Origin of the sequence: Staphylococcus sp. HMSC62B09, from assembly GCF_001839115.1 — a bacterium.
GTDB classification, from domain to species: Bacteria; Bacillota; Bacilli; order Staphylococcales; family Staphylococcaceae; genus Staphylococcus; species Staphylococcus haemolyticus.
Genome location: NZ_KV840121.1, coordinates 122,255 through 172,252, shown reverse-complemented (window position 1 = coordinate 172,252; position 49,998 = coordinate 122,255). Strand labels below are relative to the sequence as shown.

The 49,998-nt window shown below is 32.4% G+C and carries 60 protein-coding genes, 1 other RNA gene, 2 pseudogenes and 1 riboswitch; of the genes and pseudogenes, 19 read left to right on the top strand and 44 right to left on the bottom strand.

All coding sequences use genetic code 11. The features are described from left to right. The 5 genes and pseudogenes from HMPREF3265_RS04290 to HMPREF3265_RS04270 form a co-directional block, all read right to left on the bottom strand. Window positions 1-348, bottom strand: a pseudogene (locus HMPREF3265_RS04290) (sodium:proton antiporter); the annotation flags it as partial. Between the two features lie 189 nt (window positions 349-537). Continuing rightward, a complete protein-coding gene (locus tag HMPREF3265_RS04285; protein WP_037559153.1) occupies window positions 538-2,007 on the bottom strand; it encodes a M17 family metallopeptidase in 1,470 nt (489 codons plus the stop codon). A gap of 210 nt (window positions 2,008-2,217) precedes the next feature. Further along, window positions 2,218-3,426 carry an NAD(P)/FAD-dependent oxidoreductase gene (locus HMPREF3265_RS04280; RefSeq protein ID WP_037559155.1) on the bottom strand — a complete coding sequence of 403 codons (1,209 nt, stop codon included), beginning with the start codon at window positions 3,424-3,426 and terminating at the stop codon, window positions 2,218-2,220. A gap of 365 nt (window positions 3,427-3,791) precedes the next feature. Beyond that, entirely contained in the window at window positions 3,792-4,151 is a 360-nt protein-coding gene (locus HMPREF3265_RS04275; RefSeq protein ID WP_011276278.1) for a HesB/IscA family protein, read from the bottom strand. 12 nt (window positions 4,152-4,163) lie between these two features. Then, complete coding sequence (locus tag HMPREF3265_RS04270; RefSeq protein WP_048667953.1) at window positions 4,164-4,409, bottom strand: YuzB family protein; 246 nt, start codon at window positions 4,407-4,409, stop codon at window positions 4,164-4,166. Window positions 4,410-4,761: 352 nt separating this feature from the next. Between HMPREF3265_RS04270 and HMPREF3265_RS04265 the strand changes: the two genes are divergently transcribed. Next, the gene (locus tag HMPREF3265_RS04265) at window positions 4,762-5,826 is read left to right on the top strand and encodes an NAD(P)/FAD-dependent oxidoreductase (RefSeq protein ID WP_048667954.1); all 1,065 of its coding nucleotides are present in this window, start codon (window positions 4,762-4,764) and stop codon (window positions 5,824-5,826) included. Between the two features lie 81 nt (window positions 5,827-5,907). Here the strand turns inward: HMPREF3265_RS04265 and HMPREF3265_RS04260 are convergent, their stop codons facing one another. After that, window positions 5,908-6,228: a YuzD family protein gene (locus HMPREF3265_RS04260; protein ID WP_011276281.1), complete on the bottom strand. Its 321-nt coding sequence runs from the start codon at window positions 6,226-6,228 to the stop codon at window positions 5,908-5,910. A gap of 103 nt (window positions 6,229-6,331) precedes the next feature. Between HMPREF3265_RS04260 and HMPREF3265_RS04255 the strand changes: the two genes are divergently transcribed. Continuing rightward, the gene (locus HMPREF3265_RS04255) at window positions 6,332-6,574 is read left to right on the top strand and encodes a NifU family protein (protein WP_002433501.1); all 243 of its coding nucleotides are present in this window, start codon (window positions 6,332-6,334) and stop codon (window positions 6,572-6,574) included. Window positions 6,575-6,655: 81 nt separating this feature from the next. On the opposite strand, the gene dltD is transcribed toward HMPREF3265_RS04255, so the two are convergent. The 8 genes from dltD to HMPREF3265_RS04215 form a co-directional block, all read right to left on the bottom strand. Then, the gene (dltD, locus tag HMPREF3265_RS04250) at window positions 6,656-7,846 is read right to left on the bottom strand and encodes a D-alanyl-lipoteichoic acid biosynthesis protein DltD (RefSeq protein ID WP_070861060.1); all 1,191 of its coding nucleotides are present in this window, start codon (window positions 7,844-7,846) and stop codon (window positions 6,656-6,658) included. Further along, a complete protein-coding gene (gene dltC, locus HMPREF3265_RS04245) occupies window positions 7,843-8,079 on the bottom strand; it encodes a D-alanine--poly(phosphoribitol) ligase subunit 2 (protein WP_011276285.1) in 237 nt (78 codons plus the stop codon). The genes dltD and dltC overlap by 4 nt, the downstream gene beginning before the upstream one ends. 15 nt (window positions 8,080-8,094) lie before the next feature. After that, window positions 8,095-9,309 carry a D-alanyl-lipoteichoic acid biosynthesis protein DltB gene (gene dltB / locus HMPREF3265_RS04240; RefSeq protein WP_011276286.1) on the bottom strand — a complete coding sequence of 405 codons (1,215 nt, stop codon included), beginning with the start codon at window positions 9,307-9,309 and terminating at the stop codon, window positions 8,095-8,097. Then, on the bottom strand, window positions 9,306-10,763 hold the full coding sequence (gene dltA / locus HMPREF3265_RS04235; RefSeq protein ID WP_011276287.1) for a D-alanine--poly(phosphoribitol) ligase subunit DltA: 1,458 nt from the start codon (window positions 10,761-10,763) through the stop codon (window positions 9,306-9,308). Before dltA ends, dltB begins: the two co-directional genes overlap by 4 nt. 14 nt (window positions 10,764-10,777) lie before the next feature. Continuing rightward, a complete protein-coding gene (locus HMPREF3265_RS04230) occupies window positions 10,778-10,906 on the bottom strand; it encodes a teichoic acid D-Ala incorporation-associated protein DltX (RefSeq protein ID WP_160380485.1) in 129 nt (42 codons plus the stop codon). A gap of 441 nt (window positions 10,907-11,347) precedes the next feature. Beyond that, entirely contained in the window at window positions 11,348-12,313 is a 966-nt protein-coding gene (locus HMPREF3265_RS04225) for a 2-hydroxyacid dehydrogenase (RefSeq protein ID WP_048667955.1), read from the bottom strand. Between the two features lie 17 nt (window positions 12,314-12,330). Then, window positions 12,331-13,122, bottom strand: a complete 792-nt coding sequence (locus HMPREF3265_RS04220) for a TIGR01457 family HAD-type hydrolase (protein WP_037559179.1) — start codon at window positions 13,120-13,122, stop codon at window positions 12,331-12,333. After that, the gene (locus HMPREF3265_RS04215) at window positions 13,122-13,556 is read right to left on the bottom strand and encodes a DUF86 domain-containing protein (RefSeq protein WP_037559183.1); all 435 of its coding nucleotides are present in this window, start codon (window positions 13,554-13,556) and stop codon (window positions 13,122-13,124) included. The genes HMPREF3265_RS04220 and HMPREF3265_RS04215 overlap by 1 nt, the downstream gene beginning before the upstream one ends. A 102-nt stretch (window positions 13,557-13,658) precedes the next feature. Here HMPREF3265_RS04215 and HMPREF3265_RS04210 point away from each other — a divergent pair, with 102 nt between their 5' ends. Further along, window positions 13,659-13,925: a DUF3055 domain-containing protein gene (locus HMPREF3265_RS04210; protein ID WP_037548938.1), complete on the top strand. Its 267-nt coding sequence runs from the start codon at window positions 13,659-13,661 to the stop codon at window positions 13,923-13,925. A gap of 72 nt (window positions 13,926-13,997) precedes the next feature. Here HMPREF3265_RS04210 and HMPREF3265_RS04205 read toward each other — a convergent pair whose 3' ends face one another. From HMPREF3265_RS04205 to sufC, 12 genes are all read right to left on the bottom strand, one after another. Continuing rightward, the gene (locus tag HMPREF3265_RS04205; RefSeq protein WP_011276293.1) at window positions 13,998-14,390 is read right to left on the bottom strand and encodes a YutD family protein; all 393 of its coding nucleotides are present in this window, start codon (window positions 14,388-14,390) and stop codon (window positions 13,998-14,000) included. Window positions 14,391-14,498: 108 nt separating this feature from the next. After that, window positions 14,499-15,419 (bottom strand): lipoyl synthase, encoded by a 921-nt coding sequence (gene lipA, locus HMPREF3265_RS04200; RefSeq protein ID WP_029376689.1) that lies wholly within the window; start codon window positions 15,417-15,419, stop codon window positions 14,499-14,501. 132 nt (window positions 15,420-15,551) lie between these two features. Then, window positions 15,552-16,874: a bifunctional metallophosphatase/5'-nucleotidase gene (locus HMPREF3265_RS04195; protein WP_011276295.1), complete on the bottom strand. Its 1,323-nt coding sequence runs from the start codon at window positions 16,872-16,874 to the stop codon at window positions 15,552-15,554. A 21-nt stretch (window positions 16,875-16,895) separates the two neighbouring features. Further along, complete coding sequence (locus HMPREF3265_RS04190; protein ID WP_011276296.1) at window positions 16,896-17,723, bottom strand: sulfite exporter TauE/SafE family protein; 828 nt, start codon at window positions 17,721-17,723, stop codon at window positions 16,896-16,898. 13 nt (window positions 17,724-17,736) lie between these two features. After that, window positions 17,737-18,585 carry a DUF72 domain-containing protein gene (locus HMPREF3265_RS04185; RefSeq protein ID WP_011276297.1) on the bottom strand — a complete coding sequence of 283 codons (849 nt, stop codon included), beginning with the start codon at window positions 18,583-18,585 and terminating at the stop codon, window positions 17,737-17,739. 124 nt (window positions 18,586-18,709) lie between these two features. Beyond that, the gene (locus tag HMPREF3265_RS04180; RefSeq protein ID WP_011276298.1) at window positions 18,710-19,783 is read right to left on the bottom strand and encodes an NAD(P)H-dependent flavin oxidoreductase; all 1,074 of its coding nucleotides are present in this window, start codon (window positions 19,781-19,783) and stop codon (window positions 18,710-18,712) included. A gap of 294 nt (window positions 19,784-20,077) precedes the next feature. Next, entirely contained in the window at window positions 20,078-20,758 is a 681-nt protein-coding gene (locus tag HMPREF3265_RS04175) for a hypothetical protein (protein WP_070441417.1), read from the bottom strand. Window positions 20,759-20,959: 201 nt separating this feature from the next. Next, on the bottom strand, window positions 20,960-22,357 hold the full coding sequence (gene sufB / locus HMPREF3265_RS04170; protein WP_011276300.1) for a Fe-S cluster assembly protein SufB: 1,398 nt from the start codon (window positions 22,355-22,357) through the stop codon (window positions 20,960-20,962). A 179-nt stretch (window positions 22,358-22,536) separates the two neighbouring features. Continuing rightward, window positions 22,537-22,998, bottom strand: coding sequence for a Fe-S cluster assembly sulfur transfer protein SufU (sufU, locus tag HMPREF3265_RS04165; protein WP_011276301.1), 462 nt, complete (start codon window positions 22,996-22,998; stop codon window positions 22,537-22,539). Further along, the gene (locus HMPREF3265_RS04160) at window positions 22,988-24,238 is read right to left on the bottom strand and encodes a cysteine desulfurase (RefSeq protein ID WP_176746618.1); all 1,251 of its coding nucleotides are present in this window, start codon (window positions 24,236-24,238) and stop codon (window positions 22,988-22,990) included. Before HMPREF3265_RS04160 ends, sufU begins: the two co-directional genes overlap by 11 nt. A gap of 40 nt (window positions 24,239-24,278) precedes the next feature. Then, entirely contained in the window at window positions 24,279-25,586 is a 1,308-nt protein-coding gene (gene sufD, locus HMPREF3265_RS04155) for a Fe-S cluster assembly protein SufD (RefSeq protein ID WP_070861059.1), read from the bottom strand. 177 nt (window positions 25,587-25,763) lie between these two features. Continuing rightward, window positions 25,764-26,525, bottom strand: a complete 762-nt coding sequence (sufC, locus tag HMPREF3265_RS04150) for a Fe-S cluster assembly ATPase SufC (protein WP_011276304.1) — start codon at window positions 26,523-26,525, stop codon at window positions 25,764-25,766. Window positions 26,526-26,879: 354 nt separating this feature from the next. On the opposite strand from sufC, the gene HMPREF3265_RS04145 reads away from it, so the two are divergent. Next, window positions 26,880-27,731, top strand: coding sequence for a polyprenyl-phosphate transporter PopT (locus HMPREF3265_RS04145; RefSeq protein WP_070861058.1), 852 nt, complete (start codon window positions 26,880-26,882; stop codon window positions 27,729-27,731). 143 nt (window positions 27,732-27,874) lie between these two features. On the opposite strand, the gene HMPREF3265_RS04140 is transcribed toward HMPREF3265_RS04145, so the two are convergent. Continuing rightward, a complete protein-coding gene (locus tag HMPREF3265_RS04140; RefSeq protein ID WP_070498112.1) occupies window positions 27,875-28,069 on the bottom strand; it encodes a CsbD family protein in 195 nt (64 codons plus the stop codon). Between the two features lie 168 nt (window positions 28,070-28,237). Between HMPREF3265_RS04140 and HMPREF3265_RS12560 the strand changes: the two genes are divergently transcribed. Next, window positions 28,238-28,402, top strand: coding sequence for a hypothetical protein (locus HMPREF3265_RS12560; RefSeq protein ID WP_016931019.1), 165 nt, complete (start codon window positions 28,238-28,240; stop codon window positions 28,400-28,402). A gap of 47 nt (window positions 28,403-28,449) precedes the next feature. Here the strand turns inward: HMPREF3265_RS12560 and HMPREF3265_RS04135 are convergent, their stop codons facing one another. The 7 genes from HMPREF3265_RS04135 to HMPREF3265_RS04105 form a co-directional block, all read right to left on the bottom strand. After that, complete coding sequence (locus HMPREF3265_RS04135; RefSeq protein ID WP_011276309.1) at window positions 28,450-29,265, bottom strand: MetQ/NlpA family ABC transporter substrate-binding protein; 816 nt, start codon at window positions 29,263-29,265, stop codon at window positions 28,450-28,452. Window positions 29,266-29,285: 20 nt separating this feature from the next. Beyond that, window positions 29,286-29,981: a methionine ABC transporter permease gene (locus HMPREF3265_RS04130; protein ID WP_011276310.1), complete on the bottom strand. Its 696-nt coding sequence runs from the start codon at window positions 29,979-29,981 to the stop codon at window positions 29,286-29,288. Continuing rightward, entirely contained in the window at window positions 29,974-30,999 is a 1,026-nt protein-coding gene (locus tag HMPREF3265_RS04125; protein WP_011276311.1) for a methionine ABC transporter ATP-binding protein, read from the bottom strand. Before HMPREF3265_RS04125 ends, HMPREF3265_RS04130 begins: the two co-directional genes overlap by 8 nt. 84 nt (window positions 31,000-31,083) lie before the next feature. After that, window positions 31,084-31,189: riboswitch (SAM riboswitch) on the bottom strand. A 57-nt stretch (window positions 31,190-31,246) separates the two neighbouring features. After that, window positions 31,247-31,543 carry a thioredoxin family protein gene (locus tag HMPREF3265_RS04120; protein ID WP_011276313.1) on the bottom strand — a complete coding sequence of 99 codons (297 nt, stop codon included), beginning with the start codon at window positions 31,541-31,543 and terminating at the stop codon, window positions 31,247-31,249. Beyond that, window positions 31,536-31,922 carry a toprim domain-containing protein gene (locus tag HMPREF3265_RS04115; RefSeq protein WP_070861057.1) on the bottom strand — a complete coding sequence of 129 codons (387 nt, stop codon included), beginning with the start codon at window positions 31,920-31,922 and terminating at the stop codon, window positions 31,536-31,538. Before HMPREF3265_RS04115 ends, HMPREF3265_RS04120 begins: the two co-directional genes overlap by 8 nt. A 191-nt stretch (window positions 31,923-32,113) precedes the next feature. Continuing rightward, complete coding sequence (gene gcvH / locus HMPREF3265_RS04110) at window positions 32,114-32,494, bottom strand: glycine cleavage system protein GcvH (protein ID WP_011276315.1); 381 nt, start codon at window positions 32,492-32,494, stop codon at window positions 32,114-32,116. A 115-nt stretch (window positions 32,495-32,609) separates the two neighbouring features. Then, entirely contained in the window at window positions 32,610-32,963 is a 354-nt protein-coding gene (locus tag HMPREF3265_RS04105; RefSeq protein WP_011276316.1) for an arsenate reductase family protein, read from the bottom strand. A 141-nt stretch (window positions 32,964-33,104) separates the two neighbouring features. On the opposite strand from HMPREF3265_RS04105, the gene HMPREF3265_RS04100 reads away from it, so the two are divergent. Beyond that, window positions 33,105-33,428, top strand: coding sequence for a thioredoxin family protein (locus tag HMPREF3265_RS04100; RefSeq protein ID WP_011276317.1), 324 nt, complete (start codon window positions 33,105-33,107; stop codon window positions 33,426-33,428). Between the two features lie 170 nt (window positions 33,429-33,598). On the opposite strand, the gene HMPREF3265_RS04095 is transcribed toward HMPREF3265_RS04100, so the two are convergent. Next, on the bottom strand, window positions 33,599-34,138 hold the full coding sequence (locus HMPREF3265_RS04095) for a nitroreductase family protein (RefSeq protein ID WP_070581524.1): 540 nt from the start codon (window positions 34,136-34,138) through the stop codon (window positions 33,599-33,601). A gap of 70 nt (window positions 34,139-34,208) precedes the next feature. Then, window positions 34,209-34,934, bottom strand: coding sequence for a type I 3-dehydroquinate dehydratase (gene aroD, locus HMPREF3265_RS04090; RefSeq protein ID WP_070861056.1), 726 nt, complete (start codon window positions 34,932-34,934; stop codon window positions 34,209-34,211). A 162-nt stretch (window positions 34,935-35,096) separates the two neighbouring features. On the opposite strand from aroD, the gene HMPREF3265_RS04085 reads away from it, so the two are divergent. From HMPREF3265_RS04085 to HMPREF3265_RS04075, 3 genes and pseudogenes are all read left to right on the top strand, one after another. Continuing rightward, window positions 35,097-35,519 (top strand): organic hydroperoxide resistance protein, encoded by a 423-nt coding sequence (locus HMPREF3265_RS04085; protein WP_016931015.1) that lies wholly within the window; start codon window positions 35,097-35,099, stop codon window positions 35,517-35,519. 276 nt (window positions 35,520-35,795) lie between these two features. Beyond that, a complete protein-coding gene (locus HMPREF3265_RS04080; RefSeq protein ID WP_070861055.1) occupies window positions 35,796-36,287 on the top strand; it encodes a GNAT family N-acetyltransferase in 492 nt (163 codons plus the stop codon). A gap of 130 nt (window positions 36,288-36,417) precedes the next feature. Beyond that, window positions 36,418-37,034: pseudogene (locus tag HMPREF3265_RS04075) on the top strand (LysE/ArgO family amino acid transporter). A 186-nt stretch (window positions 37,035-37,220) separates the two neighbouring features. Here HMPREF3265_RS04075 and HMPREF3265_RS04070 read toward each other — a convergent pair. Next, window positions 37,221-37,829, bottom strand: a complete 609-nt coding sequence (locus HMPREF3265_RS04070) for a histidine phosphatase family protein (protein ID WP_070581527.1) — start codon at window positions 37,827-37,829, stop codon at window positions 37,221-37,223. 227 nt (window positions 37,830-38,056) lie between these two features. On the opposite strand from HMPREF3265_RS04070, the gene HMPREF3265_RS04065 reads away from it, so the two are divergent. After that, window positions 38,057-38,299: a hypothetical protein gene (locus HMPREF3265_RS04065; RefSeq protein WP_011276324.1), complete on the top strand. Its 243-nt coding sequence runs from the start codon at window positions 38,057-38,059 to the stop codon at window positions 38,297-38,299. Here the strand turns inward: HMPREF3265_RS04065 and HMPREF3265_RS04060 are convergent. Further along, window positions 38,291-38,494: a sterile alpha motif-like domain-containing protein gene (locus HMPREF3265_RS04060; RefSeq protein WP_070441713.1), complete on the bottom strand. Its 204-nt coding sequence runs from the start codon at window positions 38,492-38,494 to the stop codon at window positions 38,291-38,293. The two genes, HMPREF3265_RS04065 and HMPREF3265_RS04060, sit on opposite strands and share 9 nt — an antisense overlap. Window positions 38,495-39,044: 550 nt before the next feature. On the opposite strand from HMPREF3265_RS04060, the gene tsaA reads away from it, so the two are divergent. From tsaA to lnsA, 3 genes are all read left to right on the top strand, one after another. Further along, window positions 39,045-39,302 (top strand): type II toxin-antitoxin system antitoxin TsaA, encoded by a 258-nt coding sequence (gene tsaA / locus HMPREF3265_RS12840; protein WP_070441716.1) that lies wholly within the window; start codon window positions 39,045-39,047, stop codon window positions 39,300-39,302. Between the two features lie 22 nt (window positions 39,303-39,324). Next, window positions 39,325-39,513: a type II toxin-antitoxin system toxin TsaT gene (gene tsaT / locus HMPREF3265_RS04050; protein ID WP_011276326.1), complete on the top strand. Its 189-nt coding sequence runs from the start codon at window positions 39,325-39,327 to the stop codon at window positions 39,511-39,513. Between the two features lie 141 nt (window positions 39,514-39,654). Then, window positions 39,655-40,212 carry a lipoprotein N-acylation protein LnsA gene (gene lnsA, locus HMPREF3265_RS04045; RefSeq protein WP_301401055.1) on the top strand — a complete coding sequence of 186 codons (558 nt, stop codon included), beginning with the start codon at window positions 39,655-39,657 and terminating at the stop codon, window positions 40,210-40,212. 47 nt (window positions 40,213-40,259) lie between these two features. On the opposite strand, the gene HMPREF3265_RS04040 is transcribed toward lnsA, so the two are convergent. Beyond that, window positions 40,260-40,496 carry a hypothetical protein gene (locus HMPREF3265_RS04040; protein WP_016931008.1) on the bottom strand — a complete coding sequence of 79 codons (237 nt, stop codon included), beginning with the start codon at window positions 40,494-40,496 and terminating at the stop codon, window positions 40,260-40,262. Between the two features lie 169 nt (window positions 40,497-40,665). Between HMPREF3265_RS04040 and HMPREF3265_RS04035 the strand changes: the two genes are divergently transcribed. Continuing rightward, complete coding sequence (locus tag HMPREF3265_RS04035) at window positions 40,666-41,412, top strand: membrane lipoprotein lipid attachment site-containing protein (protein ID WP_037548899.1); 747 nt, start codon at window positions 40,666-40,668, stop codon at window positions 41,410-41,412. A gap of 69 nt (window positions 41,413-41,481) precedes the next feature. Here the strand turns inward: HMPREF3265_RS04035 and HMPREF3265_RS04030 are convergent, their stop codons facing one another. Next, window positions 41,482-42,096, bottom strand: coding sequence for a GNAT family N-acetyltransferase (locus HMPREF3265_RS04030; RefSeq protein WP_256323917.1), 615 nt, complete (start codon window positions 42,094-42,096; stop codon window positions 41,482-41,484). Between the two features lie 130 nt (window positions 42,097-42,226). Here HMPREF3265_RS04030 and HMPREF3265_RS04025 point away from each other — a divergent pair, with 130 nt between their 5' ends. The 5 genes from HMPREF3265_RS04025 to HMPREF3265_RS12555 all read left to right on the top strand — a co-directional run bounded on the left by HMPREF3265_RS04025 (window position 42,227) and on the right by HMPREF3265_RS12555 (window position 45,040). After that, complete coding sequence (locus HMPREF3265_RS04025) at window positions 42,227-42,973, top strand: poly-gamma-glutamate hydrolase family protein (protein WP_011276332.1); 747 nt, start codon at window positions 42,227-42,229, stop codon at window positions 42,971-42,973. 75 nt (window positions 42,974-43,048) lie between these two features. Next, a complete protein-coding gene (locus HMPREF3265_RS04020) occupies window positions 43,049-43,336 on the top strand; it encodes a hypothetical protein (RefSeq protein ID WP_011276333.1) in 288 nt (95 codons plus the stop codon). A gap of 245 nt (window positions 43,337-43,581) precedes the next feature. Continuing rightward, complete coding sequence (locus HMPREF3265_RS04015; protein WP_011276334.1) at window positions 43,582-43,806, top strand: hypothetical protein; 225 nt, start codon at window positions 43,582-43,584, stop codon at window positions 43,804-43,806. A gap of 127 nt (window positions 43,807-43,933) precedes the next feature. After that, window positions 43,934-44,665: a hypothetical protein gene (locus tag HMPREF3265_RS04010; protein ID WP_037548880.1), complete on the top strand. Its 732-nt coding sequence runs from the start codon at window positions 43,934-43,936 to the stop codon at window positions 44,663-44,665. A 198-nt stretch (window positions 44,666-44,863) separates the two neighbouring features. Beyond that, entirely contained in the window at window positions 44,864-45,040 is a 177-nt protein-coding gene (locus HMPREF3265_RS12555) for a hypothetical protein (RefSeq protein ID WP_016931001.1), read from the top strand. A gap of 548 nt (window positions 45,041-45,588) precedes the next feature. Here HMPREF3265_RS12555 and ssrA read toward each other — a convergent pair. The 4 genes from ssrA to HMPREF3265_RS03990 form a co-directional block, all read right to left on the bottom strand. Then, window positions 45,589-45,950, bottom strand: a transfer-messenger RNA (tmRNA) gene (ssrA, locus tag HMPREF3265_RS04005). A gap of 209 nt (window positions 45,951-46,159) precedes the next feature. After that, window positions 46,160-46,630: an SsrA-binding protein SmpB gene (gene smpB / locus HMPREF3265_RS04000; protein WP_011276368.1), complete on the bottom strand. Its 471-nt coding sequence runs from the start codon at window positions 46,628-46,630 to the stop codon at window positions 46,160-46,162. A 24-nt stretch (window positions 46,631-46,654) separates the two neighbouring features. Beyond that, window positions 46,655-49,033, bottom strand: a complete 2,379-nt coding sequence (rnr, locus tag HMPREF3265_RS03995; RefSeq protein ID WP_037548875.1) for a ribonuclease R — start codon at window positions 49,031-49,033, stop codon at window positions 46,655-46,657. 42 nt (window positions 49,034-49,075) lie between these two features. After that, window positions 49,076-49,816, bottom strand: coding sequence for an alpha/beta hydrolase (locus tag HMPREF3265_RS03990; protein WP_016930999.1), 741 nt, complete (start codon window positions 49,814-49,816; stop codon window positions 49,076-49,078). Window positions 49,817-49,998 lie beyond the last annotated feature (182 nt).

Sequence of the window (49,998 nt, the reverse complement as noted above, 5' to 3'; positions counted from 1 at the left end):
ACTCATTATACTCATCGCGAGTAAAGCTATGATAATAATGATTTTTACTTTTATTCTTGATAGTCTGCTATTTTCAGAGTGAATTGCGCGGATTATCTTAGTTACAAGATAATCTGTAATACCACTATATGAAATCAATGCTGCAAATCCACCCAATAATGCATAGCTTAGCGCTACCTCGGAACCGTCTACAATATTTTTTCCAAATACACTGATTACCTTTTCAACACTCATTCCAGAAATGAGACCGCCTACTAATGCACTAATGAACAGACTAATAACTACATTTAGTCTACATAAGCATAAAACAATCATTAATAATACGGCTATTACAACTGCATTAAACATAACAACACATCCTTTATCTCTCTACCGAACTAAAGTATTTAATATGTTCCTTATCATACCAAGTAGCTGGTACGTTGTCAATGTAGAATTACATTCTAAGTTAATAAGATTATTCATATTAAATAAGGAGTAGAAACACGCAATAGCACATGTTTCTACTCCTTAACCAAATGATTTCTACTTTTCTATTTATCTTAACCAATTTAATACAGTAGTAATCATACTGCCAGTTGGGCCTTTTGGACCTTTATAGCTAGTCTTGTTAGTTGTCGCAGGACCAGCAATATCGAAATGGATATGTGGTGTAGATCCACTAAAATGAGTAATAAATGTGGCTGCAAAGAGTGCTTTTCCATGACCGTTTGTATGATTGACTAAATCTGCAACGTCAGATTGACGTATTAATCGTTGCTCAGTTTGAGTCATAGGTAATTCAAAAGCATATTCATCCATTTCTTTAGCACTAACTCGTATTTCCTCAATCTCTTTATCTGCATTAGAGTTAAATAAAGCTGCTTTATCTTCACCTAGTGCTGCAACTGCAGCTCCTGTTAATGTAGCGAAATCTAAAATAATCTTAGGTTGAAATTGATTAGCATAGAATACAGCATCTCCTAGTACTAAACGCCCTTCCGCATCACTATTTAACATTTCAACTGTTTCACCACTCAATGCCGTCAATACATCATCAGGTTTCATTGCATTACTACTTATCATATTTTCAGCAGAAGCAATAACTCCTACAATATTGATAGGAATTTGCAAGCGTGATATCGCATCAATCATTCCAACTACATTAGCTGCGCCACACATATCAAATTTCATAGTCTGCATACCTATCTTCGATTTAATGCTATAGCCACCTGAATCATATGTAATACCTTTTCCTACTAATGCAATTGGTGCGTCTTCACTGTCACCACCATTATATGTCATAGTTATTACAACTGGAGGATTCTCCGACCCTTTACCAACAGCATGAATAAGTCCGAATCCTTCATCTAATAATTGTTTTCCATCTTTAATATCAACTTTTACTGATGTTTCATCAAAGTGTTGCGTAACCTGTTCAGCAAAATAATTAGGCGTTAGTATATTAGGTGGCATATTGCTATAGTCACGTGCAACATTAACCGATTGTCCGATTATAGCACCATTGATAAAATATCGATGTAAGTCCTCTTTATTCGTACTTATGTTTAACTCTAATTGATAGGGTGCAGATTTATCAGATTTATAGTTGTCAAAACTGTAAACTGCCTGTTCACTTTGTAGTCCCATAACCTCTGCGACTTTGGTTTGCTCTATTTTCTTTGAAATCAATGTATCGAATAATACATCTGCTTCAGTTACACGTTCTTCTTTTAAAAATTGAAATAAATTGCCGAAAGCTCTCAATAGCGTACCATAATCAAGCGTCTTTAAATTTCCTAATCCAACAGTAATAAGTCGTTTTGATGAGTCTTTTAAAGGTAACAAAGTTGAAGATATTTTACCTAATTGACTGCTAATTAAATGATGATGACGGTATGTATCAATTTGTTTTGTTATATCTTCATTATTGTAATTAATATAACCAAGTTGATTGATGTGATCAGGCAACCCTATAATAAATACTTCTGAATTTAAAACTGTATTACTTATATTGAAATTAACCATAACCTCTACACTTCCTTTTTATATCATATAAAAGAAGGAGTGGAACAGAATTCACAATGAATTCGTTATTCCACCCCCATAAGGATGACTAGAAATGAGAAAAGCTTGATTTATACGCTTTTTCAGTTCAGTCAGCTACTGCGAATTGGCATTGTAGCTTTAAATTAGTATTTATTTTCAAAATCATATTAGATAATTTATATGAGAAACTTAGAATTTACCTTTTTTGAATGCTAAGCCTACGCCACCGATTTTGAATACTGCACGAGTATCGATAACTTTTTTCATGAATGCAGCTTTTTTACCAGTAATGTCTCTACCGTATACGATACCAACACCATCATGTGCACCTAATGAACATACAGTACCACGATCAACATATTCAAAGTCTGTAGCTGCTTGACCGTTTAAGATGTTTTTAATGCTTTTCGCAACGTGTTCACCTTGTTGCATTGCAATTTGTGCTGTAGTTGGTAATGGACGTTCTTCACCAGCTGGGATGAATGCTGAAACGTCACCAATAACAAAGATATCATCATGACCTTCAATAGTTAAATCTTGTTTAGTCACGATACGACCACGTTTAACACCTTCAAATGATTCTTCCATTAATTTACTACCACGAACACCAGCAGCCCAGATTGCTGTACCAGCTTCTAATTGTTGTTCTTGATCATTAATTTTAACTACGAAACCTTTTTCGTTACAAGCAACGATTGGTGTAGCAATTTTGAATTCAACACCACGGTCTTCTAGGTAGTTAACTGCGTAATTAACTAATTCATCAGAGAACATTGGTAACATTTTTGGCGCAGCTTCAACACAAGTTACTCTAACTTTGTTTTGATTAACACCGTATTTATTACATAATTCAGGAATTCTTTCAGTTAATTCACCTAAGAATTCGATACCTGTAAAGCCTGCACCACCAACTAAGATAGCTAAGTCTTTATCATCTTTTTCTTTAGAAGCTGCGTAGTTTGCAAATTTATCTTCAATGTGACGAGATAATTTACGTGCAGTTTCAATATTTTCAATTTGGAATGCATAGTCTTTCATACCATTAATTCCAAATGTTTCACTTTCGAAACCTAATGCTACTACTAAAATGTCGTAATCATAGATACCGTGATTAGTTTCTACTTTTTTAGCGTTACGGTCGATTTTAGTTACTTCTGCATTGATAAATTTAACTTTATCTTCTTTAATTACACTTTCAATTGGGTAAATTAAATCTTCATAGTTTAATGTACCAGCTGAAGCTTCATGTAACCAAGTTGCTTCGTAGTGATATTTATTTTTGTTAATTAATGTAATATCCGCTTCGTCAGCAGAAAGTTCTTTTTGTAATTTAGTTACTGTTTGTAAACCAGCATAACCTGCGCCTAAAACAAGTACTTTTTTACGATCTTGTGCCATTTCATTCACCTAAGCTTTCATAATTATTTTCTTAAATGTAGAAAAAGGCTACAAATTTCAGAACATAACAAAGTTCAGATGTAACAATATATTTTACCTTAATATATGTTTATCTGATTCATTTAAAAGACTTTGCACTTAACCTATTGTTCATCCCCATTTATAGTCTTAGTCAACACTTTCTTTTTCAGTTCGATTTTATGAACTTTAGTTCACAAAAAAGACAAAGTTCAATCCATCTTCAATTTTATAGCTTTTATAGTTCATTTTCAAGCAACAACAAGACTATTATTAAAATAATCATATTATCCTGAAGATTACTGTCTTACTGCATTACTCTTTGTCATATACTACTTAAAATTATATTAGCATTCCTCAGGGTTCCCAGCTACTTTAGCAGTTCTAAATGAACTACCACAACCACATGAAGCGATTGCGTTAGGGTTATCAATTTGGAATCCTCCACCCATTAAAGATTGTTTGAAATCAATTGTCGTACCATTTAATACAGGCACATCATATTTGTCTACTAGTACTTTTAATCCATAAAATTCAAGTACTTCATCATTTTCTCCTGGTTGTTCTTCAGCTGACATACCATATGTTAGACCTGTACAGCCACCACCGTTTACTTTAATCTTTAAATATCCACCTTCCATGTCATTACTTTTCAACATATCTTTTACTTCATAAGCTGCTGCTTCAGTTAATGTTACAGTTGACATAAACCATTCCTCCTATAATAAGTTAGTAAAGTCATTCTCTTCTATATGTTTATAAATATTTTTTAATAACTCATCTGGTGTATCACCTTCAACAGTATCACCATCTACCAATGCATACAACCCACATGAACATACGCCACAATTATTTAAACATCCGTATTCCAATACATCCACATCAGGATCATTCTCAAGTTTATCGTAAACGTAGTCTCCGCCTTTTGCCATATTTGAAATGCAAAATTCGACTAATGGAAACATACTTCACCTTCTTCTTCATTTTTTAATTACATTATTATAACAAATCTTAACTTGGACTGCATTGTCCTCGCTCATCATTTTATATTATTTAGAACAACAATACACACATATCTCTTCAGCTTAGTTTCCCTACCACACATTTCATTGTAGTCGTTTTGAAAAAAAGATATAATAATCATATACATATATCACACACTTTATTGTTAGGGGTAATAAATGTGATTGATCAATTACTATACTTGTTTGAAGTTTTAAAATAAAAGTTTAGGTAATTTACAAAAGTTTGCTTAATTCAAAGGGTATTAGTCAAAATTATTTCGGAATAACAAATTTTTATAAAGGGGTATAACAGATGAAAAATTTAGTATTACTTGGTGGCGGCTATGGTAATATGCGTATCATGTCGCGTATCTTACCTGATGCATTACCAGAAAATTATACTTTAACGTTAATTGATCGTATGCCATTCCATGGCTTGAAACCAGAATTTTATGCTTTAGCTGCGGGTACTAAGTCTGATAGTGATGTTCGTATGAATTTTCCTGATTCAGAACGCGTTAATACAATTTATGGAGAAATTAATGATATTGATTTAGATGCTCAAATCGTATCTGTTGGTAATACAAAAGTAGATTATGATGAATTAGTTATTGGCTTAGGTTGTGAAGATAAATATCATAATGTTCCTGGTGCTGAGGAATACACGCATAGTATTCAAACACTCTCCAAGGCACGCGAAACATTTCATAGTATTAGTGAATTACCTAGTGGCGCTAGTGTAGGTATTGTTGGTGCTGGTTTAAGCGGCATCGAGTTAGCAAGTGAGCTTCGTGAAAGTCGTGAAGATTTAGAAGTCATACTATATGACCGTGGTGAGCGAATTTTAAGGAATTTCCCTGAAAAGTTAAGTAATTATATCGCTAAATGGTTCCGTGAAAACAATGTTAAAGTAGTGCCTAATTCTTTAATTGATAAAGTGGAACCAGGAAAAATTTATAATAGTGGTACACCAGAAAATGTTGATTTAGTTGTCTGGACTGCTGGAATTCAACCGGTTGAAGTTGTAAGACATTTACCGATTGATATCAATCGAAGTGGACGTGTCATCATCAATCAATATCATCAAGTGCCAACATACCTTAATGTATTTATAGTTGGAGATTGTGCTGATTTACCTCATGCACCAAGTGCACAATTAGCTGAAGTTCAAGGTGATCAAATCGCTGATGTACTTAAGAAACAGTGGAATAATGAACCATTACCAGATAAAATGCCTGAATTAAAAGTACAAGGTTTCCTTGGTTCTCTCGGCGAGAAAAAAGGCTTTGCCTATATCATGGACCGTACAGTTACCGGACGTCTTGCACATATACTTAAATCGGGCGTCCTATGGTTATATAAATATCATAACGGTTAGTATTAAAATAAGGGGTAGAATAGAATTCATGATGAATTCTATTCAACCCCCGACCTTTTTTCTCAAGAATTATACTTTAAATTAATTTGCAAAATGTTTATCTACAAAGTTTGTAATTTGCTTTGTTTGAATGTAACCATCTGCTACATACTCATCATTCATTGTAATTAAAGGATAAAATAATTCATCTTCCTCAATTTGTTCAATATACTGTTGGTCATGATCACTTAGATTATCTGTTTGATTTTGAAAATCAATGTATGTGTATTCAAATTGAATGTCTGGATACTTTCTTTCTAATAAAGGCTTAATCCATTCAAATGTATTAATAGATGTTGGTGCATTAACGCAACTTGCACATACGACATCAGCGCCATATACTACCACGCTTACTTTAGTCATACTCAAATCCCCCGTTTTGTTTTATAGATTTTTCTTTCTTTATCTATTATAATAAATAAATAATGAATTTATGAAGTAATTTACTTGAAAGGAGACATATCTCATGCCTACTGAGAATGCAACAATGTTTGATCAAGTAGCTGAAGTCATTGAACGTTTACGTCCATTTTTATTACGTGATGGTGGAGACTGTACATTAGTAGATGTAGAAGATGGTATCGTGAAATTACAATTACACGGAGCTTGTGGTACTTGTCCTAGCTCAACAATCACATTAAAAGCCGGCATTGAACGTGCGTTACACGAAGAAGTTCCAGGCGTTATTGAAGTTGAACAAGTATTCTAAGCGTCTAACATATATGATATATATTTAATAAAGCACCAACGCGTAGAGTTCTTAAACTCTACGCGTTGGTGCTTTTGTTAATTATTGGTGTTCATGTTGTTTGTTATGATCTTTGTTATGCTCGTTTTTGTCATCCTTCATATGTTGAACAATATGTTGGTTCATGTGAGCCCAACCTTTCCAACCTACGTGAACGACATCACTAAGAACATATTTCTCATAATCTTTATCTGACATATCATACACCTTACCACCATGTGCTACTACAGTTTGATGTATTTTCTTATAGACTGGTTCTCTTGTTGAGCGTTCAATACCTAAGTGGTCATACCATTTACCATTCACCGGTAAAATAACATATTGTACGTCTGCACTTGCATTATGCATTGTATCCACTAACAATGATAAATCATTAAATTCTGGAGAGTTCATTTTAAACTCATATTTACGATGATTCATTGGCTTTTTATGTATAAGTTTTTCCCAATATTCATTACGTATTCCATAATTATTTGATGATGAGCGTTTCTCACCTAACGTCACAGCTTTATCTTGCATTTCTTGCCATGATACATTTGGCTCAGTCACAGGTTTCACATGTGATAATGGCGACTTATCTAATGAGAAGTAAGTTTTAATCGCTTCAATTTTTAATAACTGATTCTCTTTAAAACGAGAAACATAGTTACCATCTACTTCACCGTGATTATTTACGACGTCTTTCAAGAATTCTTTATTCGACGCACTTTTAAAGTGTAATAAGCGTTTGGCGTATCTCTCTTTTAATTCTGAAGGCATATCTTTTTGTTGAAATAACTGATTAATTTGATTTGGTGTTGTACGTGCTGCAAAATCACGATCATTAACACCATGTGTACTAAACCATTGTGGTGAAATAATAAATGTCATCTTTTTCCCTTTTAGTTGATCATATTGACCAGCTAATTCAATTGCATTGATTAAATCTGTATTACCACCCGTACCAATTAGAAAAAATGGTTTAGTATTTTTTCTATGATTTAACGCAAGCGCAGGGTTAAATGGATCTAACTTGTTAAGTTCACTTGACCCATATATTGGATAATATTTATCACTACTAAATAGTTTATTTTGAATGAGCGTACCTTTAAGAACTTGATCGGTTAAAGATATTCTATTATTAGCGACAGCCTTGTTTGTAACTAATCCAGTAAACCAGCTAGCAGGCATTAATACGAAGGCTAAAAATAAAATGCCGCTAATAATAATTGGTAAAAATGGTTTTAATTTCATCGTAATTCTTCTAATGCTTCAACAATTTTGTTTGGAGTTGCCCACTCATCACGATCGAAATCCATGATAGATACTTCAATGCCTAATCTGTTTTGAATCTCAAGTAATAAACCTACCGTTTGGAATGAATCAATAATACCCTCTTCGAATATTTCGACATCAGGGTTCTCTTTTACAACATCATTTTCTGCCACATCAGCTAATAAATCTAATACTTGTTCTTTAAATTCCATAATTTATGACTCCTTTTAAATTAATTTTCCTGAAAAGATTAAAAATCCAAATGCTACAAAATGGAAAGTAATGATAATACTCAACGCTTTAGTAAAACCATTTTGCCAACGTGGTGGATGTTTCTTTCTCCAACGTTCATAGTAACCATAACCAATAAACATTAGTCCATGGTAAATACCATAAACGATATAGAATAACTCTAAACCATGCCACACACCCATGATAAAGAAGTTTAAGAAGAATGCGAAATTAGACATCGCAAATTGACTTTTAAATGTTTTTTTACGTGACATATAGAATAATGTACGCATATAAATACAATCTCTAAACCAGAATGATAATGACATATGCCATCTATTCCAGAAATCTTTAATATTTTTTGCTTTGAAAGGTTGCTTGAAGTTAGGCGGTGTATTAATACCATATAAATAACTTACTGCTACAGCAAACAAGCTATATCCAGCGAAATCAAAGAATAAATAGAAGCTGTAAGCATACATATATAGCCATTTATGCATAAATCCGTCTAGATTCATTAATAATGGAAGAATGGCATAAACATTGATTAAATAAGCGATAATATACTTGTACAAGAATCCTAGCATAATCATATGTATCGCTTTGGCAACCATCTCCCTATATTGTTCACTTGTAGGAACCTTTTTATCGTCTTTAACAAAACGTTTATAGCGATCAATTGGCCCTGAAGACACCGTTGGGAAGAAAGAAATGAATTGGAATAATTTCCCAACTTTGATCTCTTTAATAGATCCATCTCGAATCTCCATAATTAATTGCACACTTTTAAACGTTACATAAGAAATACCTAGGAAACCTACAAATTCTATAAGCTTGTGTTCATGGAAATGAATTTGTTGACCACCTAACCATGAGCTTTGTAATACTTTAACTATCGCTAATGGCAAAATGGATAAAATCATAACAATGACAAATTTGCTAAATGTATTACTCTTCTGTCTTGATTTATAATATCCCATGATTAATAACACTTGCCATATGAGATAAATTACAAAACTAATGAGTTGAATACTTAAATATTTATTACCGAATAAATTATGTTTATCTGATGAAAAGATGACGACAATCATAATTGCAGTACTTAAACCGTTATAAATATAGCTTCGCTTACCTAAAAATCCGAGTATGATGACTGGTAAAAGTACTATAATTGCAACTAAGAAGAAGGTAAACGTGCCATATGGAATCATGCGTTAATATCCTCTGCGACTTGTTTACGATCAAGCTTTCCGTTTGACGTTAATGGTAACTGTTTCATCCAAACAAATTTTCTCGGAATCATATATTCAGGTAAGCGAGATTTTAGTTCAGATTTAATTTGTCTTGTCATTTCTAAATCATCTCTAACTTCTTCAGTCGGAACGACAGCACCGATTAAATGTATTACTTTATTATTTTTATATACTGGAACGACAACAGTTTCTCTAACAAACTCTGATTGTCTAAGTTGCGTTTCAATTTCTTCCAATTCCATTCGGTAACCGTTAAGTTTAATTTGGAAATCAATTCTTCCTTGAATGAACCATTGTCCATCTTTCTCGATGGCTTTATCACCCGTATGATATATACGAAGTCCATCTTCAAAGTTAAATACCGCATCGGTTTTTTCTTTGTTATCTAAATACCCAAGACTAACACTATTACCTTTAATAACAAGTTCACCTTCGTCTGTTGTAAACAATGATGTGTTAGGTCTTGAAACACCAACAGGTAGCGGGTTATAAGCTTCAATTACTTCAGGTGTCAATTTAATACCTGTAACAGCTACTGTCGCTTCCGTAGGTCCATACGTGTTATAAACCACTGCACTTGGATATCTATCTAAAAGTGCTTTCGCAGTTCTATGAGGTAAGATTTCTCCACAGAAGAAGAAATGATTCAAGCTTGGGTAACTTGATTCGTTAAGGTTAGGTAATAGCAAGCACATTTCCATAAATGATGGTGTAGATACCCATGCATTGATTGGTGTATTAACTAACATTTCATTGAGTAATTTAGGTTTATTGATCATTTCTTTATCTACTAAATTAAGTGTGCCACCTGATGTTAAACAAGGATAAATTGCCATGACTGATAAATCGAACGAGAATGGTGCTTGATTTAACCACTCTTGTGAACCTTCTGATTCATTAAGTGATACCATCCATTCTGCAAATTCTATTAAACTTGCATATTCGATCTGAACACCTTTAGGCTCACCTGTTGAACCAGATGTAAAAATAGTATATACAACATCCGTTAATCCCATTTGACTGTCAAATAGTGTTGGATTATCAGAATCTTGGATACTTTGAATTGTAAGTTCTTGTATATTGGAATGATTTAATTGTGTATCTGATGTGTTAAATATAATGTCCGGTTGTACTTTATTTATAATCATATTCACACGTTCACTTGGTACTGAAGTGTCAATAGGTACATAGCCACAACCTGCTTTGATAGCACCTATCATTCCTACTAACATGTAAGGTGACATATGTCCATAAACGATTAACGGCTTATGATTATCTTGTAATAGATGCGCTAATTTACTAGATTCATCCATTAATTGTTGATATGTTAATTCTTCATCTTTATGTCTAACTGCTACACGTTCAGGATTACTTTGACCGAAGTCATTTATTAAATTTATGATATCTGTCATAATTAGACTCCTTATTAAAATTCATTGTAAATGAAATTATTATGTGTATCGCCGGAACCATAAATTAGGTACAGCGCAATAAATATCGCTAAATATAAAAGTGTTAATAAATAAGGTTTAGCTTTCTCATAATATTGCATCATCTTATGATTATTCTCTTTCAATGCACTATTGCACCTCACTATCATTTCAAATATCGGAGTGAAGTATTAGTCTTACTCCTGAGTTAAAACCGAATTCCCGAAAACAAAACAAAATTCACTAAATATAATTTTTATATATTATACATTCATCTTATTATAATTAAAATTTGATTTTAAGGCAAATTAAATTTTCCACTTCAAACTATTGTGCTAATGATACTAAATTAACACTTAAAAAAATTAATAAGATTTTATGCGTTAATGTTACTATCAACAACACTGCATTAGTGGCAATGATGAATTCAAATGACAATAATTATATTAGTACCAAATAGTTAGCTTAACAATTACATACGGTATAACAAAACTGTTAGTTATAATAAAAGAACCTCTATCGTTCATGGTTAAATCTTTACCTAAACGTTAGAAGTTCTTTAAAATTTATTTATTAGTAATAGGAGTCAACGGTTTTTCACCTTTTAATATCGCAACAATGTTATCAACACATAATTGAATCATTCGATCTCTAGTTGCTACAGAAGCACTACCTATATGCGGTAATATGACTGCTTTCTCCATTTTCAAGAGAGGGTGATCAAGTTTAATAGGTTCCTCACGTAAGACGTCTAAACCACATCCACCAATTTCATGATTGTTCAATGCATCAATTAGAGCATCCTCGTCTACAATAGCACCGCGACCGATATTAATAAAGATTGCATCGTTTTTCATTTTAGAAAATGCATCTTTATTAAACTTATTCTCAGTTTCAGGCGTCAATGGCGCAGTACAAACGACAAAATCACTCTCTTCTAATAATGTATCAAAGGATACATAACTTGCATTAAGTTCTGATTCTGCATCTTCATGTCTTGAACGATTATGATACAAGATAGTTGTATTAAATCCTTGAAGTCGACGAGCAAAGCTCTTTCCAATATCACCCATACCATAAATACCTACAGTTGAACCATGAACATCTTTACCTGACAATAAGTATGGTCCCCAACTTTTCCATTGGCCATCTTGTACATATTTTTCCGCTTCAACAATACGTCGTGCCACAGTTAACATTAACGTAAATCCTAATTCGGCTGTTGTTTCCGTAAGTACTTGAGGTGTATTAGTAACGACAATTTCTTTGTCTTCAGCTAACTTAACATCAATGTTGTCAAAACCAACTGCCATATTTGCGATTACCTTTACATGTTTAGCATGTTCAAGACATGTGGCATCAATCTTTTCACTTAATGTGATGAAACATGCATCAACATCTTCTAATTCTTTCAAAAATTGCTCTCTAGGCATAGGTTCAAATGCTTCTTTCCACATTTTAACGTCGCCGAACTGTTCCAATTGCTCTATGAAACGATCTGGAATTTGACGTGTGACTAGAATTTTAACCATGTCATGCCACCCCTCTTTTATTTTTGGGCATTTCTTTCTAATTCTGAAATTGCTACATTTAAGTCTTTAAATGAATATGTAGGTTGTTGGTCTTTTTCTTTTAGTTCTTCATAAGTCGTTACACCAGTTTGTACATGAATTGTGTCAACACCAACATTAATACCAGACATGATATCGGTATCATACAAATCGCCAACCATTGCTACGTCTGATTTATCTAATTTCAAGATGTCTAAAGCAATATCCATAATGACTGGCTCCGGTTTACCAATAAATTGTGGTGCTTGACCTGTAGATACACTAACTACACTTGTAATCGCACCATTACCTGGTAAGAAACCACGTTCTTTAGGAATCGATACATCAGGGTTCGTTGAAATAAATCTTGCACCCTTACGTACTGCAAGCGTTGCCACAGCTAATTTTTCGTAAGTAACGTTTTCATCTAAACCAATCGCAACATAATCAACGTTTTCATCATCTTTTACAGTTAATCCAGCTTCAGTTAAAGCTGTGCGTAAGCCACTGCCGCCAAGCATGTATACCGTAGCATCACTTTTCTCATCTGCAATATAATTTGCTGTTGCTAAGGCAGACGTTACAACTTCCTCAGGCTTCGCATCAATATTCATTTCTTTTAATTTTTGCGTTACCTCTTCAGGCGTCTTTGTAGAGTTGTTTGTAACATATAAATGCGGGATTTGATGATTGTTTAAGTAGTCAATAAATTGTGCTGCACCATCGATTTCATCTGTACCTATATACATAGTTCCATCTAAGTCAATTAAATATCCTTTATAATTTTTCATTACTTGTTATCTCCTTTTCCAAAAGCGGTAACTGGAACATTCTCTTTCTCAAGGAACTGAGTTACCTCTTGAATAAACTGTTCATAATAAGGCAAAGCCTCGTCAAATAATGGCTGAATCTTACTATTATCAAGTTCTGTATAATGGTGTGCGAACTGCTTTCTAATGTCAACTGTTTCATTAACATATCGTTGAGTAGATTTCGAAATAACACCTTCTAGTTCAAGAATATCGATGACATCTTTATAATTTCCTGGATCCCTCAAGATAAAACCATCAATAATCATATTACCTATATCCACAGATGATTCAATTAACATTTGTGCGATACGTTCAAATGCATAATGATTTCCTTTATTCGATTCATAATCTTTAATTAATTGATTTAAGTAAGTTAATTTTAAAATAAGCTGATCTTTATCTACAAAATACATATCCTTCACCTCTTAATATGTCTATCATATCACAGTTTTGCATAGGTCTTCATTTGTCGTTATACTTAATTAAAAATACAAGATAAAAGGAGTTCTACTCTTATGATAGATATGTACTTATATGATGATGAAGAACAAAGCCAAGTACAGTTTGTAGGCTTTGTAGGTGAACATAGCCGTTATGATTTAATGCTCGTTCAAACAGATCGTCATTACGGTAAGACACTTGTGCTAAATATGCAAACAAACAAATTCGGTATTATCGGGACAGATGATATTGAAGAAGAAGGATATATCGCGCATATTCTAGGTGTGAGTCAAGAAGAAAGTGATGAAATCATTGAATATCTTAATCAAGTCATTCAATAATTACTATTTTAAAAGCTGTGAAAAAATCTCTTCTCTTAGATTTCTTCACAGCTCATTTTATTAATTCTATAGTTACTCATCTTGGTGCTTAACTTCCTGAATGGTAGGTTTAATTTTAACATCATGCAATTTATCTTCAGAATCAGACAAAATAACATCCTCTTCATCATGATTTAATTGTTGTACCTCTTTGTTAGATAAATGACGTAAAACAAAATAAGGACAACCGAAATTGCAATATTCTAATATATAATCTTGAATACTCGAAAAACGTTTCGAGATTTCAGCTTTTTTATTCGTATCCTTATAGAAACCTTTTAATCGTAATTGATCATATCCAAAATCCCCTACAATAAAATCATACTTATCTAATATATCTGAATATCTCGATGCAAATAATTCTTCATCAAAGCATGATCTATATTCTTCAATGATTTCAAAATATTGTTGACCTATCTTAATCATAATTTGTCACCTTTAACTCGTATAATAAAAACTTAGATTACACAATTCAATTTAAAATGTGCAACCTAAGTCTCTAAAAACTTAATCTAAACCGTTTAATTGTTCAAATTAATTTTGTTGTAATTTTTCTTCACCTAAACGGTGTTTTTCTTTAGCCGCTTCATTTACTTGTTCGTCGGCATGATAAGAACTACGTACCATTGGGCCAGCTTCACAGTGTTTGAAACCTTTGTCCATAGCTACTTTTCTTAATTTACCAAATTCTAATGGTGTATAGTATTTTTCAACTTTTAAATGCTTACGTGATGGTTGTAAATATTGACCAATTGTTAAAATGTCTACATCATTTGCACGAAGATCATCCATTGTTTCATAAATCTCTTCAATCGTTTCTCCTAAACCAACCATTAAGCTTGATTTAGTAGGAATATCTGGTTGCAATTCTTTAGAACGACGTAAGAACTCTAATGTTCTTTCATATGTTGCACGTGCACGAACTCTTGGTGTTAAACGACGTACTGTTTCGATATTATGGTTTAAGATATCAGGTTTAGAAGCCATTAATGTTTCAAGTGCTTCATAGTCACCACCCATGTCTGATGGTAAGATTTCAATTGTAGTGAATGGATTACGTTCACGTACTTTACGTACTGTTTCAGCATATACGTTAGAACCTGCATCTCTTAAGTCATCACGTGCAACTGCAGTGATAACAACGTGTTTTAAATTCATTAACTCAACTGATTCTGCAACACGTTCTGGTTCATTTAAGTCTAGTTCATTAGGTAATCCAGTTTTAACTGCACAGAAACGACATGCTCTTGTACATACTGCACCTAAAATCATAAATGTAGCAGTACGTCTAGCACCCCAACATTCATGTATATTTGGACACTTTGCTTCTTCGCAAACAGTGTGTAAGTTCTTTTCACGCATCATCTTCTTGAGGCCAATATAGTTTTCGTTCGTGTTAAGCTTAATTTTCAACCAATCTGGTTTACGTAAGATTTCTTCATTTTTAGTAGCCATAACCACGTATACCCTCCTGTATAATATATCTTTTCCTATTATAACGAAATTTACATTAAATTAAAACGTAATAAACCACAAATTTCAACCTTGAATTTAATTCTATTCTATACATAATTTATTTGTGTTATTCTATTGCAGTCTCAATAACTTATCTTTAAAGATATCTCTAAGGAACTGAGGCATAATATAATCAATTGACTTCCCTTTCAATATAGGGAAATATCTACCAAACGTATACATATCAACTGTTCCTAAAGTGTATATTTTATCATCAACTACCGCTTCACCATTAACAAAGAATCTATTTTCTGACTGGATAAAACCGCAATTATATAAAATATAGCCTCCAAATATATCTCCTCTAAAACCTAGTCCTTGAGCATGTTCATGCATATATTCTTGCTTCTGACTTTTTTCAATTACTTTTTTCAATTCACTACCTGTCAAACGTACGCGCACTAGATTAATTGGATGTGGCAACATTTTATGAATATCATATTCCGTTAGTCTATCCGCTTCAATTCCTTTTACAATTAAACCAGCATTTATGATAGTACAATCTGTATTAGTAAATTCAAATACACTTTCAGCTAATAAATAAGTCGTTTTAGTAATGACATCTGTTTTACTATTTAAGTTGATAGGATAATCAATCACCGGTTCACTCATCAATGCCTTTCCTTCTGACTCATAATCTGTTTCAACCATAGGTAATGTTTCAACCGGATAAATAATCGCTTCTTTACTAACAACCTTTTTATTTTCAATAGTTAAATTAACTTCACCTAAATAATAACCATATTTACCAGCAGCTGCCATAAGTACGCCATTATTCATTTCACCCTCATCAAAATGATGGTGTGTATGACTCCCAAAAATCACATCAATTTCAGGAATCTCTTGGCATAACTTTTCATCAAAAAAGATGCCTACATGACTCATCACAATAAGTACATCATAATTACCCTGTTGATTAGCGATTTCATCTTTAATCGCTTCTAAAGGATCCGTTACAATCCAATCAAGAGCTCTGTAAAATGGTGTGAAAGGTGCTGTTGCCGCTACAAATAAAATACGTACGCCTTCAATTTCTTTAATACATGATGAGGCTATGTTATGAGGTAACTTCCCTTCTTCATCGATAACATTTGTACAAATGACGTTAAATGTCGCATTATTATATAAATTATTTAATGCTTCATGAGAGATGGTCATACCTTCATTATTACCTATCGTCGCAATATCACACTGAGCCTCATTAAGCAAGTCGATATTCTTGCGACCTATCGTTGCTTGAGTCACTGGTGCTGATAAATCCACATGGTCGCCTATATCTAAATAGAGTGAGGGATGTTGAAGTTTGGGTCTATGTTCTGCCATATAAGATGTTATACGTGCATATTCGTTTAAATGACTATGAATATCGTTCGTGTGAAAAATGGTTAACTTCACTTAAATTCCCCCTATATTTATTTAAAGAAAAGATTTAATAATTAAGTATACACCCATTATCAACATAACCGTACGTAATAGCGTTACAACAGTTTCAGATTTAATCGAGTGGTTAACACGTACTCCAATTTGGGCGCCGATATAACTTGAAATAATAAGAATTATAGAATATGACCATGCAACATGTCCTTGTAAAATGTGACCTATAGAACTCATAACACTTGAAAAGAAAATCATCATCATGCTTGTACCAACTGCAACGTGTGGTGGAAATCTGAAAACAATTAACATTAGTGGTGTCATTAATGCGCCACCACCAATTCCGAATAGACCTGTTAAAATACCAATGAACAGTGTCGCAACAAATGCAAATAAAGGTGGTACGCTATAGTGATATGTCTTTCCTTCAGAATCAACATACGTTTTACGATATTTCTCTTTATCAAAAATCTTAAACGGTTTGATTTTATGTCTCACCATTAAAATAATTGAAACAATAATCATAAAAATACCGAAGTATAAATTGAAAGACTCTAAAGTAAGATATCTACTTAAAAACGAACCTAACAATGAACCTGGTAATAATCCAAACAAGAAGATAGAACCATTTTTAATATCTACCTGCTTCGTCTTTAAGTAGCCTAAGGATGAAGATAAGCCTGTGACGATTAGAATCACCGATGATGTTCCTATCGCTATTTGTGGTGTAATACCATGTAAAACATCGTGTGTAACGCCCAAGTATACCAGTGTTGGAACAATAATGATCCCACCACCAATACCTACTAATGACCCTAAAATAGCAGAGAAAAGGCCGATAAGCACTAATAAAATAATTGTCACTAACATTATATTTCGCCTCTTAGAATAATTTTAATTGTTGCGGAGCTAAACCTGTGTATTCAATATCTAACATATCCTGATATGTTTTAGCGTTTTGAGCAGCATGCCCACCCGAGTTATTATTAAATACGACATAAACCTTTTTAGCTTTTTGTTCTATAATTCTAACTTTATTAGCTAAATCGGTAAGCTCTTCTTTGTTGTAGTTATATAAGTATCTCACATCACGCCACTCTTGGTCGGTCATGTCTTTTTTGGTCCAGCCTTGTCTATTTCTTCCATGATAGCGTACAAAAGCCGTCTCAGTAGTAATACGATTAACTAGTGGTATTGAGCCTTCGCGCACTTGTGGCTCATCTACTACTGAATGGATAATGTGGTGCTCAGTTAAAAATGACAGCGTTTGTTCCTTAAATTGATCGTTAAACCATGATTGATGTCGAAACTCGACACAAATCGGTACATCATCCAATTGTTGACGAACATACAAGATATATTTGATATTTTGTGCCGTACAATCAAACCAAGGTGGAAATTGAACTAAGACCATAGCTAGTTTGTGATGATCTATAAGTGGTTGTAGCATTTGTTTGAATTGCTCGAATAATTCACTTCTTGTTTCTGCGTAATCTTTATAATCTGCATGTAGTGTAAGTGCTTGATGAATCTTCACTATAAATTCAAAACGATCAGGTGTTTCTTTAATCCATTTCATGATATTTCTTTCAGGTTGGATGGCGTAGTAAGATGCATCAAGTTCAACGATTGGAAAGTGACTAGCGTATGTTTGCAACTTATCTGATTGTCGTTCTAAATCCTCATATAAAGAATCGTGATCTCCCCATCCAGTAAGACCTATATTTATCATTTTTATCACCAGCTATATGATACCATATTCAATTTTATGATATCACTTGTTCTATATCATCTTTACATTATCTTATTATTTTCGGAAATGTTGCATTCTCATGCACACTCTATTTTTCTAAAAATCATCGAACAACCGTTAATAATGTTTTTACTTGTTCAACAAGTCGATCCATCAATTGATTGACATGTTGTGACGTAGCTAAACGTGGCGATTGACCACTCCACATATGCGTCCATTCACGATGCCCTGTGGAAGCGGCTGTCTTTCTAATAGAATTAGTTAGTTGATTTTGTACAGGATATGGCGGTATGTTCCCTTCGTATTGTTTCATCGTCTCTACAAATTCATTGTTGATACCGCGTGCTGATTTACCACTAAATACGTCAGTGACTATTGTATCAGTCTCTTTACTATGAAGCACTGCTTGTTTAACTAATTGATTTGCGCCACTTTCTTCAGTAGTTAAGAAAGCGGTTCCCATTTGTACACCTTGTGCACCTAGTATCTGACTAGCTAATATACCACGACCATCCATAACACCACCTGCAGCAACAACTGGTATCGATACATGATCAACTATCTGTGGTATTAAACTCATTGTTCCTATGAGCGGTTCACGCTGATTGTTGGTTGTTAAAAATGACCCCCTATGTCCACCTGCTTCACTGCCTTGAGCAACTACAATATCCATACCTGCATGCTCATTTGCAATTGCCTCATCTACAGTAGTAGCTGTACCAATTAAAGTAATTTTAGCACCTTTTAATTGTTCAATGATTTCTTTTGACGGGATACCAAAGGTGAAACAACATACTGGTACTCTATATTTAATCACAGTTTGAATTGCACTTTTAAATTGTTGTTCTTCAGAAATATTGACTACTGGCTCTTCAAGATTTAATGCCTTACGATAGGGTTTCAGCCAAGCATTCATATGTTCGACTTGTTCATTAGTGTATGATTGATGACTTGGTACAAACAAATTCACACCAAATGGTTGTGATGTTAATCCTTGCACTTTTTGAATTTCTTGCTCTAACTTTTTTGTAGTAAAGTAGCCCGCTCCAATACAGCCTAAACCACCTTTATTACTTACAGTTGCAACAAGTTCCGCAGTTGTACTACCAGCCATACCTGCTTGAATAATAGGATATTGAATATTTAAAGATTGCGTTAGTTGATTGTTATACCACATTTAAAATCACCTTTTCTTTATTTTAGGGTAATTACTATGCTTATTTCACTTAAATAATTATTCAAAGTATTCCCTACTCCCATTTTCAGTAAACTTTGCTAATTTTTGAAAAAATAAAAGCAAGGACTGAACTTATGTAAAGTTAGCCTTGCTTATAAAATGATGATTTTACAATAGTGCACTTGTTAAAAAGATAATTATTTAATTATGCAGACATCACATATTTATGTATTTCAAAAAGATATTTAAAATTAGGAAAGTTTCTAAATTTGATACTTATCTAATTATTAATTTTTAAATCGAAATCAAAAATAAAAATTGCCATAAACACAAAATCATTGGTCGAAATACTAGACCGGGAAATTTGCCTCTTTTATTCCATAACACTACGTCAACAATGAAATAAATGACAATTAAAAACGCTGAGATTAAAAACATAAAGCCTCCAAACCCTAACAAATTATCAGTAGTTTTGGTCAATTCTTGCGCCATCATCCATTCCTTACTATGTATAAATCTTACTTTAGCTGACCAAGCAACTATTAGAAAAGCAGCTCCAATTGAACCTGACCATGCAATTATATTAGCCGATTGCAATTCGTCTTTCATATCTTTCATTTCTTGCTTGGTAACTTTGTTAGTTTTACCGTGACCAGTTTTCACAAATTCTAATTTTGTTTTGAATGGCCGTTTTACCAAATAATGACTCGATAAATAACACATCAATAAAAAAGGAAGAAGTGTTACGACAAAAACCAAGTTGTAAGTATGAATATCTTCTCCTGTAAAATGTATTAACAATTCAAGTAATGATGAATAAATTAAGAATATTCCTAAATACCAAATCTTCTTTTTCTTTTGTATTTGTCTTAGACTGACCATTGCTATAAAGATTAAGCCAATTGAACCTAAAAATATAGCAAGATATTCAATAATGATAATCAACGAATACCATTTCGCATAAAAGTCAAACATTGTAAAGTCCTCTCACAACATGTATTTTGTTAAATCAATTACTTTTAAATATTATATAAAATTATATCATAATAAAAATAAACATTTAATATAAATAAGTGTTAACTATTTAGAGATAAAAAAGCACCAAAGCATTCACTTAGTTGGAACACTTTGGTACTTGTTATTGTTATTAAGAAAAAGTTGGTGATATAGGTTAAATTAACCGATAGAGCCTTCCATTTCGAATTTAATTAAACGGTTCATTTCTACTGCATATTCCATTGGTAATTCTTTAGTGAATGGTTCAATGAAGCCCATAACGATCATTTCTGTCGCTTCTTCTTCTGAAATACCACGGCTCATTAAGTAGAATAATTGTTCTTCTGATACTTTAGAAACTTTCGCTTCATGTTCTAATGAAATATTGTCATTGAATACTTCATTATAAGGAATAGTATCTGAAGTAGATTCGTTATCTAAAATTAAAGTATCACATTCAATATTAGAACGTGCACCTTTCGCTTTACGTCCGAAGTGAACGATACCACGATAGATAACTTTACCACCATTTTTAGAAATAGATTTAGATACGATTGTTGAAGATGTGTTTGGTGCTTTATGAATCATTTTAGCACCAGCATCTTGTACTTGACCTTTACCAGCAAAGGCGATAGATAATGTACTACCTTTCGCACCTTCACCTAAAAGAACACAGTTTGGATATTTCATCGTTAACTTAGAACCTAAGTTGCCGTCAACCCATTCCATGTTACCATTCTCATGAACAAACGTACGTTTTGTAACTAAGTTATAAACGTTGTTAGCCCAGTTTTGAATTGTAGTATAACGTACGTGTGCATCTTTATGAACGATGATTTCAACTACTGCTGAGTGTAATGAACTTGTTGTATAAACAGGTGCAGTACAACCTTCAACGTAGTTTACTGAAGCACCTTCATCAGCAATAATTAATGTACGTTCGAATTGACCCATGTTCTCTGAGTTAATACGGAAGTATGCTTGTAATGGTGTATCTAATTTAACATTCTTAGGTACATAGATGAATGAACCACCTGACCATACTGCTGAGTTTAATGCTGCGAATTTGTTATCAGCTGCTGGAACAACAGAAGCAAAGTATTCTTTAAATAGTTCTTCGTTTTCACGTAAAGCACTATCAGTATCTTTAAAGATGATACCTTTTTCTTCTAATTCTTTTTCCATATTATGATATACAACTTCTGATTCATATTGAGCAGAAACACCTGCTAAATATTTTTGTTCAGCTTCTGGAATACCTAATTTATCAAATGTACGTTTAATTTCTTCAGGCACCTCGTCCCATGAACGTTGAGTATGCTCTGAAGGTTTAACGTAGTATGTGATGTCATCAAAGTTTAATTCTGATAAATCGCCACCCCATTGAGGCATTGGCATTTTGTAGAATAATTTTAAAGCTTTTAATCTGAAGTCGAGCATCCATTCAGGCTCTTCCTTCATTTTTGAAATTTCTCTAACGATATTTTCTGTTAAACCACGTTCTGATCTGAAAATGGAAACATCCTCATCGTGGAAACCATATTTATAATCTCCAACATCAGGTGCTTTTTTAGCCATTTCAATCACTCCTTAAATATATTTAAAACGACGTGCGTGAGATTTTTAATATTCATTATTGTCTATTGCCATTGTAACAATATGCAACCTTCATAAAAAGTCAAAAGTGTAAAAAGTTAAAGTTGGACTTTAGAAATTGCTATCTATCATCACTATAAAGTTTCACATACGACTAAAGTTTACTCTTCTGTCGTACCTTCTGCTTTACCTTCCTTTTCAACTGTTCCTTTTTCAAGTGCTTTCCAGGCTAATGTTGCACACTTGATGCGTGCTGGGAATTGAGATACACCTTGTAGTGCTTCAATATCTCCCATTTCTTCAGTGATTTCATAGTCTTCACCAAGCATCATCTTAGTAAATTCTTGACTCATTTGCATTGCTTCACCTAGAGAATGACCTTTTACAGCTTCAGTCATCATAGATGCACTAGACATCGAAATAGAACAACCTTCTCCTTCGAATTTAGCATCATTAATAATGCCATTTTCAATATCAAACGTTAATCTGATACGGTCACCACAAGTAGGATTGTTCATGTCTACAGTCATTGAGCCATTGTCCAAAACGCCTTTATTTCTAGGATTCTTATAATGATCCATAATTACAGATCGATAAAGTTGATCTAAATTATTAAAATTCATAAGAGAAAAACTCCTTCGTTTGTTTCAATGCTTCAACAAGTTGGTCTACATCTTCTTTAGTATTGTATACATAGAAGCTTGCACGTGCAGTAGATGATACATTCAACCATTTCATTAACGGTTGTGCACAATGGTGTCCAGCTCTTACAGCAACACCTTCTGTATCTACTGCTGTAGCAACATCATGTGGATGGATATCAGCCAAATTAAATGTGATAACACCGGCACGACGTTCTTTTGGAGGACCATAAATTTCAAGTCCTTCAATAGATGACATTTGTTCATAGGCGTATTCTGTTAATGCTTTTTCATGTTCATGAATAGCATCAAAGCCTAATTTCTCAATGTAGCGAATGGCTTCACCTAATCCAATTGCTTGAGCGATAATAGGTGTACCAGCTTCAAATTTAGTAGGTAAATCTGCCCATGTAGCGTCATATTTACTTACAAAGTCAATCATATCTCCACCAAATTCAGCTGGTTCCATTTCTTTTAATAAATCACGTTTACCATATAACACACCGATGCCAGTAGGTCCTAACATTTTATGACCACTGAAACTGAAGAAATCAGCGTCTAAATCTTGAACATCTATTTTCATGTGAGGTGCTGATTGTGCACCATCGACACTAATAATTGCACCATGCTCATGGGCAAGTTTAGCAATTTCTTTGACATCATTAATTGTACCTAACACATTAGACACATGTGCTATTGCTACAATTTTAGTATTATCATTTATTGTCGCTTTAACATCCTCAAGTCTTAATTCACCCTCATCTGTCATTGGAATGAATTTTAATGAGGCATTTTTACGTTTAGCTAATTGTTGCCATGGAACAATATTGGCATGGTGTTCCATTTCAGTAACAACTATTTCGTCGCCTTCTTCAACATTGGCATCTCCGTAACTGCGCGCAACAATATTGATTGCTGCAGTTGTTCCTCTAGTAAAGATGACTTCTTCAAAGTATTTAGCGTTAATGAAACGTCTTACAGTCTCACGAGCACCTTCGTATCCGTCAGTAGCAAGTGAACCAAGTGTATGAACACCACGGTGTACATTTGAATTATAACGTTTATAATAATCATCCAATACGTTCAACACTTGAACAGGTGTTTGACTGGTAGCTGTAGAATCCAGGTATGCTAATCTTTTTCCATTAACTTTTTGATCTAATATTGGAAAATCTTTGATGATTTCCTCAACATTTAATGAAGTTTCGGCCACTTTTTTCACGACCTTTCTAATATTAAAAATCTCTTTTAGATTTATATGTTTATTTATTTACTTTAAGTTCAATTACTTCTCTTAATTGACGTTTAACGTCTTCAATTGGTAATTCACGCACTACAGGATCTAAGAAACCATGAATTACTAATCGTTCAGCTTCTTTTTGAGAAATACCACGACTCATTAAGTAGTAAAGTTGCTCAGGGTCAACTCGGCCAACAGACGCTGCGTGTCCTGCTTCTACATCATCTTCATCAATTAATAAGATTGGATTGGCATCGCCTCTTGCATTCTCAGAAAGCATTAAGACACGTGACTCTTGGTTAGCGATAGATTTTGTACCACCATGTTTAATATATCCAATACCATTAAATACAGATGATGCATTTTCACGCATAACACCGTGTTTTAAGATGTAACCATTAGTTTCTTTACCGTATTGAACAATTTTAGATGTTAAGTTGATTTTTTGGTCACCTGTACCGATAACAACTGATTTAAGTTCACTTGTTGAACGGTCACCAATTAAATTAGTTGTATTATCAATGATTTGATTACCTTCATTCATTAGACCTAATGCCCAATTGATTGATGCATCTGCAACAGTAGTACCACGACGAATGATATGACCAGTAAATCCTTTATCTAAATAGTCAACTGAGCCATAAGTGATATTTGAATTAGCACCGGCAATAACTTCTGAAACAATATTTAATTGGTTACCTTCACCACTTGCAGTTGATAAATAGTTCTCAACATACGTTACTTCAGCGCTTTCCTCAGTAACAATGATCACGTGGTTAAAGAAACTAGCATTATTATCATCATGTAACACAACATATTGAATTGGATCTTCAACAACTACATTTTTAGGCACATAAACAAACACGCCACCATTAATTAAAGCTGTATGCAATGCAGTTAAACGATGTTCATCAACACTCACTGCATCTGTCATTAAATATTTTTGAACTAACTCCCCGTGATTAATTAAAGCTTCTGATAATCCTTCAATTATCACACCATTTTTTTGTGCTTGATCTGATACTTGAGTATAAGCTAAAGCATTATTATGTTGAACAACTAAATTTTTAGTGTTTTCAACGTCTATAATTTTTTTAATAGCTTCTGGAAGCTCTGATAAATTACTGAAAGATTGACCTTTAACTTCATGTTGTTTAAATGAATCAAAGTCCCATTTTCTTAATTTAGTTTTATCTGGTTTTGGCATTTCTAAAGTTTCTGTTAATTTCAACGCTTTTTGACGTAACTCAGTCATCCAAGAAGGTTCATTGTGCGCTTTAGAATAATCAACAAGTTGTTCCTCAGAAATGTTTAAAGTTTCAGTTGTCATAACTCTCTTTTCCTCCTACTTGATGAAAAATTTTAGCGACTGTAGATATTTCGTATACTTAAATGATTAAGTTTATACGATGTCTAAGTCTCACATATTTAATCGTTGATATTAATGCAATGTTTCACATTAACACCATGTTTCTAGTTTCATCATTTAAAATAAACGATTGCTAGATTATTCTTTAGCACCGAATTCTTCTTTAACCCATTCATAACCTTCTTCTTCAAGACGTTTAGCTAGTTCAGGACCTCCTGATTTAACTACTTTACCACCGTACATAACATGTACTTTGTCTGGTGTGATGTAGTTTAATAAACGTTGATAGTGTGTAATCATTAAAGCACCAAATTCTTCGCCACGCATTTCGTTGATACCTTTAGATACAACTTTTAATGCGTCAATGTCTAAACCTGAGTCGATTTCATCTAGGATGGCAAATTTTGGTTCTAACATCATTAATTGTAAGATTTCGTTACGTTTTTTCTCACCGCCAGAGAAACCTTCATTTAAGTAACGTTGTGCCATATCTTTATCGATATCTAAGAAATCCATTTCTTTATCTAATTTTTTGATAAATTGCATTAAGTTGATTTCTTGTCCTTCTTCACGTTTCGCGTTAATAGCTGAACGCATGAAGTCAGCATTTGTCACACCAGTAATTTCTGATGGATATTGCATTGCTAAGAACAGACCAGCTTTTGCTCTTTCATCAACTTCTAATTCTAAAATATTAACGCCATCTAGTAACACTTCACCTTGAGTTACTTCGTATGATGGATGTCCCATAATCGCTGATGATAATGTTGATTTACCAGTACCATTTGGTCCCATAATTGCATGTATTTCACCTGTATTAATAGTTAAATTAACACCTTTTAAAATTTCTTTATCTTCAATAGACACATGTAGGTCTTTAATTTCTAATGTTGATGACATTTATATTCCCTCCGTAAAATATAAAGTTTTCTTAACTAGTTTATAATAATTTTAATTTGTAGTCAAAAAGACTTTGTGTACTTTAATACACTTCATTATAACGTAAATAGCCCTTAATATAAACTTATTAAAACTCTAAATTATAGTGATTATCTATCTAAAATAATTTTTATTTGATACTCAATTTTTTCTCGCAACTGATAATCAAAGGCTTATTGTTCTCAATAGAAATATTTCCGACACAAATGTTATTAATTTAGCGCGATTTTTATAAAAATTATATTTTTACAAACTGAATATTTTATAATTATTCAAAATTCTGTTATGATGCTATTTAATTGAAAGGAGACATTCATGCAAAATTTTAAATGGATAAATATATTAAAAGGGTTTGGTATGGGAACAAGCGATTTAGTTCCTGGAATAAGTGGAGGAACCATTGCCTTACTATTAGGCATATATGATGGATTCATTTCTTCAATTAGTGGCTTATTCTCAAAACGATTTTGGCCTAGTTTAAAGTTTTTATTTCCTATTTTAATAGGTATGGCTTTAGCTATCGGTATATTAAGTAATCTAATCAATTATTTATTAGAACATCACCAAGTAATTACAATGTTCTTCTTTACCGGTTTAATTATTGGTATCATCCCTTATTTACTAAGAACTGTGAAATTTAATAAAACGTTTAAAGCAAAACATTATAGCATTATGGTAGTAGGCATTATCATTTTAGTAGTAATTACATTAATGAATTCAGGTAATCAAAGTGCTGATACATCACTAGATTTATCATTCGGTCTTATTATTAAATATTTCTTAGCTGGTGCGTGTGCTTCAAGCGCAATGTTATTACCTGGTATTTCCGGATCGTTTATGCTACTAGTATTTGGTGCTTATGGAACAATTATGTTAGCCATTGCTGATTTAGTTAAATTGAATTTCGATGGCCTACCATTATTAATTGTTGTAGGATTAGGTGTGTTAGCAGGGTTTTTATTATCAAGTCGTATTATTAAATACTTCTTACATCATCATTTCTATACCACATTCGCATTAATAACTGGATTCGTTATCGGCTCCATATATGCTGTATTCCCTGGTCTTCCTCAAACTGGTATTGAGTGGACACTTTCAATCATCACTTTAATCATTGGATTTGCAGCTAGTTATTGGATTGGTCAAATTACTGATGATAATGTGTAATTAATTTTAAAATATTATATAAATATTTATAATGAAACGGACCCATAAGGTTAATCTAATGGGCCCGTTTTTCTGTTAAATTAAAATTCATTTTAAATTGAAAGCGCAAGTGCTGAGCACTTACGCTTTATGATATAGACAAATTATTTGTTATCGTTATTACCTTTTACTTTATCGATAAGGTCGTTAGCTTTATTTTTAACGTTTTCAACTGCTTCTTTGGCTTTACCAGAAGCTTTATCGTTTTGACCTTCTTTTTCTAAATCTTTATTGTCAGTTGCGTTACCAACAGTTTCTTTTAAGCTACCTTTTGCTTGTTCAAATTTATCTTCAGCCATTTAAAATTCCTCCTTGATTGTCTGTATCTTCACTTAATGATTAAATACCCCTATAATCTTATCATTAAACACCTTATTCATAAATTTTATATATTATAGAATATTTTCATTCTATTGAATAATTCTTATATAATGACACTGTAACAATAAAATTAAAGGGGGTATATGATGAAATTTATTAATTTTACCGCTATGACTGAAAGTGGTTTAACTAAAAAAGTAAATCGCTTTTTAGAGGAGAACCCGTATATCGAAGTTATTAAATTTGATTATACAATGGGATCTGGTGGACAAGGCGTCGGTATATTGTATAAGGACAGAAAATCTTTCTAAATAATAGAAACTCCGTAATCAAAATGGTTACGGAGTTTCTTTCATTATTATTTCGCTGGTACAACTGCACCTTTATATTTGTCTTTAATGAAATCTTGGATTTCTTTAGATTGTAACACTTCAATTAAAGCTTTAATTTTTTCATCATCTTTATGTCCTTTTTGAACTGCGATTAAGTTAGCATAAGGGTTGTTATTTGGTTTTTCAATAGCAATTGAATCTTTTTGAGGGCTTAAGCCTTGATCAATCGCATAGTTAGAGTTGATGATTGCAGCATCTACATCTTCATTTTGATAGATTTTTGGAAGATATTCTGCTGATTGTTTACTGTTGAATTTAATGTCTTTTTTGTTTTCAGTGATATCTTCGAATTTAGCATCTTCGATTTTTACACCTTTTTTAATTTTAATTAATCCTTCATCAACAAAGAATTTTAAGAAACGTCCTTGTTCAGCTGGGTTATTTGATACATAAACTGTTGCACCTTTAGGAAGGTCTTTTAAACTTTTATATTTTTTAGAGTAAACAGCCATTGGTTCTAAGTGAACTTTACCTGCGTCTTCAATTTTGTATCCTTTTTCTTTACTTTCAGTTTTTAAATAAGGTACATGTTGGAAATAGTTAGCATCCAATTCACCTTTATCTAATAATTTGTTTGGCGTAGTGTAATCATTAATTGTTTTAATTTCTAAGTCATAGCCTTTCTTTTTAAGTAAAGGTTTAGCCTTTTCAAGAATTTCAGCGTGAGGTGCTGGAGATGCGCCTACAACAATTTTTTTATCTTTATCCCCACTACCATTACCACAAGCTGCTAAAACGACTGTTAATGTTAATACTAAAAATAAGCTTAAAAGTTTTTTCATTGAATCATTCCTCTTTTCTTTTAGCGTTTGTCAATTTTATTTGTAATCCAATCCCCAATAAATTGAATTATAAATACGATAATTAAAATAAATACAGTTGAAACTAAAATGACATCGTTTTGGTTACGAGTGAAACCTGTTAAGTAAGCTAAGTTACCTAAACCACCTGCACCAATTACACCTGCAATTGCAGTAGAACCAACTAATGCGATTGCTGTTACAGTAATACCTGAAACTAGTGCTGGCATTGCCTCAGGTAGTAATACTTTTCGGACAACTGTCCAAGTACTAGCTCCCATTGACCAAGCCGCTTCGATAACACCTTTATCTATTTCTTTGAAGGCAATTTCTACTAATCTTGCATAGAATGGTGCTGCACCAATAACTAGAGCTGGTAAGGCACCAGTTGGACCACTTATTGTTCCAAGGATCACACTTGTAAATGGAATTAATAACAAGATTAAAATGATAAATGGAATCGCTCGGAATAAGTTAACAATAAATGAAACGATGCTATAAAAGACTCTAGCACCTTTAGAATTACTCTTAGCTGATAAGAATAATAATACTCCTAAAATCAATCCAAAAATAAATGCGAAAATAGTTGAAACTACAGTCATATATAATGTTTCATAAATGGCTTGCCATACTTCAGGCCATTGGACGTTAGGCATTGTAATCATCTCTTTAAAAATATCACCATAAGATTTATCCATGCTTAACCACCTCCACATTTACATGTTGCTGATGTAAATCTTCTTTAAATGTCTCAAACTCTGTTTCAGCAATATGTGGAATATGAACCACCAAGAACCCGACAGAACCACCACGGGTATTTTTTATGTTTGCTTCAAGAATATTTATATCAATGTTATGCGTTTTACTTATGTAAGATACAACTGGTTCAGTCGTATTACCACCATTGAAATTAAGTCTAACAATGTATGCATCTGAATCTAATGGTTCTAGATGTTTGATTGATTCTTCAAAATCATCATCCAAATCATCTTTCACAAATCGTCTTGTAACTTCATGTTGTGGATTTTCAAATACTTGCGTTACTTTACCTTGCTCAATTACACGTCCACTTTCCATAACGGCTACTTCATCACAAACACGTCTGATAACATGCATTTCATGAGTGATAATCACGATTGTAAGGTTTTCACGTTCTTTAATTTTTAGCAGTAGGTCTAAAATCTCATCTGTTGTTTGTGGATCTAATGCGCTTGTAGCTTCGTCACATAAGAGGACGTCAGGTTCATTAGCCAAAGCTCTTGCAATACCCACACGTTGTTTCTGCCCACCTGATAATTCTGATGGATAAGCATTTTCTCTGCCATTTAAACCAACAAGGTCAATTAATTCTTTCGCCCTTTCATTTGCTTTGGTTTTAGAATACCCTGCAATTTCTAAAGGGAACGTGATATTTCGAAGTACTGTTCGTGACCATAATAAATTAAAGTGTTGGAATACCATACTTACTTTTTGTCGTTTTCTTCTTAATTCTGCTTTTGAAAGTTTGTTAATATTATCGCCATCTATAATAATATCGCCAGAAGTAGGTTCTTCTAAATTATTGAACATTCTGATTAACGTACTTTTACCAGCACCAGAGAATCCGATAACTCCGAAAATAGAGCCCGTTTCTATATTTAAGTTAACGTTATCAACTGCTAGTACATCTTTATCTTTAGTGTGATAACGTTTTACAACTTGATTTAACTCAATCACGTTTAGTGCCTCCTTAAAAATCATTATGTAATTAAAAAATGCTTTCTCACTTTAGCAAAGTTGAGAAAGCATTGATTCATCTTTCTCTCATCTTCTAAAGTAATCAACTTTATGTGAATTGGCACCATTTCTATAACTAGACGGTTGCCGGGCTTCATAGGGCACATCCCTCCACCTCTCTTGATAAGAATTTTCGCACTATTTAATTAATTTATATCCTACCATTGCACTATAATTTCGTCAATAATTATTTTAACTTTTCTAACAAATAAGGAACAGATTGAAAAGCATAGATTCTATCTATTTCTATATCTTTATTCATTACTATTAGAACAGGAACTGACATAATTTTGTTACGCTCACTATATTTAGGATGGTAATTCAAATCGATTTTTTTAACGGGTAATTGTAGTATTTCATTCGCAATATCTAGCATTCGCTCTGACATTTTACAAGTACCACACATCGGTGTGTATCCAAAAATTAGATGTTTTTCTTTATTAAAATTCTCACAAATATCTTCTATTTCTACAGATTTACTCATGCATGATTACTAACCTTTCAGTCGTTAAATTAGGAATTAGACGTTTCTCTTTACGAACTGTAAAACCATGTTTACTCATTACATGCGCAAGATAGTTCTTTGGGCATCTAGCTACCTCACAAAATGTTTTATCCACATAGATATGTTCACATTCGCTAAGATGACGTTTAAACCATTTTCTTATCTTTTCACCTTCGTCATCTGAGTCTGCTAGAACAAAGACTTGCTTATCATATAATGTTTCAATCATGTCATCTAATTTATCAATACTCATTGTACCATGCGTACAAATAATATTTATAGGTTCAGCGATGACTTGTTGTACTCTCTTCTTATCAGATTTGCCTTCAACAATAATAACTTTATTTAAAATTGCCATGATAATCCACCTTCTAAGTCGATAATAAACAATCAGTTACTTTTTCACAGAACGCTAATAGATTAAACATTATTTACGATTACTTAACATTTTATATCAACAAAGTATAAATTTTAAAATTTGTTGATTATTATTTACAAAAAATAGGCAAAATAAAAACTCCATGACCGCAATCAAGGAGTTTAAATTAATTATTCACCAATCATTTCTTTGTATTGATCAGCTGATAATAAATCATCTAATTGGCTTTCATCGCTAAGTTCAACTTTAACCATCCATGCTTTCTCATATGGTGATTCGTTAACAAACTCAGGACTATCTTCTAATTCTTCATTTGATTCAACAACTTTACCAGATACTGGCGCATATAATTCAGAAACAGTTTTAACTGATTCTACACTACCAAAAGTATCCCCTTCGTTGATTTCGTCATCAACTTCTGGTAATTCAACGAATACGATATCACCTAATTCACCTTGTGCGTATTCAGTAATACCAATTGTTACTGTGTTGCCTTCAACTTTTACCCATTCATGTTCTTTAGAATATTTTAATTCGCTCGGTACTGCCACGAGAATCCCCTCCTAAAATTAATTACAATTTAATGATGCCATACCGTAAGTTTTCATTCAACTATTAAAACAAAAAGTTACAATAATTTATATAATTAGAATTTGTAATTTTAAACTATAACCAAATTTCTTTGTATTGATCTTCTTTAAATCCTAATGTGATATTATCTCCAGCAATAGCTAATGGTCGTTTAACTAACATGCCATCTGAAGCTAATAAATTTAATTTTTCATCAGTTGATAAATCTTTTAATTTATCTTTTAACCCTAGTTCTTTATATTTAGCACCATGGGTATTAAATAATTTATTAACCTCTACACCTGTTTTATCGATAATTTCTTCAAACTCTTTTTTAGTTGGTGTGTGTTGTACAATATCAATTGGTTCGTAACTTACGCCATGTGTATCTAAAAATTTTGCGGCTTTTTTACAAGTTGTGCAATTTGAATATTGATAAAATTTAATCATTCAGATGTAACCTCCTATTCTGTCTTAATTTAAATATATCAGATAATCTATGTAAACGCTCTATATTTTAAGCTTAATTTTTCAATTAAAGGAAATTATTCGTTATAATACATTTAGTAATTATCTAAAGGAGCGTTTATTATGCAAAGTATTAATACAACTGATGCGTTTAAATCAACAATTGAAAGCGATAAACCAGTTATCGTAAAATTTGAAGCTGGTTGGTGTCCTGATTGTAAATCTATGGACATGTGGATTGATCCAATCGTCGAAAAATATAATGACTATGATTGGTATACTGTTAACCGTGATGAACTCGAAGATGTAGCTGCAGATAATGATGTAATGGGTATTCCTAGCTTATTAGTATTTGAAAATGGCAATAAACTTGCGCATTTACACTCTGCTAATGCTAAATCACCTGAACAAGTAGAATCATTCTTATCAGAAACATTTAATAAATAGGATATAGAATAGTTATCTAATTTGAAAAATTAATTTGATGATACTATTCTGGCATAGATGACTAGAACTGAATAAAGTTTGTTATAGATGCTTTCTCAGTTCTGTTAGCTATGCCCGTGTAATAATAAAGACGGTTGAGACATTTATTTGTCCAGCCGTCTTTATTAATTCTAGTATTTTGAAATTAAATGTTTGTTTTTACGCAGTGCTTTTGGTGGCACTTCTTCTAAATCTGTTAGGTAAAGGAAACCTGCAATGACTTCATCTCCATGAACGCCAAATACCTTACGAACTTTTGGTTCAAAAATGTATGGTGGTGTCTTCCAACATGTACCAATTCCTTGTTCATGTAATAGCAGCATTAAGTTTTGAGCATACGCACCCATTGCAAAAAAGTTTTCACGATTTTGTCGTTGTCTTGGGTCAGTTTTAAGTACTAACACTAACATACCACCAAGATTAGTCACATTATTATAATGATCTTCTTGTTTCTCAGGATGATTTGGAAATGCAAAATGCGTTACATCTCTGCTCATTTCACCTAATCTATCTTTGGCTATATGGATAATTCTCCATGGTTCTCGCATGCCATGGTTTGGAGCATCTGCAGCTTTTTCAATCGCTTGATAAAGCTTATCATCATCTATTGTCATATCATGTTTGAATTTCTTTATACTTCTTCTTGAAGCAATTGCCTCTTGTAATTCCACAATTATCGCTCCTTATTGTTGATAACTCTTCTCAATTATAAAACCTTTACCTCTTAATTTCAAATGTATTTTAATGATTACTATAAAATAATAGTTGTTGTTTTAAAGTTTTAACATGTATTTGTCCAGGCGCTTGGGGCTCACCTAAACATCCATAGGATACAGTGCCTCCAAACACACCTTGAGCTGTTCTACTAACTAAGCCAACACTAGACATAGAAATACCAATCACCTTAGCATCAAGAGTGTCGGCACTTGTTGCTACCGCTTCAAGCAATGTAGCTACGTCTTCTTTGTCTTGTGGCATGACAGCTATTTTGACATAATCAGGGTTTAATTGATTCATTTTATAATATGTGAATTTTAAAATATCTATATCAGGTGTTTCTTGAAAATTATGATAAGATACAACAACTTGTTTATTATATCGATGTGCTAGATCAATTAAATCACGATGCGTGAAAACATCAAGATCACTATCCCATTCAATATCGATCATTTGGCAATGATGATTTTTAATAATTTCTTTTAATAATGTCATGTATGCTTCATATGTCATTTCACCTTTACCGCCTTGTGAGACCGTGCGATACGTTACCAAGACGTTAGCGTTTATATTTAATTCTTGTAGTTGTTCTAAATTGGATTTAAGCAATTCAAGATGTCGACTTTCCCATTGGTCAATTCGTAATTCGATTATATCAATATCATTACTATATTCTTTGATATTATTTATTGTTAATGTATCCAGTAATTGATTGGGAGCAACTGTGGCAGCCACTTCAACATTCGTCATAATGATCCCTTCTTCCTCAATTTAACTTGTATTTATTTTAAACTATTGGCCGTCTCTCTCCAACCTTGAGTAACTTACTTTTCAATAAAATTAATATTCAATGATTTAAAATTATGTAAATGGGTAAATAATAAATGCATACAAATTTAGGAGGTAATAATAATGGCAGTTCAATATGAAACAAAAGCTACTAACGTTGGTGGACGTAAAGGACATGTAAACACTGACGATAATGCAATAAACGTAGATGTATTACCACCACAACAAGCGGACGGAAACGCAACTAACCCTGAGCAATTATTTGCTGCTGGTTACGCTTCATGTTTCAATGGTGCGTTCGATCTTATTTTAAAACAAAATAAAGTACGTGACGCTGAACCAGAAGTTACTTTAACTGTTCGCCTTGAAGACGATCCTGATGCGGAAAGCCCAAAATTAAGCGTAGCGATTGATGCTAAAGTTAAAAATGTATTGTCTCAAGAAGACGCTGAAAAATATTTACAAGATGCACACGAATTCTGCCCATATTCTAAAGCAACTCGTGGTAACATCGATGTTGATTTAAATGTTCAAGTAGTAGATTAAATTTATATATAAAATAAATATGTGATTATTTTTAATCATATACTAATTATTAGACACAAAAATCTTTTCACGGATTTTTGTGTCTTCTTTTTTTGTGAATTTTTTAAATTTAAGTTATTCTATAAATACAGTAAATAATTAACTTTATAAAACATTTATACATATTAAAACTCAAATAGTTTTTTATAAAATCATTTATATACCAAGTTTTTTGATTTTAACCTATTATATATATAAGTAAGAAACATTAAACTATGACAGTTATGGGAGGACATGATGACTAATATTCGTATACTAAATCAAAATGATTTAGACCATTATACTCAACTCTTATTCAGCAACACGCACACTTATTCGTGGGACAAAGCCTATTTAGAAAATCTTTCAAACGATGATCTTAAACAAATGCTATCCGATGAAGATGAATTTTGTAATATTATCGGTGCTTTTAAAGATGATAAACTCGTAGCATGTGTTACTTTGCGTCAATTAAAGCAAGTTGGAAGTTCGCACAAATCTATGATAGAGAATTTATTTTTACTTGATAAAAAAGATGAAAGTACGATTTTAAATTTAATGCAATTTGCTATAGATCACGCTAAATCTCGCAATATTGAAAAATTGATGACTTGCGTAACTTCTAATAACATTAGTGGCAAAATCTTTTTCTCATCTATAGGATTTGAAACTTTGGGTCTCGAATCGAAGTCTTCAAAAATTGGTGACGAATATTTCGATGTTCATTGGCTGTTGTATGATATCGTTTAATCCCCTATTTTAACTATACTATTAAAAATTTTTCTCCAGACATTTAATTTATAGCCACTATAATAATTGATATATTCTAAATTTTCAGATTTTGTAAAATTTAAAAATACTTAAGTCTAAGGGGATAAAATTGTTACAAGCTATTTTTCATGGAGTATTGTTAGCTATAGGCTTAATACTACCATTAGGCGCTCAAAACATATTTGTTTTTTACCAAGGCGCTAACCAAACGAAATTTAGGCGTGCACTTCCTGCTGTTATTACAGCTGGTTTATGTGATTCTTTACTCATCATACTAGCAGTGGTTGGCGTGTCCCTTATACTTATGTCATTTCCAATACTTCAAATGATTGTTTACATAATAGGATTAGTATTTCTACTTTATATGGCGTGGGCATTGTGGCATGAACAAAGTAGTGATATTGATTTGCAGGTGGCATCTCACCTGCAAATCAAATAAGCTTCGCACTTTCTGTTTCATCACTTAATCCTCATGCAATTATGGATACCATTGGCGTAATAGGTACAAGCGCTTCTGCCTATGGTGGTTCAGAAAAGGTAGCCTTCACTGTTGCGACAATTAGCGTTTCATGGCTATGGTTTATCTTTCTATCTATTGCTGGTCGTACTGTAGGTCATTTTGATAAATCAGATCATCTATTAATCTTACTAAATAAAATTTCAAGTATTATTATCTTAATTGTTGCATTAATGATACTTCAAAAAATTTATCAACTCATATTTTAAAGGTGATTTTCTAAACATTAGTAGCAGGCTAGAACTTAAAATAACTTATCATAAGTGTTTTTGGTTCTAGCCATTTATGTTTTGAAGATTTAAACAGCAAAAAACCTCTACAAGTAATTGATCTTGTAGAGAATGTTGAGTTAATATTTTATTTTTTTACTTGTGTCTATCTATATTTGCTATATTTTAATTTTCATGTTTAGTAATTTCTCCGTTTTCTGGATCAATTTTTTCAATAAACTGAAATTCATTATTTCTATATTCAAATTTTAGAATATGACAATTGCCAATAAAGTAATTAATTGCATCTGTATCTCCAATAACTTTTCTTAAAAATACGTCAATCGTAGTTCCATGACTTACAACTAAATTCGAATCACTATCTGATGTACGCATTATTTCAGTTAATGTACCTATAAAACGTTCTTCTACTTCATTTTTAGACTCTCCGTCAAACACTACTAAACGATCCCCAAAAGCATCTGTAATATCATAATTTGCATTTAATAAATCATTACTTTCGCCTTCTAAAATACCAAAATGCCATTCTTTGAGTCCCTTTAAACGGTTATAGTCTTGGTTTGGTGCGACGCATTCCAATGTATCACATGCGCGTTCAGAGCTCGATGAATATAAATTTCCAAATGAAATATTATGTTCGTTAAAATATTGACCAGCTTGTTTGGCTTGAGAGGTTCCTAAACTTGTTAAAGGAGAGTCACTTGCCCCCTGCACCTTACCTCGTAAATTAAACATTGTTTGTCCATGTCTCATTAAATAAAGTGTTTTTAACATTGTATACACCTCAAACTTAGTTTTTGTTTCAAATTACTGACATTAATTGAACGCTTTTATTTGTTATTAACCGTTCCTAAGTACAATTGTATTTTCGAGTAATAGTATACATTAATTTTTTAATTTTCAAAAACAAGAACATAGAAAAAATTTATAAAGTGGTTTGAGTCCCGTCATGGTGGGTATAAAATATTATAAGATTCACAATTCTAAAAGGAGTGTCTTTCATGAGCGACCATAATCAATATAATTATGTTAATCCAAATAAGCTCTCGTTAGATTGGGAATGTTTAATCATAAGTAAAACAGATATGTTATTAGATGGTGTTCCAAAAGAATTAATTAATTCTTGGATGGACAGAAATATTATTGAGCCTTTTTCAATAAAAGATAATGAAATTAACTTTAAAACTAAAGATGTGTGGAATGCGCTAAACACCCAAAATTGGTATTACGCTCACTCAAATTAATTTATATAGACTTATTGCTCTATTAGTACTTTCAATAAGTTGATGATCGACGTAGTTAGACATAACATACGATCTAATAGCTTTGTTATTTCGTTCATGTTTTGGAAACTCACAGTCGTTTTCAATATATTGAGCTAAACTTCCTAGAGGTGTATCATCGTTTATAAACCCAATTACAAAATCATAGAATGTCATAGTTCCCCTCCTCAGTTTAATTAATCTCTCTTAAAATATTTCATTATTAATATTGTCTAAACATATAAGATAACTCAACTTTAATATGTAATTAGCAACTTTTGCTTGTTTCTAGTATATAACTCATTGCATTAAATATACTGTTTAAGATTATTAAATCATTTACCCAATAATTAATCACTAAATTTGTTATTTATTAAGATGGTAACTTGTCGTAATTGTTACAATATGGTGAAGAAATCGAAGTTCATTTGTTTAGTTACGTAGCTTCATGCAAAAATGAAAATAAATATTAAAACATTCATCAAAAGTTATAAGGGATGTTGTGTCAGCCGCTTCATTAAGTCGGTTGGCATTTTTGTATATAAAGAAGATTAAATATAAGTTTGATATTTATTATTGCTCACTTTTACAATATTAGCAACTAAATTTTTGACAAATTCTAATATTAAGATAAAAACATACAATTACTTTGATTAACTCATTTTACCGGTATACAATAAATGATATGATTATGTAAAGTTTTACTATTTAATAAGAGGTGACACCCATGAATAATAATAAAATTTTTTGGATAAATATTTTTATTACGCTATTATTTTTGGGTTTCAATATCATTGTTACTTACAATGCAGACTTAGATGATTTCTTCTGGCTAATTCCAGGACTTACAATTAGTGGTATTACAATTGTACTAAGCTTAAGTACTGCGCTCATTTGCAAGAACCTGGTTAGCGAAGTTATTTTTCTAATCAATATTGCTATGCTTTTATACTACATTTATCCTATAGTATATACATTCTTTTAATATAAATTTAGGAGGCTTACACATGAGTTTGCATTTAACTATATTGTTATGGCTTGGTATCATTTTTGTAATAGCAGCCTCAATTATATTGGGCTTATTACTTAAATCTAAAAAAGAAGAACGTAAAGAATCCTATTTAGGTTTTACCGTAATATTTTATATTTTTGGATTTGCTTTACTCATCTACGTATTCATATTTGGTATATTATAGCGTAGAATTAAAGAACAAAATGACACTGTTATTTTTGTTCTTTTTTATTTATATCTATATGTAATATTCATTAATAACTCATCAAATATGATTTATTAATTTCTAAGGAGTATCAAAGTGAAATATTCAATTTCTCCATTTATAAAAATATTATTTGTTACACTGATAATTCTTATAACTTTTCCAACACACTTATTAGCTTATACGAGTAACTCTAATCCACTTTCATCAACTGAAGATGATTTTGATTTACAGCCAGGTGATATTATACTTACTAAGGGCCCAGTTTTATATGGTTTCTTTGGTCATTCTAGTATCGCACTTGATCACGATACCGTTTTACAAATAGAAGGCCCTGGGGACAAACCTATTACAGAGTCGTTCCATTCTTTCAAACAACGATTTGGTGAAGGCAAAGATGATTGGATTAAAATCTATCGTTGTTCTATGCCTGGAGCTGGAGAGAGAGCCGCTAAATGGGCTGAAGAACACTATAAAGATACAGATAAGACATATCTAGTCACTTTAAATCTTAAAAGTGAAAGATTTACATACTGTACTAAGATTATTTATCAAGCTTATAAATATGGCGTAAGTAAAAATTCAATTAACGAACATGGCTTACTCATCATTTCTCCATACGCGCTTGTAGATAATTTCACGAAAAATTATCAACTCAAATTAGTTAAACAATATTAAATATCCATAGTAAAAAGAGTAGCTTTGAAATAGCTACTCTTTTTTCGCTAGACAGTTTCCTTGAAATAATTTATGAAATGCTCATTTTCTTCTAATAAATCAATATAAGAAATAGAGCTAAACGGGATAATACGCGTACAATTTTTTAAAGGATAGATAATAATTTCATTTTCATAATCTAGATGAATATCATTTTCTAACACCATTTTTTTAGAACCCACTACAATCGCAATTGCTTTAAAATCATTATTATCAAAGTACTTTTTTAATAATTTTTTATCCATGTTATCTCACATCCTATTCACTTCATATTTACCATTATTTTGTAAAATAATAATGAACTTACCTTATAATTTATGTAAATATATCTTTTAAAATATTTTCAAAAATTTAAAACATTTACTAGTCATTTCGTTATAAAATAATATTATATTAAATTTAGGAGTGACTATATTGAAAAAAGTTTTATTTACATTATTATTAGGTCTTTTTATATTAACTGGTTGTAGTTTTTCGAATGAAGATAAGGAAGAAGATCATTCTAAATCTAAATCTTCCTCACATAATAAAAAAGAGAATGAAAATACTAAAAAGAAAAATGATCAACATTCTGATTCTAAGTCATCAAAATATGATGCAGAAAGCGATGATGAATCTACTGATCAAAGCAATGAAGACAGTTCTTCCAACGAACAGCAATACACTTCTAATTCGAATTCTCAGAATGCAAAGCAAATCGATATTCATAATATAACTGACCGTGCCACATTAGAAGCAGTTATTAACAGCAACAATTACTCTGAAATAGATAAAATTGCTGCATATAATAGTGCAGTTGCAAATGGTGTTATTCCACAAGGTAATGTAATGGAAGGCCCTGCAAGTGAAGCTTATGCAAGTTCACTACGCGTGGAAAGTGGTCAAGAAAAATCTGTTTATGATCAGTCTAACCAGTCTTCAGAAGAAGAAAACATAGACGATCCAAATGCAGAAATCAACGCTGCAACTAATGAGGATGAATACGTAGATGCTTTGAGAAAAAAATATAACGGCGGTTTATCTTCTGGAGAGATTCAAACTAAGCATGCAATTGAACAAGGCTATTATGATGGTGATGATGCTGAAGAAGTTTATCAAACAATACAACAACGAGAACAAGATATAGCTAACGGTAAATACGATAAATATAAGAATAATTAATAAAGTTCATTGGACTTAGAGAGAGGCAAGCTATCACATGTTAAATATGTGATGTGACTATGCCTCTCTCTATTTTACTTCTTTTCTCATTTGATATAAATAATACGGTTTTCTATTAATTTCTCCAACAATTTCAAATCCCATTTTTTGATATAGTTTCAATGCTGCATCATTATCTTGTACTACTGTTAAAGAAAGTTTACTGAAGCCTGATTCTTTAGCTTTTTGTTCAGCAAAATTTAATAATTGTTGCCCTACTCCTTTTCCCCTTGCATTAGGCATAGTCGCTAGCATACTAATATGGTATTCATCTTCATTACCCTCGTCCATCGTTACAAGTGAATAAAAGGACTTCGGATGTGAAATGATTGATAAGAAAGGTTTCAACTTATTCATTGAAATTATTTGAAGTACTGTTGGCGTCATCGCTCTATCAATCTTTTTTAAAGGATTGCACGTTATAGCCCCAAGCACTTGATTATCTTCAAGAGCTACAAATGACATATCATGACTAAAGCGATTCGCACGATTTTTCCAAAGTTGTTGTAAGTCATCAATAATTTCATTATCACTTGACTTACCTAATATAATTTTAGCCATGTCATCTATTGCCGAGTAAATTAACTGACCCCCTTCATTATGGTGAGGCTTCGCTGATTGAATTGTTATTTTCGTCACTTTCATTCCTCCTTATTTCAATTATTTACTTATTTTTCTAAATTAAACAATATTTGAGCTTATCAGTAATATAATTTATAATATAAAAGTTAAATTACACATTTTTATTATTACAATCAATATAAAGGAAGGTCATATGAGAAAAAGAAAAAACTGGTATTCTAAATTATATTATATTTTTATTTCTGTCATAATTATTACTATTATAGTTATTGCATTTATACTTTATAAAACGCGTGAAGATAAACAAAATCGTTCATTAGATTATTATTCAAATTTCGAAGAGCTAAAAGAAAACACAACAGAAGGTAAAGATTGGCGTATTAAAACGAAAAATCGTAAAGATAATCACATTCTTGTCACAGCTATACATGGCGGAGGTATTGAACCAGGTACAACTGAACTTGCACGTCGTGTAGCCAATATAGGTGAATATGATTTTTACACATTCGAAGGATTAATGCCAAAGCATAACGAACGCTTGCATATCACCTCAACTGTGTTTGATGAACCGACGCTATTAAAAATGTTAGACCACTCAGATGAGACAATATCCATTCATGGCTATTCTGGTGAAGACCCTATTGTTTACGTTGGTGGTAAGGATAAAAAATTAGCGAAATCTATCACAAAATCATTAAAAAATAAAGGATTCACCGTTCAAAAGAGTCCTAAAGGTATTGAAGCAACATCTTCATCTAACATTATTAATAGAAGTGATAATGATTCGGGCGTTCAACTTGAATTAACTACTGGTCAAAGAGCATTATTCTTTAAGGATAAACAATTAGATCAAAATATAAGAAAGAACCCTGACAATTACACACATACATTTTACAAATTCGCTAAAGCAGTTAATAAAGGCATTGAAGATGCACAGTAGTTTATTAACCCCTACGCTACGTTTTCAATCATATTTAATTTGGGTATAACGTACTATAGTGAGGGGGAACATGTCATGTTAGATTCATTAACTCAAGAACAAAAATATACGATAGCTAAATTTTATAAATTATACATGGAACGTTCTAATGAAGGGCAATCTGAAAGTGAAGCGAATTATTTTGGAGATAGTATAAAAGCACAAGATGATTATTTCTGTGATCGTGAATACGATGATTTTTTAGAGAATTGTAAAGTTCTAATCGATCATGGTTATCTTGAAGGACAACTTACAGCAGATAGAATTGATGACATTACCGTTACTAACAAAGCTTTTACCGAAATAGAGCAAAGTTTTAAATAGTTAAACTGCTGTGCCTAGGACATAAGTGAAATAATGATGCGAATTTTCAAATTCGTAGTAGCTGACTGAACTGAAAAGGTGCTTAAAATCAAGCTTTTTCAGTTGTAGTCATCCTTGCGAGTGAGGCCCAAGCAAAGAGAATTTCATTAAGAAATTCTACAAGCAAAGCAAGTTGGGAGGGGGACGATGAATTTAAAAAAATTCTATCCTACTCCCAGTTTTATTTTTACGAAAAAGGTGAATATATGACTAACTGGAAAATAAATAATCAATCACAAAGACATTTGATGATTCAAGAACATGCGAATGAAATATCTATTGTTGAACCTTATCATAATGGATCTTTCAAAATATTAGCTGAAATTAACTTAAATCAAACATCAAACGAAGCACAACTTAACGATGAAAACTTATATGTATCTGTAAGTAAAGAGCATAAAGAGATTAACATTTTCGATAAGGTGAAATAGCTTGATTAATTATACGTTTACACTACTGTTTTTAAATAGTAATTAGATGTTAACTACAAGGTAATATGTATTATATTATATGTGTAGTACAATACAATTAATGATGTAAATTTAATGGAGGTAGCGTATGGAGAAACTGTTGTTCTATACAGGCACGGTATTACTAATTATTGCGATTATATTAATCTTGTTCGCTATTGTGGCAGTATTTAAAAATAAGAATTATTTTAAATATTTTGCGATGGCTATTACGATTATTCTACTAAGTATGCTTGCTTTGGGCATTCATAAAATGATTGAAAGTAATAATCCATCTGAAAATCAAGCAACACAATCTAAAGATAAGCAATCTAAAGAGGATAAATCATCTAAAGATAAAAAGAAAAAAGACAAAAAAGATGACGACAAAGATGATAATAATGTTACTCAAGAAGAACAAAATCGTTCTGAAGAAACTTCAACTAATGAAGAATTAAATACTCAAGAACAACAAAGCTCACAACAAGAGCAACCAACAACTGAAGAATCAAATAACGAAGCACCTTCTACTCAACAAGATACTACACAAGATAATACTGTAAACAATCAAAATAATACTTCTTCTAATAATAATCAAAATGCGAATCAAGCAAACGACACAAATCAAAACTATAATCAAAGTAATAGAAATAGTAATGACAATGATGATAATAGCGGTTCAAACGGAAATATTTCTACAGAGGATAGTTCAAGTACTGATAATCAGTCTAATGAAAATCAAACACAGACATATTCAGAAAATAGCTCCGCTGAACAATCTGACAATGGCGAAGAAGCAACTGAGACTAATACAGATGAATCAAATAATAGTGCAAACTAATTAGTATAATCAATATATAAATTAATTAATACAATTACTTTTACCGGGATAATCAACTTTTCGACTTATCCCGGTATTTTTTAATTTAAATTATCAAATATTATTAACTGTTGAATTTTTAGAAAAGTGTGACATACTTATAGTAATAATATTTATATCAATTAGATATTAAATATAATTAAATAAAGGGTGACACTTATGAAGAAAGTAGCTTTTGTACTACTCTCAAGTTTTTTACTATTAGGGGCATGTGGTAACAATGATGATTCAGTAGATAATGTTAAGAAAAGTACTCACAAAAAAGACAACCCTAAGGTTCACAAAGATAAAGGCGAATCAGATCGTACAGATGGTAAAAAAATCAACGATAACTAATAGCAAAACAAGCATTTACATGCTTCTTTAATTGAAACGTAAATGCTTGTTTTTTCTATCAATATTACTGACGCAACAAATTTATTAATCCACCTTCTGTCACTTATTATAATAAATATTTAACGAATCCAAATACTTTTCTATCTAAACCATTACTTGTATAAAAAGAATGAGCATTTTTTCTTTCTTCCTTTATACCACTATTCAGGGTAAGTACTTTACATCCCAATGTACATACTAAACTCTCTCCTTTATTAAGTAAAAAATGAGCCGTAACCTTTTTTCAATAATTAGAATTAATGACAAATGCTAAAACCCTCATATATTCTCCACTTTAAAAAAAACAATATTTTACACATACCACTTAAGCCATTAATTTTATTATCTTTCAACTATAATAACAAATAATAATCATCGCGTTGATTTAAATTTTTCAGTCTATCTTTTAATTCCTATTTATTATAGAGCCATTTTTTGTATGGCAATTTTGGGGCAATACTGTGGCAACAAAAACAAAAAACCCACAACCACATGGGTTGCAGGCTATATAATGGAGACGGCGGGATTCGAACCCGCGTCCAGAGGTCCTGATACACATCTTTCTACGTGTGTAGTCTATTGATGAATTTCGCATAATAGTAAGCAACAGACAACCAGTATTATGCTAGTTTGATTAAATTTCATCTAAACAGACTTCAAACGGCAGTGTTTAGCATATCCTACTAGGGTTGAATCGCGTTAACAGCACGTAGGAGATGCTGTTAGGCGATGCAGAGTGCTATTACGCAGCTACTGCGAAATTATTGTTTGATTTGTCAGTTATATTTACTGAAATGTGTTGATGTCGGAGACAGCCCTCCGACACGCTTAATGAGCTCGAGGGACCCCTGTCGAATCCAAAAACGCCCCCGTAATAAAATTTATAAATCATTACAATACGTAGTAGTGACTGACTGAACTAAGAAAGCAATATATAAAGCAATTCTTAGTTCTAGTCATTCATACTAAAGTGAAATAACACAATCGAAAGAATCCTTCTTCACTCTCTATCTAACGTATTTCTTAATTCACAACATCAGTTATCATACCAAATAGCACCCGATTAATCAACAAACACGCTTAATAACGGTCTTTGATTGCACGATCAACATCACGTTTCATTGCTTTATCTTTTAAAGCTTGACGTTTATCATGTATTTTCTTACCACGTGCTACGCCTAATAAGACTTTACATTGACCATGTTTTAAATAAAGTTTTAATGGAATAAGTGAATAGCCAATTTCTCTCGTACGTTCCCCAAGTTTAATAATTTCCTTCTTATGAAGTAATAACTTTCTAGAACGTAAAGGGTCATGATTGAAGCGGTTACCTTCCTCATAAGGTGCAATGTGCATATTATTAATGAACATCTCGCCACGTTTAACTTGCGCATAGCTATCTTTCAAATTGGCACTACCTCGACGAATAGATTTAATCTCTGTTCCCTTTAAAGCAATACCCGCTTCAATTGTATCTTCAATATTATAATCATGTCTGGCTTTACGGTTTTCAGCTAGTGTACCGGGTGATTTCGTTTTCTTCTTAGCCATTAATCTGTGTCACCTCTTTGCTGATTATTTTTTCTTACGACGTGATTTTTTCTTCACACTTTTATCTTTATAGAATGGTTTGTGATTCGTTCTACCTTGTTTATCACGACTACGTTGGTTTTTACCTTTTCGTTGCTTACGTTTTTTCTTCTTGCCTTTATGATTATCATCTTTTGATTTATCTAAAGACTTGCCACGTGTTTTAGCTTGAATCGTTTTACCTCTCGATGGTCGTTGACTTCGATCATTTTTTGGTAATGGCATACCAACAATTTGGAAATCAATCATTCGTTCATCTACATCAACATGTGTGACTTTCACTGTAACTTGATCGCCTATACGGAATACTTTTGCTTGGCGCTCACCAATAAGTGCCATTTGGCGTTCATCAAATTGATAATAATCATCTGTCATATTTGAAATATGAACCATACCTTCAATTGTGTTAGGTAGTTCGATAAACATACCGAAATTTGCAACAGAGCTTACAATACCTTCAAATTCATCACCGATATGTTGAATCATATACTCAGCTTTTTTCAATTCATCAGTATCTCGTTCTGCTTCAATTGCACGACGTTCACGTTGAGACGTGTGCTCAGCTAATTCAGGTAATTTATCTTCCCATTTGTGTAATTCTTTGTTATTCATTGAATTATCGATAAGGTATTTTCGAATTAAACGATGAACTGTTAAGTCCGGATAACGTCTAATAGGTGATGTAAAATGTGTATAGTATTCCGCTGATAAACCGAAGTGACCTAAGTTTGTATCATCATAATGTGCTTGTTGCATTGAACGTAACATCATTGTTGAGATAACCATTTGTTCAGAGCGACCTTCAACTTCTTCTTGGATAGATTGTAATGTTGAAGGATGAATATCTTCACCCGTACCTTTAATCATAATTCCAAAGTTTGTAATAAAGTCAAAGAACTGTCTTAAACGATCTGATTTAGGTTGTTCGTGAACACGGTAAATGAAAGGAACTTCAAGTTTATTGAAATGTTCTGCCACCGTTTCGTTAGCAGCTAACATAAATGATTCAATTAAACGTTCACCTTCGCCTCGCTCACGTAAAACCACATCAGTTGGTAAGCCTTCGTTATTCACTAACACTTTAGCTTCACTTATGTCAAAGTCAATTTCACCACGACGTTTACGCATTTGGATTAAACGATTTGATAAATCTTGTGCTAAATCAAGCATTGGTGTAATTTCTTGATACTGCTTACGTACGTCAGGGTCCTTTTCAGTTATAATTTGATTAACTGCATCATATGTCATTCTGTAATTAGAATGGATTACACTATCAAAAATGTCATGATTAACCACTTCGCCTCGTTCATTGATTTCCATGCGACAACTTAGTGTTAAGCGATCGACTTCTGGGTTCAATGAACAAATACCGTTACTTAAACGGTGTGGAATCATTGGAATAACACGGTCTACTAAATAAACACTTGTCGCTCTATCGTAAGCTTCTTTATCAAGTTCTGAGTCTTCTTTAACATAGTAGCTAACATCCGCAATACTTACAGTTAATTCAGTGTGACCATTTTTTAATTTTTTTACACTAATAGCATCGTCTAAGTCTTTTGCGTCTGCACCATCAATGGTAATCGTTAACTCGTCACGCAAGTCTGTACGACCTTTAATTTCATCAAGCTTAATCTCTTCAGGAACCGCTTCGGCTTCTTTCAATACATTATCAGGGAATTCGATTTCGATACCGTGTTGATAAATGATTGATAAGATATCTACTCCTGGGTCATTTTTATGGCCTAGAATCGCAGATATATGTCCTTCAGGATTATCTGTACCATCTGCATACTTCGTAATTTGAACGAGTACTTTATGACCATCTACCGCACCAAGACTTTGACCTTTCGGTATGAAAATGTCTTGCATAATACGTTTATCATCTGGGATAACAAAACCAAAATGTTTCGCTTCACTATAGGTACCGACTACTTGAGTGACAGAATGTTTCTCGATTGATTTAACTTCGCCTTCAATTTTACCTTTATGCTCACCTTTAGAATTCTGTATTTCTACAATAACTATATCACCATCTAATGCACGATTAATCTTAGTTGGTGGAATAAAGATATCATCCATATCTTCTTGTTCAGGACGTAGGAATGCAAAGCCCTTCTTATTTTGACTTAACGTCCCTTTAATCAACTTAGAATTCGAACTTTTATGCGATTGTTTGCGTTGGTATCTATCTGTTTTAGTTCGTTCAACTAAACCTGCTTGTTCAAGTTCTACTAGCACCTTTATTAAATCTCTAAACGAGTCGGCACTATTAAGACCTAAAGCATCTTGAAAATCAGATACCGACATCGGTTCGTAATCAGGCTGCTTTATGATTTCTTCAATGGATTGCTTTAAATTCATCATGCCCCTCCTTTCTTCTTTCGTTTAATATTTTTAAATTTATTATTCAGACCAATCTAAAGATTCTAAGAAACTGTATACATCTTCGAATACTTGTTCTTTTTCTTTATCGATTGTAATGACATGTCCTGAATTTGCATACCATTTGATGTCTTTTTCATCTGAGTCGACATTCTCATATATATAATTTGCTGATTGAGGATTAATCATTTCATCATTTTCAGCTTGTACTACTAAAATTGGATCTAACACTTCATCGATTTCGTTTCTAACGTTATTTAATGTTTCGCTTAACTCTTTTAACGTTTCAGTAGGATGGAAGTCTTCCATTTCTTTATCAATCGTTGCTTGATCTTTGCCTTCATATTTTTTGAAGTTTCGTGCATATTCTAAAAAGCCTTTGTATATCGCACCTTGCGTTTTACCTTCAGCGGGTGCACACATAGTTACAATACCCTTTACAGAACGATTTAAGCTCAATTTCAATGCGAATACACCACCGAGAGATAAGCCTGCTACGGCAATTTCTTCATAGCCTTGATCCACTAAATAATCATAACCATCAAGCACATCTTTAAACCACACATGTGGGCTTGATTTTAGAATTTCTTCAGGTGATGCAGCATGCCCTTCGTATTGAGGCGCATAAGAAGTGTAACCTTTCTTCTGTAGGAATCTTCCTAATTGTCTTACGTCTGATGAATTACCTGTAAATCCATGTAGAAGCAAGACTGCTCGTTTCCCTTCCTCAAAGAAAAACGGTTGTGGTAATTTAATTTGCATTTAAAATCCCTCTTCCATCATTATCTCAAAATTATTCTTGCGTTATATTTTTAATTCAAATACAATGCTTCGTATTAATATTATATTTAACTAAGTATTCCCTTATTATCTCGGAAATATACATTATTTAAATCGGACCTTAGGTCTCCTGACTAAATATCAATGACGTCGTCCGTCACTAT

Coding starts and splice junctions, on each gene's coding strand:
- HMPREF3265_RS04285 (WP_037559153.1), bottom strand. CDS start 2,007: ATGGTTAATTTCAATATAAGTAATACAGTTTTAAATTCAGAAGTATTT.
- HMPREF3265_RS04280 (WP_037559155.1), bottom strand. CDS start 3,426: ATGGCACAAGATCGTAAAAAAGTACTTGTTTTAGGCGCAGGTTATGCT.
- HMPREF3265_RS04275 (WP_011276278.1), bottom strand. CDS start 4,151: ATGTCAACTGTAACATTAACTGAAGCAGCAGCTTATGAAGTAAAAGAT.
- HMPREF3265_RS04270 (WP_048667953.1), bottom strand. CDS start 4,409: ATGTTTCCATTAGTCGAATTTTGCATTTCAAATATGGCAAAAGGCGGA.
- HMPREF3265_RS04265 (WP_048667954.1), top strand. CDS start 4,762: ATGAAAAATTTAGTATTACTTGGTGGCGGCTATGGTAATATGCGTATC.
- HMPREF3265_RS04260 (WP_011276281.1), bottom strand. CDS start 6,228: ATGACTAAAGTAAGCGTGGTAGTATATGGCGCTGATGTCGTATGTGCA.
- HMPREF3265_RS04255 (WP_002433501.1), top strand. CDS start 6,332: ATGCCTACTGAGAATGCAACAATGTTTGATCAAGTAGCTGAAGTCATT.
- dltD (WP_070861060.1), bottom strand. CDS start 7,846: ATGAAATTAAAACCATTTTTACCAATTATTATTAGCGGCATTTTATTT.
- dltC (WP_011276285.1), bottom strand. CDS start 8,079: ATGGAATTTAAAGAACAAGTATTAGATTTATTAGCTGATGTGGCAGAA.
- dltB (WP_011276286.1), bottom strand. CDS start 9,309: ATGATTCCATATGGCACGTTTACCTTCTTCTTAGTTGCAATTATAGTA.
- dltA (WP_011276287.1), bottom strand. CDS start 10,763: ATGACAGATATCATAAATTTAATAAATGACTTCGGTCAAAGTAATCCT.
- HMPREF3265_RS04230 (WP_160380485.1), bottom strand. CDS start 10,906: ATGATGCAATATTATGAGAAAGCTAAACCTTATTTATTAACACTTTTA.
- HMPREF3265_RS04225 (WP_048667955.1), bottom strand. CDS start 12,313: ATGGTTAAAATTCTAGTCACACGTCAAATTCCAGATCGTTTCATAGAG.
- HMPREF3265_RS04220 (WP_037559179.1), bottom strand. CDS start 13,122: ATGAAAAATTATAAAGGATATTTAATTGACTTAGATGGAACTATGTAT.
- HMPREF3265_RS04215 (WP_037559183.1), bottom strand. CDS start 13,556: ATGTATTTTGTAGATAAAGATCAGCTTATTTTAAAATTAACTTACTTA.
- HMPREF3265_RS04210 (WP_037548938.1), top strand. CDS start 13,659: ATGATAGATATGTACTTATATGATGATGAAGAACAAAGCCAAGTACAG.
- HMPREF3265_RS04205 (WP_011276293.1), bottom strand. CDS start 14,390: ATGATTAAGATAGGTCAACAATATTTTGAAATCATTGAAGAATATAGA.
- lipA (WP_029376689.1), bottom strand. CDS start 15,419: ATGGCTACTAAAAATGAAGAAATCTTACGTAAACCAGATTGGTTGAAA.
- HMPREF3265_RS04190 (WP_011276296.1), bottom strand. CDS start 17,723: ATGTTAGTGACAATTATTTTATTAGTGCTTATCGGCCTTTTCTCTGCT.
- HMPREF3265_RS04185 (WP_011276297.1), bottom strand. CDS start 18,585: ATGATAAATATAGGTCTTACTGGATGGGGAGATCACGATTCTTTATAT.
- HMPREF3265_RS04180 (WP_011276298.1), bottom strand. CDS start 19,783: ATGTGGTATAACAATCAACTAACGCAATCTTTAAATATTCAATATCCT.
- HMPREF3265_RS04175 (WP_070441417.1), bottom strand. CDS start 20,758: ATGTTTGACTTTTATGCGAAATGGTATTCGTTGATTATCATTATTGAA.
- sufB (WP_011276300.1), bottom strand. CDS start 22,357: ATGGCTAAAAAAGCACCTGATGTTGGAGATTATAAATATGGTTTCCAC.
- sufU (WP_011276301.1), bottom strand. CDS start 22,998: ATGAATTTTAATAATTTAGATCAACTTTATCGATCTGTAATTATGGAT.
- sufD (WP_070861059.1), bottom strand. CDS start 25,586: ATGACAACTGAAACTTTAAACATTTCTGAGGAACAACTTGTTGATTAT.
- sufC (WP_011276304.1), bottom strand. CDS start 26,525: ATGTCATCAACATTAGAAATTAAAGACCTACATGTGTCTATTGAAGAT.
- HMPREF3265_RS04145 (WP_070861058.1), top strand. CDS start 26,880: ATGCAAAATTTTAAATGGATAAATATATTAAAAGGGTTTGGTATGGGA.
- HMPREF3265_RS04140 (WP_070498112.1), bottom strand. CDS start 28,069: ATGGCTGAAGATAAATTTGAACAAGCAAAAGGTAGCTTAAAAGAAACT.
- HMPREF3265_RS12560 (WP_016931019.1), top strand. CDS start 28,238: ATGAAATTTATTAATTTTACCGCTATGACTGAAAGTGGTTTAACTAAA.
- HMPREF3265_RS04135 (WP_011276309.1), bottom strand. CDS start 29,265: ATGAAAAAACTTTTAAGCTTATTTTTAGTATTAACATTAACAGTCGTT.
- HMPREF3265_RS04130 (WP_011276310.1), bottom strand. CDS start 29,981: ATGGATAAATCTTATGGTGATATTTTTAAAGAGATGATTACAATGCCT.
- HMPREF3265_RS04120 (WP_011276313.1), bottom strand. CDS start 31,543: ATGAGTAAATCTGTAGAAATAGAAGATATTTGTGAGAATTTTAATAAA.
- HMPREF3265_RS04115 (WP_070861057.1), bottom strand. CDS start 31,922: ATGGCAATTTTAAATAAAGTTATTATTGTTGAAGGCAAATCTGATAAG.
- HMPREF3265_RS04105 (WP_011276316.1), bottom strand. CDS start 32,963: ATGATTAAATTTTATCAATATTCAAATTGCACAACTTGTAAAAAAGCC.
- HMPREF3265_RS04100 (WP_011276317.1), top strand. CDS start 33,105: ATGCAAAGTATTAATACAACTGATGCGTTTAAATCAACAATTGAAAGC.
- aroD (WP_070861056.1), bottom strand. CDS start 34,934: ATGACGAATGTTGAAGTGGCTGCCACAGTTGCTCCCAATCAATTACTG.
- HMPREF3265_RS04085 (WP_016931015.1), top strand. CDS start 35,097: ATGGCAGTTCAATATGAAACAAAAGCTACTAACGTTGGTGGACGTAAA.
- HMPREF3265_RS04080 (WP_070861055.1), top strand. CDS start 35,796: ATGACTAATATTCGTATACTAAATCAAAATGATTTAGACCATTATACT.
- HMPREF3265_RS04070 (WP_070581527.1), bottom strand. CDS start 37,829: ATGTTAAAAACACTTTATTTAATGAGACATGGACAAACAATGTTTAAT.
- HMPREF3265_RS04065 (WP_011276324.1), top strand. CDS start 38,057: ATGAGCGACCATAATCAATATAATTATGTTAATCCAAATAAGCTCTCG.
- HMPREF3265_RS04060 (WP_070441713.1), bottom strand. CDS start 38,494: ATGACATTCTATGATTTTGTAATTGGGTTTATAAACGATGATACACCT.
- tsaA (WP_070441716.1), top strand. CDS start 39,045: ATGAATAATAATAAAATTTTTTGGATAAATATTTTTATTACGCTATTA.
- tsaT (WP_011276326.1), top strand. CDS start 39,325: ATGAGTTTGCATTTAACTATATTGTTATGGCTTGGTATCATTTTTGTA.
- HMPREF3265_RS04040 (WP_016931008.1), bottom strand. CDS start 40,496: ATGGATAAAAAATTATTAAAAAAGTACTTTGATAATAATGATTTTAAA.
- HMPREF3265_RS04030 (WP_256323917.1), bottom strand. CDS start 42,096: ATGAAAGTGACGAAAATAACAATTCAATCAGCGAAGCCTCACCATAAT.
- HMPREF3265_RS04025 (WP_011276332.1), top strand. CDS start 42,227: ATGAGAAAAAGAAAAAACTGGTATTCTAAATTATATTATATTTTTATT.
- HMPREF3265_RS04020 (WP_011276333.1), top strand. CDS start 43,049: ATGTTAGATTCATTAACTCAAGAACAAAAATATACGATAGCTAAATTT.
- HMPREF3265_RS04015 (WP_011276334.1), top strand. CDS start 43,582: ATGACTAACTGGAAAATAAATAATCAATCACAAAGACATTTGATGATT.
- HMPREF3265_RS04010 (WP_037548880.1), top strand. CDS start 43,934: ATGGAGAAACTGTTGTTCTATACAGGCACGGTATTACTAATTATTGCG.
- HMPREF3265_RS12555 (WP_016931001.1), top strand. CDS start 44,864: ATGAAGAAAGTAGCTTTTGTACTACTCTCAAGTTTTTTACTATTAGGG.
- smpB (WP_011276368.1), bottom strand. CDS start 46,630: ATGGCTAAGAAGAAAACGAAATCACCCGGTACACTAGCTGAAAACCGT.
- rnr (WP_037548875.1), bottom strand. CDS start 49,033: ATGAATTTAAAGCAATCCATTGAAGAAATCATAAAGCAGCCTGATTAC.
- HMPREF3265_RS03990 (WP_016930999.1), bottom strand. CDS start 49,816: ATGCAAATTAAATTACCACAACCGTTTTTCTTTGAGGAAGGGAAACGA.